At 62.5% G+C, this 57,671-nt stretch carries 47 protein-coding genes (1 of these 47 running past the window's edge); 24 read left to right on the forward strand and 23 right to left on the reverse strand.

Annotated elements, in window-relative coordinates; all coding sequences use genetic code 11:
- Positions 1-1,233: acetyl-CoA C-acetyltransferase (locus tag CAF90_RS28100; RefSeq protein ID WP_085609181.1), on the reverse strand; the 1,233-nt coding region annotated here is incomplete at its 3' end.
- A 177-nt stretch (positions 1,234-1,410) separates the two neighbouring features.
- On the opposite strand from CAF90_RS28100, the gene CAF90_RS28105 reads away from it, so the two are divergent.
- The 4 genes from CAF90_RS28105 (at position 1,411) to CAF90_RS28120 (ending at position 7,277) form a co-directional block, all read left to right on the forward strand.
- Positions 1,411-2,763, forward strand: coding sequence for a 3-oxoacyl-ACP reductase (locus CAF90_RS28105; RefSeq protein WP_085609182.1), 1,353 nt, complete (start codon positions 1,411-1,413; stop codon positions 2,761-2,763).
- A gap of 2 nt (positions 2,764-2,765) precedes the next feature.
- Positions 2,766-3,620, forward strand: a complete 855-nt coding sequence (locus CAF90_RS28110) for a MaoC family dehydratase (protein ID WP_085609183.1) — start codon at positions 2,766-2,768, stop codon at positions 3,618-3,620.
- A gap of 318 nt (positions 3,621-3,938) precedes the next feature.
- A complete protein-coding gene (locus CAF90_RS28115; RefSeq protein WP_085609205.1) occupies positions 3,939-5,471 on the forward strand; it encodes a collagen-like triple helix repeat-containing protein in 1,533 nt (510 codons plus the stop codon).
- 135 nt (positions 5,472-5,606) lie between these two features.
- Positions 5,607-7,277 (forward strand): ShlB/FhaC/HecB family hemolysin secretion/activation protein, encoded by a 1,671-nt coding sequence (locus CAF90_RS28120; RefSeq protein ID WP_085609184.1) that lies wholly within the window; start codon positions 5,607-5,609, stop codon positions 7,275-7,277.
- Positions 7,278-7,317: 40 nt separating this feature from the next.
- On the opposite strand, the gene CAF90_RS28125 is transcribed toward CAF90_RS28120, so the two are convergent.
- From CAF90_RS28125 to cpaB, 8 genes are read right to left on the reverse strand one after another with little or no spacing between them, the layout of a single operon-like run.
- Positions 7,318-7,596, reverse strand: coding sequence for a DUF3613 domain-containing protein (locus CAF90_RS28125; RefSeq protein WP_085609185.1), 279 nt, complete (start codon positions 7,594-7,596; stop codon positions 7,318-7,320).
- A gap of 16 nt (positions 7,597-7,612) precedes the next feature.
- Positions 7,613-8,335, reverse strand: a complete 723-nt coding sequence (locus tag CAF90_RS28130) for a tetratricopeptide repeat protein (protein ID WP_007958459.1) — start codon at positions 8,333-8,335, stop codon at positions 7,613-7,615.
- Between the two features lie 34 nt (positions 8,336-8,369).
- Positions 8,370-9,254: a type II secretion system F family protein gene (locus CAF90_RS28135; protein WP_085609186.1), complete on the reverse strand. Its 885-nt coding sequence runs from the start codon at positions 9,252-9,254 to the stop codon at positions 8,370-8,372.
- 1 nt (position 9,255) lies between these two features.
- Entirely contained in the window at positions 9,256-10,140 is an 885-nt protein-coding gene (locus CAF90_RS28140; RefSeq protein WP_085609187.1) for a type II secretion system F family protein, read from the reverse strand.
- Between the two features lie 18 nt (positions 10,141-10,158).
- Positions 10,159-11,427, reverse strand: coding sequence for a CpaF family protein (locus CAF90_RS28145; RefSeq protein ID WP_085609188.1), 1,269 nt, complete (start codon positions 11,425-11,427; stop codon positions 10,159-10,161).
- Positions 11,424-12,614, reverse strand: a complete 1,191-nt coding sequence (locus CAF90_RS28150) for a Flp pilus assembly protein, ATPase CpaE (protein WP_007958455.1) — start codon at positions 12,612-12,614, stop codon at positions 11,424-11,426. The genes CAF90_RS28145 and CAF90_RS28150 overlap by 4 nt, the downstream gene beginning before the upstream one ends.
- Positions 12,611-13,834, reverse strand: coding sequence for a type II and III secretion system protein family protein (locus CAF90_RS28155; RefSeq protein WP_085609189.1), 1,224 nt, complete (start codon positions 13,832-13,834; stop codon positions 12,611-12,613). The genes CAF90_RS28150 and CAF90_RS28155 overlap by 4 nt, the downstream gene beginning before the upstream one ends.
- 20 nt (positions 13,835-13,854) lie before the next feature.
- A complete protein-coding gene (gene cpaB, locus CAF90_RS28160) occupies positions 13,855-14,796 on the reverse strand; it encodes a Flp pilus assembly protein CpaB (protein WP_085609190.1) in 942 nt (313 codons plus the stop codon).
- A gap of 331 nt (positions 14,797-15,127) precedes the next feature.
- On the opposite strand from cpaB, the gene CAF90_RS28165 reads away from it, so the two are divergent.
- Together CAF90_RS28165 and CAF90_RS28170 are read left to right on the forward strand one after the other, a co-directional pair.
- Complete coding sequence (locus CAF90_RS28165) at positions 15,128-15,343, forward strand: Flp family type IVb pilin (protein ID WP_170929432.1); 216 nt, start codon at positions 15,128-15,130, stop codon at positions 15,341-15,343.
- 71 nt (positions 15,344-15,414) lie between these two features.
- Entirely contained in the window at positions 15,415-15,822 is a 408-nt protein-coding gene (locus CAF90_RS28170) for a response regulator (RefSeq protein ID WP_007958451.1), read from the forward strand.
- A 22-nt stretch (positions 15,823-15,844) separates the two neighbouring features.
- Here the strand turns inward: CAF90_RS28170 and CAF90_RS28175 are convergent, their stop codons facing one another.
- Together CAF90_RS28175 and CAF90_RS28180 are read right to left on the reverse strand one after the other, a co-directional pair.
- A complete protein-coding gene (locus tag CAF90_RS28175; RefSeq protein WP_085609207.1) occupies positions 15,845-16,621 on the reverse strand; it encodes a response regulator transcription factor in 777 nt (258 codons plus the stop codon).
- Between the two features lie 125 nt (positions 16,622-16,746).
- Positions 16,747-17,217 (reverse strand): prepilin peptidase, encoded by a 471-nt coding sequence (locus CAF90_RS28180; RefSeq protein ID WP_085609191.1) that lies wholly within the window; start codon positions 17,215-17,217, stop codon positions 16,747-16,749.
- Between the two features lie 75 nt (positions 17,218-17,292).
- Here CAF90_RS28180 and CAF90_RS28185 point away from each other — a divergent pair, with 75 nt between their 5' ends.
- Together CAF90_RS28185 and CAF90_RS28190 are read left to right on the forward strand one after the other, a co-directional pair.
- Entirely contained in the window at positions 17,293-17,739 is a 447-nt protein-coding gene (locus CAF90_RS28185; RefSeq protein ID WP_085609192.1) for a TadE/TadG family type IV pilus assembly protein, read from the forward strand.
- Complete coding sequence (locus CAF90_RS28190; protein ID WP_085609193.1) at positions 17,736-20,483, forward strand: PAS domain-containing protein; 2,748 nt, start codon at positions 17,736-17,738, stop codon at positions 20,481-20,483. The genes CAF90_RS28185 and CAF90_RS28190 overlap by 4 nt, the downstream gene beginning before the upstream one ends.
- Here the strand turns inward: CAF90_RS28190 and CAF90_RS28195 are convergent.
- The 5 genes from CAF90_RS28195 to CAF90_RS28215 form a co-directional block, all read right to left on the reverse strand.
- Entirely contained in the window at positions 20,480-22,477 is a 1,998-nt protein-coding gene (locus CAF90_RS28195; RefSeq protein WP_085609194.1) for a pilus assembly protein TadG-related protein, read from the reverse strand. The two genes, CAF90_RS28190 and CAF90_RS28195, sit on opposite strands and share 4 nt — an antisense overlap.
- Positions 22,478-22,625: 148 nt before the next feature.
- Entirely contained in the window at positions 22,626-23,183 is a 558-nt protein-coding gene (locus CAF90_RS28200) for a DUF4136 domain-containing protein (protein WP_007951006.1), read from the reverse strand.
- A gap of 54 nt (positions 23,184-23,237) precedes the next feature.
- On the reverse strand, positions 23,238-23,852 hold the full coding sequence (locus CAF90_RS28205) for a DUF4136 domain-containing protein (RefSeq protein ID WP_085609195.1): 615 nt from the start codon (positions 23,850-23,852) through the stop codon (positions 23,238-23,240).
- A gap of 12 nt (positions 23,853-23,864) precedes the next feature.
- Positions 23,865-24,614: a methyltransferase gene (locus CAF90_RS28210; RefSeq protein ID WP_085609196.1), complete on the reverse strand. Its 750-nt coding sequence runs from the start codon at positions 24,612-24,614 to the stop codon at positions 23,865-23,867.
- Positions 24,614-24,916 (reverse strand): MazG-like family protein, encoded by a 303-nt coding sequence (locus CAF90_RS28215; RefSeq protein ID WP_007951009.1) that lies wholly within the window; start codon positions 24,914-24,916, stop codon positions 24,614-24,616. The genes CAF90_RS28210 and CAF90_RS28215 overlap by 1 nt, the downstream gene beginning before the upstream one ends.
- Positions 24,917-25,059: 143 nt before the next feature.
- Here CAF90_RS28215 and CAF90_RS28220 point away from each other — a divergent pair, with 143 nt between their 5' ends.
- A complete protein-coding gene (locus tag CAF90_RS28220; RefSeq protein ID WP_007951010.1) occupies positions 25,060-25,353 on the forward strand; it encodes a hypothetical protein in 294 nt (97 codons plus the stop codon).
- A gap of 37 nt (positions 25,354-25,390) precedes the next feature.
- Entirely contained in the window at positions 25,391-26,740 is a 1,350-nt protein-coding gene (locus CAF90_RS28225; RefSeq protein WP_085609197.1) for an MATE family efflux transporter, read from the forward strand.
- A gap of 9 nt (positions 26,741-26,749) precedes the next feature.
- Here the strand turns inward: CAF90_RS28225 and CAF90_RS28230 are convergent, their stop codons facing one another.
- The 6 genes from CAF90_RS28230 to CAF90_RS28255 form a co-directional block, all read right to left on the reverse strand.
- Positions 26,750-27,544: a DUF4123 domain-containing protein gene (locus CAF90_RS28230; protein ID WP_085609198.1), complete on the reverse strand. Its 795-nt coding sequence runs from the start codon at positions 27,542-27,544 to the stop codon at positions 26,750-26,752.
- Positions 27,541-28,872 carry a type VI secretion system Vgr family protein gene (locus tag CAF90_RS28235; protein WP_085609199.1) on the reverse strand — a complete coding sequence of 444 codons (1,332 nt, stop codon included), beginning with the start codon at positions 28,870-28,872 and terminating at the stop codon, positions 27,541-27,543. The genes CAF90_RS28230 and CAF90_RS28235 overlap by 4 nt, the downstream gene beginning before the upstream one ends.
- Before the next feature lie 232 nt (positions 28,873-29,104).
- Positions 29,105-31,018: an arginine decarboxylase gene (speA, locus tag CAF90_RS28240; protein ID WP_011332271.1), complete on the reverse strand. Its 1,914-nt coding sequence runs from the start codon at positions 31,016-31,018 to the stop codon at positions 29,105-29,107.
- Positions 31,019-31,236: 218 nt separating this feature from the next.
- Positions 31,237-31,608: a translation initiation factor Sui1 gene (locus CAF90_RS28245; protein WP_007951016.1), complete on the reverse strand. Its 372-nt coding sequence runs from the start codon at positions 31,606-31,608 to the stop codon at positions 31,237-31,239.
- Positions 31,609-31,794: 186 nt separating this feature from the next.
- On the reverse strand, positions 31,795-32,352 hold the full coding sequence (locus tag CAF90_RS28250) for an NUDIX hydrolase (RefSeq protein WP_007951017.1): 558 nt from the start codon (positions 32,350-32,352) through the stop codon (positions 31,795-31,797).
- Positions 32,353-32,355: 3 nt separating this feature from the next.
- Entirely contained in the window at positions 32,356-33,423 is a 1,068-nt protein-coding gene (locus CAF90_RS28255; protein WP_039772049.1) for a DUF2333 family protein, read from the reverse strand.
- 428 nt (positions 33,424-33,851) lie between these two features.
- On the opposite strand from CAF90_RS28255, the gene gcbA reads away from it, so the two are divergent.
- From gcbA to CAF90_RS28325, 14 genes are all read left to right on the forward strand, one after another.
- Positions 33,852-35,522 carry a diguanylate cyclase GcbA gene (gene gcbA / locus CAF90_RS28260; protein WP_085609200.1) on the forward strand — a complete coding sequence of 557 codons (1,671 nt, stop codon included), beginning with the start codon at positions 33,852-33,854 and terminating at the stop codon, positions 35,520-35,522.
- Between the two features lie 953 nt (positions 35,523-36,475).
- Positions 36,476-37,519 carry a methyl-accepting chemotaxis protein gene (locus CAF90_RS29990; protein WP_371857702.1) on the forward strand — a complete coding sequence of 348 codons (1,044 nt, stop codon included), beginning with the start codon at positions 36,476-36,478 and terminating at the stop codon, positions 37,517-37,519.
- A gap of 58 nt (positions 37,520-37,577) precedes the next feature.
- Positions 37,578-39,335, forward strand: coding sequence for a protein-disulfide reductase DsbD (locus CAF90_RS28270; protein ID WP_085609202.1), 1,758 nt, complete (start codon positions 37,578-37,580; stop codon positions 39,333-39,335).
- A 132-nt stretch (positions 39,336-39,467) separates the two neighbouring features.
- Positions 39,468-39,923 (forward strand): type II 3-dehydroquinate dehydratase, encoded by a 456-nt coding sequence (aroQ, locus tag CAF90_RS28275; RefSeq protein ID WP_007951022.1) that lies wholly within the window; start codon positions 39,468-39,470, stop codon positions 39,921-39,923.
- 24 nt (positions 39,924-39,947) lie between these two features.
- Positions 39,948-40,415: an acetyl-CoA carboxylase biotin carboxyl carrier protein gene (accB, locus tag CAF90_RS28280; protein ID WP_007951023.1), complete on the forward strand. Its 468-nt coding sequence runs from the start codon at positions 39,948-39,950 to the stop codon at positions 40,413-40,415.
- 17 nt (positions 40,416-40,432) lie between these two features.
- Complete coding sequence (accC, locus tag CAF90_RS28285; protein WP_007951024.1) at positions 40,433-41,791, forward strand: acetyl-CoA carboxylase biotin carboxylase subunit; 1,359 nt, start codon at positions 40,433-40,435, stop codon at positions 41,789-41,791.
- A 235-nt stretch (positions 41,792-42,026) separates the two neighbouring features.
- Entirely contained in the window at positions 42,027-42,905 is an 879-nt protein-coding gene (gene prmA / locus CAF90_RS28290; protein ID WP_007951025.1) for a 50S ribosomal protein L11 methyltransferase, read from the forward strand.
- Between the two features lie 30 nt (positions 42,906-42,935).
- The gene (locus CAF90_RS28295) at positions 42,936-44,201 is read left to right on the forward strand and encodes a DUF3426 domain-containing protein (RefSeq protein WP_085609203.1); all 1,266 of its coding nucleotides are present in this window, start codon (positions 42,936-42,938) and stop codon (positions 44,199-44,201) included.
- 185 nt (positions 44,202-44,386) lie between these two features.
- Entirely contained in the window at positions 44,387-45,397 is a 1,011-nt protein-coding gene (gene dusB, locus CAF90_RS28300) for a tRNA dihydrouridine synthase DusB (RefSeq protein ID WP_011332261.1), read from the forward strand.
- Entirely contained in the window at positions 45,394-45,714 is a 321-nt protein-coding gene (fis, locus tag CAF90_RS28305) for a DNA-binding transcriptional regulator Fis (protein ID WP_002555375.1), read from the forward strand. Before dusB ends, fis begins: the two co-directional genes overlap by 4 nt.
- A gap of 82 nt (positions 45,715-45,796) precedes the next feature.
- On the forward strand, positions 45,797-47,404 hold the full coding sequence (gene purH, locus CAF90_RS28310) for a bifunctional phosphoribosylaminoimidazolecarboxamide formyltransferase/IMP cyclohydrolase (RefSeq protein WP_039772035.1): 1,608 nt from the start codon (positions 45,797-45,799) through the stop codon (positions 47,402-47,404).
- A gap of 147 nt (positions 47,405-47,551) precedes the next feature.
- Positions 47,552-48,844, forward strand: coding sequence for a phosphoribosylamine--glycine ligase (purD, locus tag CAF90_RS28315; protein ID WP_007951030.1), 1,293 nt, complete (start codon positions 47,552-47,554; stop codon positions 48,842-48,844).
- A gap of 102 nt (positions 48,845-48,946) precedes the next feature.
- Positions 48,947-51,724 carry a hybrid sensor histidine kinase/response regulator gene (locus CAF90_RS28320; RefSeq protein WP_007951031.1) on the forward strand — a complete coding sequence of 926 codons (2,778 nt, stop codon included), beginning with the start codon at positions 48,947-48,949 and terminating at the stop codon, positions 51,722-51,724.
- Positions 51,725-51,786: 62 nt separating this feature from the next.
- Complete coding sequence (locus CAF90_RS28325) at positions 51,787-52,383, forward strand: MarC family protein (protein ID WP_007951032.1); 597 nt, start codon at positions 51,787-51,789, stop codon at positions 52,381-52,383.
- A 66-nt stretch (positions 52,384-52,449) separates the two neighbouring features.
- Here the strand turns inward: CAF90_RS28325 and CAF90_RS28330 are convergent, their stop codons facing one another.
- Positions 52,450-57,671 carry the 3' portion of a TcdA/TcdB pore-forming domain-containing protein gene (locus CAF90_RS28330; protein ID WP_085609204.1) on the reverse strand. It continues 1,909 nt past the right edge of the window, so 5,222 of the gene's 7,131 nt are visible here — the last part of the coding sequence; the start codon falls outside the window, past its right edge; the stop codon is at positions 52,450-52,452.

The following is a 57,671-nucleotide window of genomic DNA, read 5'->3' on the forward strand; positions in this document are numbered from 1 at the left end:
AATCGAAATCAACCCCCGCCCCTGCCCCGCCGCATCCAGCAACTTCGCCAGGTTCGCCACGATCCGCCCGCCCGTCGCAGCAAACGGATGCCCCGCCGCCAGCGAGCTGCCCTTGACGTTCAAACGGCTGCGATCAATCGAGCCCAGCGGCGCATCCAGCCCCAACCGGGTCTTGCAGTATTCCGGATCTTCCCAGGCCTTCAACGTGCACAACACTTGCGCGGCAAAGGCTTCGTGGATTTCGTAGTAGTCGAAGTCCTGCAAGGTCAAACCATTGCGCGCCAGCAACCGTGGTACCGCATATACCGGAGCCATCAGCAGCCCTTCGGCGCCGTTGACGAAATCCACCGCCGCCGCTTCGCCGTCGCGCAGATACGCGAGGATTGGCAGACCACGCTCCTTCGCCCACTCCTCGCTACCCAGCAGCACCACCGAGGCGCCATCAGTCAGCGGCGTGGAGTTGCCGGCGGTCAGCGTGCCCTTGGCGCTTTTTTCGAAGGCCGGTTTCAGGGTCGCGAGTTTCTCCAGGGTCAGGTCCGGGCGCAGGTTGTTGTCGCGGGTGAGGCCGAGGAACGGGGTCATCAGGTCGTTGTGCCAGCCTTCGCTGTAGGACGCCGCCAGTTTGTGATGGCTTTCGAAGGCCAATTGATCCTGTTCCTCGCGGGGGATGTTCCAGGTCTGCGCCATCAACTCGCAGTGCTCGCCCATCGACAGGCCGGTGCGCGGTTCGCCGTTGCGCGGAAACTCGGGGATCAGGTGTCTCGGGCGCAATTGCAGGAAGGTCTTGAGCTTGTCGCCGGTGGTCTTGGCGCGGTTGGCTTGCAGAAGGATCTTGCGCAGGCCTTCGCTGACGCTGATCGGCGCGTCGGACGTGGTGTCGACGCCGCCGGCAATGCCGCAATCGATCTGGCCGAGGGCGATCTTGTTCGCCACCAGCAAAGCGGCTTCCAGGCCGGTGCCGCAAGCCTGCTGAATGTCATAGGCCGGGGTGGCTGGCGACAGACGCGAGCCGAGCACGCATTCGCGGGTCAGGTTCATATCCCGTGACAATTTCAGCACCGCCCCCGCGACCACTTCGCCGATGCGCTGGCCGTGCAGGTTGTAGCGTTCGATCAGGCCTTCGAGGGCAGCGGTGAGCATCACCTGATTGCTCGCGGTGGCATACGGCCCGTTGGAACGGGCGAACGGAATGCGGTTGCCACCAATGATCGCGACGCGGCGCAGCTGACTCATGAAATGCTCCTTGTGAAATATCCGGTCTGAAAATCGAGCGCTGAAAACCCGGTCGGGCCACAAAAGCGCCGAGGGCAAACTACTCTGCTGTTCTAGCGTAGGCCTTATTGCGTGGATCGAACGATTGATTGCCCTTCGCAGTCCACACTTTGAACCCCATCTTCTGGAGAGCGTTCCATGTCTGACCGCTATATCGACTTCGCCAACTCGTCCATCGGCCACCGTCTGGTCGGGGCCCTGGGCCTGCCGTCGCCGGTGCGGCTGGAACGCTGGCAGGCCGGGCGCCTGCGGCCGGTGGACGGTGCGCTGCTGATCGGCGGCGGGCCGCTGGCCGAACGGGTCAGTGCATTCGCCAATCGCCTGACCGACGCGATCTACCGCTACGGCGACCAGCCGGCAACTGCCACCCAATGGATTCCCGGCCATGGCCCGAAACTCAAGGCCGTGGTGTTCGACGCCAGCGATTTGCAGCACACCGACCAGCTCAAGCAGCTGCGCGAATTCTTCCAGCCGCTGATGAAGAACCTCGACAGCAGCGCGCACCTGGTGATTCTCGGCCGCGCCCCGGAAACCCTGCGCGAACCGTTTGCCGCCAGCGCGCAACGAGCGCTTGAAGGTTTCTCCCGCTCACTGGCCAAGGAGCTGCGCAGCGGCGGCACGCTGCAACTGATCTACGTGGGCGAAGGCGCCGAGGATCAGCTCGAAGGGCCGCTGCGGTTTTTCCTCTCGCCGAAAAGCGCTTTCGTGTCCGGGCAAGTGATTCGTCTGACGGCCTGCGCCACTCAGGTCACCGACTGGACCCGCCCGCTGGCCGGGCGCAAGGCGCTGGTCACCGGCGCGGCGCGCGGCATCGGCGCCTCCATCGCCGAAACTTTGGCCCGTGACGGCGCCGAGGTAGTCCTGCTCGACGTGCCGCCCGCGAAAACCGATCTCGAAGCCCTGGCCGCTCGCCTCGGCGGGCGCGCCATCACCCTCGACATCTGCGCCGAAGACGCCGCTACGCAACTGATCGAACAGTTGCCGGACGGCCTCGATATTCTGGTGCACAACGCCGGCATCACCCGCGACAAGACCCTGGCCAACATGACGCCCGAGTTCTGGGACGCGGTGCTGGCGGTCAATCTCAACGCGCCGCAAGTGCTGACCAAGGCCCTGCTCGACAGCGGCACTTTGCGCGATAACGCGCGGGTGATTCTGCTGGCCTCGATCAGCGGCATCGCCGGCAATCGCGGGCAGACCAATTACGCGGCGAGCAAGGCCGGCCTGATCGGACTGGCCCAGGCCTGGGCGCCGACGCTGCTGGAACGCGGCATCAGCATCAACGCCGTGGCGCCGGGGTTCATCGAGACCCAGATGACCGCGCACATCCCCTTTGGCCTGCGCGAAGCCGGCCGGCGCATGAGTTCGCTGGGCCAGGGCGGCCTGCCGCAAGACGTCGCCGAAGCCGTGGCCTGGCTGGCCCAACCGGGCACCGGCGCGTTCACCGGGCAAGCGTTGCGGGTGTGCGGCCAAAGCGTTCTGGGGGCCTGAACATGACCATCGAATGGCAAACGCTGCACCACGAGCCGAGCCTGCCGGGGCTGTATGCCCGGGCGGCGACCCGACGCAAAATCACCGGCACCACTCTGCCCGACAGCGGCTTGCGCTGTGCCGTCGAGGTGGATGGAAAACGGCTGGCGGCGTATCGCAAGGTCTGCGGTTTCACCGATGACGGTCTGCTGCCGCCGACCTATCCGCATATCCTGGCGTTCGCCCTGCAGATGCAATTGCTGACGGCCAAAGAGTTTCCGTTCCCTTTGCTGGGGCTGATTCATCTGAGCAACCGCATCCGCGTATTGCGGCCGATGGGCGGGATCAGTCGTGCGCAAGTCAGCGTCCGGGTGCATAACCTGCAACCGCATCCGAAGGGCGCGACCTTCGATCTGCTGACCACTCTCGACGATCAACTCGGCCCGTTGTGGGAAGCCGAAAGCCGGATGCTCTGTCGCGGCGTGAAGCTCGAAGGCGAACCGGTCGAACAGACTTGGGAGCCGACGCTGCCCCTCGCGCAAGTGGCGCAATGGAAGGCGCCGACGGACATCGGCCGGCAGTACGCCAAAGTCTCCGGCGACTACAATCCGATTCACTTGAGTGCGGCCAGCGCCAAACTGTTCGGTTTCCCAACCGCCATCGCTCATGGTTTGTGGAACAAGGCCCGGACGCTGGCGGCACTGGCGGATCATCTGCCCAAGGCCAACCTTGAGGTCACCGTGCACTTTCGCAAACCGGTGCGCCTGCCGAGCGAGGTGAGTCTGTTCGCCAGCGCTGCCGGTTCCAGCGGTGAGTTACGCCTGATCGGCGCCGGGGATCTGGAGCACATGGTGGGCAACTGGCAGCCGGTAGCCTGACATCGAGGCCGGGAAAACCTGCTCAATTGTGTATATATCACTTAAGTTTTCCCGCGCCGCACAAACGTCCCTCGCCGAAACCCAGCCTTGATTTTCAAGGCTTTTTTTTGCGCGCCTATATCCTCGGTATTAGTCGTTAGGCGGCACTCGCCGCCCCCTGCATAAAGGCGTTAATACCAACTTGAGAATGGCGTGGATCCAGCCTTGCGACTGATATGAGCACAACGGACGAAGGCATTGCCGGCAACAGAACCGGCGAGCCGTCGAAGTCAACGAACGTTGTGACAGGTGCAAGGAATAACCCTCATGAAAACCCACATGAAAGCTCAGGCGTGGTGCAAATCGGCAACAGCACTGGCCCTTATTCTCTCTCTCGGTCTGGCCGGTTGCAGCAGTGGCGGCGGCGGTCATCACAGCAGCTCCGGCAGCTCTTCCCCCGACAGTTCGACTGCGGGTACTGGCGGCACGGGCGGTACCGGAGGCACCGGTGATACGGCGGGCACGGGTGGCACCGGCGGAACTGGCGGCACGACGACCCCGACGGATCCAACCAATCCGACCAATCCCACCGACCCGACGGACCCGACCAACCCCACCAATCCGGGCACTCCGACGCCTCTGGTTACCACCACACTGGTGCAGGACGTCGGCAATACCGTCAGCGGAGTGGGTAATGGTGTCGGCCAGGTCGGTGACTCCCTGAGCGGCGTGCCGGTCGTTGGCGGTGTGGTGCAAAGCGCAGCGAAAACCGCCGGCAACGTGGTGACCACGCTGGGCGACGGCGTAGCCAACGGCATCGGCAAACTGGCGACCACCGACAACGGTCTGGGCGTCACCGCTTCGGCTGTCGGCGGCGTGGTGCAGGATGTGGGCAACGGCGTGTCCGACCTCAGCGGCAAACTGGCGACTGCCACCGGCAGCGTTCCAGTGGTCGGCGGTGTGGTGACCAAAGTCGCTCCACTGCTCAACGGAGTCGGTGAAAAAGTCACCATGCTCGGTGACACGCTCAGCACCGCTACCACCACCGGCCCGCTCGGCTCGGTTACCAAAGAAGTGGGCAGCAAACTGGTACCGGTGATTGCCATGGTCGAAAGCACCACGGACAAACTCGGCAGCGCTACGGGGCTGGGTGCTCCCGTAAACGGCCTGCTGCAGAAAGTCGGCAGCACCGTCGATGGAGTAGGCGACAAAGTCACCGACGCCGGCAACGGCAACGCCCTGACCAACACTGTCGGCGGTGCCTTGAGCAATGTCGGCACTGCTGTCGGCAAGGCCGGTGGACTGGTCGCCAACGGCACCGGTTCGGGAACGGGCGTCGGTGGTGGTCTGGGCAACAATGGCTTGCTGCAAACCGTCGGCGGCGCAGTCGTGAACGTCGGCGCCGGGTTGAGCAGCGGCAATGGCAGCCTCGCCGCACCGGGTGGTGTGCTGGCAGCGGCGGGCAATACCGTAGCCTCGCTCAACACCGTGCTTGGCGGCTCGGGATCGCCGATCACCAGCCCGACCACTCCACTGGCCACCCTGGGCAACAACGTGGGTGCGGGACTTGCACCGGTTACCACTGCGGTCACCAGCCTGACCCAGAATGTCGGTGCCGCCACCGGGCTCGGCTCTCCAGTCGCCGGTCTCACCGGCCAGGTTGGCGGCGCCGTCGGCAATCTCGGCAACACGATTGCCAGCACCAATGCCAATCCTGTCGTCACCGCGGTCGGTAACACCGTCACCACGGTGGGCAACACGGTCACAGCAGTCGGCGGACTGGTCAACGGTGGCACTGCCACCGGGACCGGCGGCGGACTGGGTGGCGTTCTCGGCGGCCTGACCGGCGCCCTGGGAGGGAACAATCGCTGATTTGCACCTGGCCGATTCGACGGCCTTACCTACAGCGCCTACGCTTGGTTGAGGGCGGAAGATTCCCACGAGTCTTCCGCTTTTTTCTTAGGAGAAACCCTGCCCCGTGCTGCGGGTTTGAACATGGAGTGTCCTATGCGCGTCATGGCATCCCTGCTGTTGCTCAGTCTCAGTTCCACCGCCCTCGCCGACACCCTGCCCAGCTTTCTCAACAGCAACGAAACCATCCGCAACCTGCCGGTGCCGAACCTGCCCGCCGACGCCTACCGGCCGAACGCCGCGCCGCTGCAAGTGCCGGAGCCCGGCGCCACGGCCGCCCAGCCGTTGCTGATGGGCACGAAGATCAACCTCAGGACCGTGCAGATCGAAGGCGGCACGCTCTATCCACTGAACGAACTGGCCGAAATCTACAAACCCCTGATCGGCCGCGAGAGCAGCCTCGCCGACCTGATCGAAGCCACCCGCACGATCACCCGTCGTTATCAACAGGACGGTTATCTGCTGTCCTACGCCTTCCTGCCACAACAAACCTTCGATGACGGCGTGGCGCGCGTGGTGCTGGTGGAAGGTTACGTGCGCGACGTGCAGATCGCCGGCGACGTCGGACGGGTCAAAGCCCTGCTCGACCGGCTGGCCGCCAAGCTCCAGGCCGAACGCCCGCTGACGCGCAAGACGTTCGAGCGCTACACCACGCTGATGACCCGCATTCCCGGCGTGACGATCCAGGCCCAGGTGCCGCCGCCCGGCACCACCGACGGCGCGACGACGCTGGTGGCCCAGGCCAGTCGCAAGCCGTTCACCAGCACCCTGAGCACCACCGAAGACAACCGCAACGGCACCCAGGCCCTGCTCGGCGTCAGCAGCAATTCACAAACGTCGATGGGCGAACAATTGAGCCTCAGCGGCCTGTTTCCACCGGGGGATGATCACGAGCATTACTACCGGCTGGACTACAACCAGTTCATCAACGATGAAGGCGCACAACTGAGTCTGTCGGCCTCACGCTATCGCGCCGACCCCGGCACCAACGTGCTGTTGAACAACGGACTGGAACTCAAGCCGCACCGTGAAAACGATCGTTATTCGCTCGGTTTCACCCTCCCGCTGATTGCCGCCTCGGATGAATTGCTGACCGCCGGATCGCGCCTGTACGCCGTCAACGACAAGACCCGCTACAAGGTGATCGGCTACCCGCTGAGCGTCGAAGAACGCACCGACATCCGCGCCCTCGCCTTCGAAAGCGACTGGCGCAAGGCCGATGCCCGGCAACTGCGGATCCTCAGTGGCGGCGTCTATCAGGGCTTCGACAGCATGGGTGCGCACACCAACAACAGCGCCATCGACCTCGACTTCTTCCGGGTGCGTCTGTCGGGGGTACAGAGCAACAAGTTCCTCGATAACTGGCAAGGGGTACTGTCGGCCGCGTTGTACTGGACCAGCGACACCCTGCCCGACAGCGAGCGCGCGGTGTTCGGCGGGCAGAATTTCGGTCGCGGTTATCCCGACGATCAGGCGTCCGGTGACAAGGGCTGGGGCGTGGCTTACGAGATCAACTACAGCTTCAACCGCGACGGCAACTGGGTGCGCATCCTGCAACCGTATTTCGTGCTCGACCGCTCGCGCAGCTGGTTCAATGAATTGCCGGTGCAGGCCAACAACCTGTCATCGGCGGCGTTCGGTCTGAGATTTGGCGATGCGAAGTACTACAACATCGCCCTGGAAGCCGCCAAGGCAATGTCGGATGAAGCGCTGGACACCTTCAATCGCCGGCCGCGCTACAGCATCAGTTTCAGCTATCAGTTATAGGCCGCTGCCGCAGGCAACTGCGGTGGCCTGCGAAGCGCGACTATTGCTTCTCGATCTTGCCACCCGCATCCGGGTCGTAGAAATCGGGAATCTCATATTTGTACTTCTTCAGCCAGCGCTGCATCGCCAGTTCACGCTCGGTGGCCGTGGCCGCCTGCGGATCGGGGGACGCAGCCTTGTTGCGGCTTTGCAGCAACAGCCAGCCTTCGGTTTCCTGCTGCTGCGCCGAGGCCGGGCCGGCATCGATGGCCAGTGCGCCGAGCGGCAGACTCAGCAGACTCAGCAGACTCAGGCAGCACAGCGTCTTGAACGTATTCATGGCAGCTCCTTGAGGCTCACTTGATCGTCGCCGGTTGCGCATCAACCGCCACGGCAACCTGATTGCCAGCGACAGGTCTGGCCTTGACCGGCGACTTGAGTTTCTCCGCGCGTTCCTGGGCATCGGTGAACTGTTCCGGGGTCAGGTGCGCGCGGCTGACCACTTCCGCAGCTTGCTGCCAGTTGTTCTGGTAGAGCAGCAGGGTCACCAGATTCAGCGTCGCCAATTGATTGTTCTGCTTCAACTCGATGGCCGTCAGAAACTCGAAGCGAGCGTCTTCGAGCCGCAGCTGATTGAGGTACACCACGCCCAGATCGTTGCGGATGTCTTCATTGGTCGGCGCCAATCGCGCGGCCCGTTGCAGATGGGCCTGAGCCTGACCGTTGTCGCCACGGGCGGCATACAACTGGCCCAGACCATGTTCGGCGTCGGCGTTCAGGCACGTGCCGAGCAGGCTGCGATACAACGGCTCGGCTTCGCTGCGGCCCAGCAGGCGATAGACCTTGGCCTTGCGCAGGCGTACCTCGACGAGGTTGTCGGGCAGCCCCTGCAGGTTGGCCAGGCTGGCGTGCAGCTTGCCATCGTTGACCAGATCATCGGCCAGGTTCAGCGACAGCTCCTGTTCGGAACTCAGCTTGCTGCAACTGGCCGGCGCCAGCATCGTCGTCCACGGCGCCTGACCGTCCGTTGCGCAACCGCCGAGCAGCAACAGACTTGCCACAACCATCAGTGCTTTCATCCATCGCTCTCCATCGCCATAGTCATTTTCATTGTCAGGACGCAAACGCCCGGGTGATTGCGGTAAAACCCGGGCCCGCCAAAACGATCAGCAAGGCCGGGAACAGCAACAGCATCATGACCACTGACATCTTCGCCGACATCTTCGAGATGTATTCCTGCAAGCGTGTCAGGCGTCGGTCATCCAGCAGTTGCTTGAGCGTCAGCAGCGATTTCATCGCGCCGCCGCCCTGTTGAATCAGTTGTTGCAGGATCACGCAGGTGTCAGTGAACTCATCCACCGCCAGCATCGCGGCCGCCTTGTTCAGCTCCTGTCCGAGCTCCAGGCCCGAGTCGACGCGGGCCAGAATCAGGCGCAGTTCGCTGGTCAGCTCCGGCAGCAATTTTTGCCCTTCGAGGCTGAGCACACGCAGCGCCTGTTCGACGGCCATGCCGGATTCGAACAGGATCCGCAGCAGCGGAATGAACGTCGACACTTCCACCGCAATGATTTTCTGCCGCCGGCCAGCGACGTACGCCAGCAGGCGTTTGGGTACAAGATAACCAACGCCTGTGGCGATCATCGGCACCAGCCAGCCGTTGGGGGCGAGGGGAAAAAACACTTCTTTCAGAAACAGGCCCAGCCCCAGTGTCAGCAGCGGCGTGCCGATCTGGCAGGCGGCAAACAGCGAGCGCTCGCTGGCCCGGCGCCAGCCGAGGCGGCTGAGCAGGGTCTGGGTTTCACTGTCGATGCTCACCGAACGCTGGCCGAACCGACTGCTGCCCAGTGCCCGCAGCCAGTTGCCGAAACGGTTCTCGCGCACCAACTGTCCCTGCAGACGCTGGTTGACCTGACGCACCCGACGCCGCTCGGTCAGCAGGTGATTGCCGACCAGCAACAGCGCCCCGAGCAACAGCATCAGACTGGCCAGCATCAGCATGTCAGACACTCCTCAACATGCGCCACAGCGCCAGGCAACCGGAGACCTGCAACACCACCGCGATAATCAGCATGGTCCGACCGCCCGAGTCGTTCCACATGCCGAGCATGTAGCCGGGATTGGTCAGCATGAAGTAACTGACCAGGATCACCGGCAGCGATCCGAGCACCCACGCGGTCATCCGGGTTTCGCCGGTCAGCGCGCGCAGTTGCCGGGCACCCTGGTCGCGTTCGCGAATCAGCTTGATCAGGTTCTCCAGCAACTCGCTGGCATTGCCGCCGTAGCGGTGGTTGACCTTCAGGCCCAGGGCGAACATGCGCAATTCGTCCTGCTCGTAGAGCTCGGCGAAATCACTGACCGCGTCCGGCAGGTTCACCCCCAGTTGCACGTTGCGCTGCACCCGGCCCATCGCGGCTTTCAACGGGTCCTCACTGGTTTCGATGCCGCCCATCACTGCATCGCTCAGGGTCCGGCCGGACTTGAGGCTGCGCACGGTGTGGTCGAGCAACTGCGGCAACTGTTCGATCATCCGATTGAGCCGACGCCGATATCGCCACGCGATGTACAGCCGCAGAATCAGCGGCGGCGCGAGTATCAGCACCAGCAGACCGATCCAGTCGGCCAGCAGGTAACCCAGCATCATGGCCACAACCCACAACGACAGCCAAAGCCCGAAGTGCTCGTTCGGCCGGCCGAGGCCGGCCCGCAAAAACATCCGCTCCAGCCCGGTCCACGAGGTTTTTTCGGCAACGCCCTGGGGCTGCCCGGCGGCGAGGCGCGAGAGCACCCGTTCGTTGGCAGTCTTGCGCACACCTTGCAGGAACAGGCGAATCGACAGCCCCAACAACAGCAGGCAGAGGACGATCAGGATCACCGGTCCGATCATGACGAAGGCTCCATGCGCTCAGCCCAGACTCGACTCGTGCCGCAACTTGTCGCCGGCCGGGTTGACCGCCTCGCGCAGGAAGCCGAAACCGGTGCGCCGATCCAGACGGAACAGGGTGTTGGTGACGTACACGTCTTCGCGCACGCCGACCACTTCCACCACCTCACTGACACAGCGGCGGCCGTCGGGCATGCGGGTCAATTGAATGATCACGTCGAGCGCCGCGCAGATCATCTGCCGCAGGGTGCGTTCGGCCACCGTGCGCCCGGTCAGGCCGACCAGCGTTTCCAGACGCAGCAATGCATCCTGGGCGTTGTTGGCGTGAACCGTGCTCATCGAGCCGTCGTGACCGGTGTTCATCGCCGTCAACACGTCGAGCACTTCGACGCCGCGGATCTCGCCGAGAATGATCCGGTCCGGACGCATCCGCAGGGCGTTACGGATCAGGTCGCTGGCCTTGACCTCGCCATGGCCCTCGGCATTCGGCGGCCGGGTTTCCAGGCGCACCACGTGAGGATGGCCGAGTTGCAGTTCGGCGACGTCTTCGATGGTCACCAACCGTTCGTGGGGGTTGATGAGTTGGCTGAGAATGTTCAGCAGCGTGGTCTTGCCGGTGCCCGTGCCGCCGCTGATCAGGATGTTGCAGCGTTTGCCCACGGCCTCCTGGAAGCACTCGAAAATCGGCAGGTCGATGGTCTGCATCGCAATCAGGTCGCTGCTCTTGAGCATGTCCTTGCGGAATTTTCGAATCGACAGGCACGGACCGTCGAGGGCAATCGGCGGGATGATCGCGTTGACCCGGCTGCCGTCCGGCAGGCGTGCATCGACCATCGGCGAAGACTCGTCCAGCCGGCGCCCGAGCGGCGCCAGAATGCGCTGCATGACCCGTTCGACGTGATGGGCATCGATGAAACGCAGGTCACTCTGATGCAGTACGCCGTCGCGCTCGACGAACACCCGGTGCGGGCCGTTGACCAGAATCTCGGTCACGGCGCTGTCACGCAGCAACACTTCCAGCGGGCCGAATCCAGTCAGTTCATCGACGATTTCTTCCGCCAGCCGCTCCATCTCGTAACGTGAAATCGCCAGATGCAAACGGGCGATGTATTCGGCGACCTTGTCGGTGACAAATTGCGCCAGCAACTGCCGCGAACCTTCCAGCAGGTTTTTCCCGGACTCCTCGATGGCATCGATGATGTACCGATGCAGGACCAGTTTCAGGCCTTCGTGGTCGGTGTTGCCCGACTGGCCACGCGCCGGCGCACCGAAGAGTTTTTCCGGGCTCATGAGGTGCCTCGCAACCGGTCGAACCAGGTGACCTTGGGTTTGGCCAGGCCTTCGGAGCGTTTGGCCAGCCGTTCGCCGAGCACCCGCAGGCTCTGGGTGAGTTTCTCCCGGGGGGCCAGTTCAAACAGGCTGACGCCCTGGTTCTTGGCGTTCATGCGCAGCTCCGGACTCAAGGCCAGCACGGCGATCACTTCCAGGTTGAAGGTCTTGCCGAGGGTGTCCGCATCCGGCGCGACGTTGCTCAGATAGCGGTCGACCAGCAGGCGTCCGTGATCGAGTTTCATGCCTTTTTCCCGCCACAGATTGAACACCGCCAGATTGCGCCGGCAATCGAGAACGCTCTGGTCGGTGTACCACAGCAGCTTGTCGCAATGACTGACGAAGGTGCGCAGGGCTTCGCTGTCGGGCTGGCCGGTGAGGTTCACGACGATGTGCTGGAAGTGCTGGCGCAAGGCGCTGAGCAACATGTACAGCTCGGCGGCGCTGGTGCTTTCCAGCGGCTCGTCGTTGTCGGCGTACGCCAGAATCCGCAGCCCCGCTTCGGCGCTGGTGAACGCACTGTCGATCAACGTGGCGTCGAGCCTGCGCAGGTGACGCAAGGCATCGCCGAAGTGAAACGAACTCTCCAGCCCCAGCAACGCCAGGCTGTCGCCACGGGGCAGACCTAGATCCAGCAGCAGCGTCTGCTGTCCGCTCTTTTGCACCACCAGTGCCATATGGTTGGCCAGTAGCGCGCCGTCGGAACTGCTCTGTACACCGTACAACACCGTCAGACCGCCCAGTTGTGCGTTATGAGTCACCGGCGGCAGGCGCTTGCTCAAGCGCCGCACCAGCCCGGCCACTTCGCTGGAGCGCGAACCATAGGCGACGAAATCCCGTGCCCCGGCGCGCATCGCATTTAGTACAAGCTGATTGTCCATGCCATCGCCGAGGGCAACGATCGCCAGCATCGGCTTGGCCTCCAGCGCGCCTTCAATCAGCGCGCTCTGGGCCACCACGTGTTCACGGTCGAGACCGACGAACACCAGGCTGGCGAAGGTGACGTCCACCAGCGCGAGCAATTCGTCGAGGCTGCCGCCACCGGCACTGACCACCTGACCCAACGGCGCAAGCGCGCTTTGCAGCCACTCCAGATCAGTGTTGTTGCGGGTGATGGCGAGGAAGGTCTGACTCAGGCTCTGGCTCATTGGGACAACCCGCTGCGCTTGTCGAAGTTACCGTTTTCCAGGAAGAACATGCGGTAGAAATTCGGATCGTAGTTGCGCAGTTTTTCACCCGGCAACGACGGCAGTTGTGCCTCCGCCGAGAGCGGGCGCACCAGATGCGGGGTGACGATCATCAGCAGCTCACGCTCTTCGCGTTTGATCTGCGAGCTTTTGAAAAAGGCCCCGAGCACCGGGATATCGCCCAACCCCGGAAACTTGTCGACCTGGGATGAGTTGGTGGTGCTGATCAGACCGCTGATGACAAAACTCTCGCCATCGGCCAGGGAAATGCTGGTGTCCGTGCGACGGATGGCCAGGGCCGGCACCGTGGTGCCGGCGATGTTCACCGCTTTGCTGAAATCCAGTTCGCTGACTTCCGGTGCCACTTTCAGGGCGATGCGATCGTGGCTGATGATGGTGGGCGTCAGGGTCAGGCGGATGCCGAATTCCTTGTATTCGATCGACACGTTGTCGCTACCGGAGCTGGGCACCGGAATCGGAATCTGCCCGCCCGCGAGGAAACTTGCGCTTTGCCCATTGAGAGCCACCAGGCTTGGCCGCGCCAGGGTGTAGGCGAAGCCGCTGCCCTCGAGGGCATTGATGATCGCCATGGTCTTGCCGCCGATCCACGAGAAGTTGAACAGCGCGTTGTCCACCGGCAATCGCGGTTGCGGGACGCCGTCGATGGGCGGCAGGGTTCCGGGTGAGCCGAACAGGAAGTTGCCGCGGGTGCCGATCAGCGAAGCCGACGCCTGCTTGAGCTTGGTGCGGCTGACTTCGACGAAGCGAATGTCGGTCTGGACCTGCGAGGGCAACAGCGCATCATCCGACGGCAGCGCACTGGTGTTGGTGAGGGCCGAAGTGGCGGCGCCCTTGACGAAGACCATGCTCTGACGCGGCTCGCTGGAGCAGCCGGTCCAGACCATGAGACTGGTCGCGCCCGGCGCCACGGCAGTGAGCAGGAACGAGGAATTGCCATTGGCATGCACGTCGGCGATTTTCGGATCACCGATGGCCAGGCGTGTGATCGCCACCGGTGATTGCATGTCCTGCTGCCAGCCTTCGTTGATTTCGATCACCGGCGGCAAGCGCCCGAGGGCCGCGCAGTTGCCGGTAGCCGCGTGCGCGGCATTGATTGACAGTCCCATCAGCAGCAAGGCCCGGAGCACGGGATTGAAGGTCGGCCAGGAACGACTCTGCATGCACTTGGATCCTTGCTCAGTCATGGGTTTTGTTGGTTGGTCTGATTGCCGCGAATCACTTCCACTGCGGGCCGTGCCGCCACAGCTTGGTCGCCGCTCGACAACGCTTTCGGCGCTGTCCCCAGCGCCAGCTGCGTGAACTGGAAGAGTTGACTGTTGGCGGCAACCAGTTTGTCCGGTGCCTGACTTTCGCCGGCCCAGTACTTGGCCAGGCGCTGTTCTTCACTGCTGCGCACGGCCAGGCGCAACGTCCCGACCTGGGTGGCGAGCATCAGTCGACTCAACAATTGTTCAGGCACCGCCAGCACCACGGTGCGCGCGGTGAGCCGGCGCTGGTCCTGTTTGATCTTGTCGTCGGCACTCATTGCGGGAGCGGACGGCTGACCGTCGTTGGTCAGGCCGTACTGTTCGCCGACTCCCAGCACGCGCATGGCCGGTACCACAATCTGTGCCGACTGCTGCGGATTGCTGGCGTCCTGGCGCAGGTACAACAGCACGTCGACGTAATCCCCGGGGATCAACTGCCCGGCCGCACCGATCACTTCATCGACCGACACGGCCAGTGCGCGCTCGTCACTGTGGATCATGCGCGCCAGTGTGCCGCCAGCCTCGAAGCTTTCTTCGTTGAGCCAGGTGCCGGCGCTCAGGTGGCGCCACGGCGTGCGGCCCACGGCCTGCTCGATGGTGCCGAGGCTGCCGGCGGGGGCGCTGAGCAGTTTTTCAACGGCCAGATCGGCGGCAGTAAGGGGGGTGAATGGCGGGACGTCACGCACCAGCACCACGACAGGTTGACGGGTCTGGTCTTCGGCGGCAGCGACGGTTTTTTCGACGGTGACCACCGTCGGCGCGGGAGCCTCGGCCACCGGAGCGGGTTGGCGGCTGAGCACCAGGCCCCAATATCCGACAACGATGGCGCCCAGTAAAAGCACCGCTGCAAGGCCCATGGTCACACGACTGTTCATGACGGCTCTCCCTTTCCTGCTGCACTACCAGCCCGCACTTCCTACCAAGGGAACATCGCAATCAGGCAGCTATGAACATCCAACTATTTCGCTATTTCCACGCTAGCTGAAACAAGCCAAAACGCCATTACTGACAGGCAAATAACCCACGAAAGTATGGGTGTTGGCCAATTAGCAGTCGAAATACCGGGAGAGACGAAGCGACTAATCCTTTATGACTAATCCGTTCTTACAGTTGTTGGGAGGGGGTTTGTTGACAATGCTCAAATGGCACGGCGAACGCTTTGCCGCTGCCGTTTCATCGGCGCCAGGAGCGCAAAGGAGTGGGCACATGTTTCGAATGATCGTTGATTATTTAATGGCCAAAGCCCTGATGTTGTACAAACGTGAAGACGGTGCTTCGGCGATCGAATACGCCATCGTCGTGGCCATGGTCGCCGTGGTGGTTGTCGTTTTTGTCACCCCGCTGGGTGATCGTATGCTGGCGATCTTCAACAACGTCCTGGTGTCGCTGGGCGGCACTGCGCAAACCCGGCCAACTCCGTAATCGAAGTTGCGCCAGCACCTTGCTGATGTCGGGCTACACTCGATCTTCCATTCAGCTTTCAGGTACTGCCCATGAACGTGTCTTCTTCCCCACGCCAACAGTTGCTTCTGGTTGACGACGAAGAGGACGCGTTGCTGGAGCTGGCGGAGTTGCTGGAAGGCGAAGGCTTCGTCTGTCATACCGCCACATCGGTCAAACTCGCCCTGCATCACCTGACCCGCCATCCCGATATCGCCCTGGTGATCACCGATCTGCGCATGCCGGAAGAGAGCGGCATGTCGCTGATCAAGCGCTTGCGCGAGCACACCTCGCGCCAGCATCTGCCGGTGATCGTGACGTCGGGACATGCGGACATGGAGGACGTGAGCGACATGCTGCGGTTGCAGGTGCTGGACCTGTTTCGCAAGCCGATCTATCACGTGCGGCTGCTGGAAACCCTCGACAACCTGTTTCCCAAGCCAAAGGTGAATGCCGGGTAAAGAGAATGCCCGGCAGTGTGATTCAGTGGGCAGTCACCCGCTGACGCAAACCGGAATTGCCCGGCGATAACGCCAGCGCCAACTGCGTGCGGTTATGCATGTGGGTCAGGCGCAACACCTGCGAAACGTACAGCTTCACGGTGTTTTCGGTGATGCCCAGCTCACAGGCAATCTGATAATTGGTCTGCCCCTTGCCCACCAGGCGCGCCACGTCCAGTTGCCGCGGCGACAGCTGATTGAAGATCGCCGGGATTTCCAGCTCACCGGTCTCGCGGGTGGCTTCGTCAGTGACGGGCGCCGGCCCTCGACGCACCTTGTCCAGATCCTGATAAAGATCGTCGATGGACGACGACAGGTCCTGAAGCTTCTGGTTCAGATGGCCCAGTTGCAGGGTTTTCTGCCGCTCCTGCAGCACCGTTTCCTGGCGTTGCAGGCCTTCGAGCAATTCATCGAGATTGACCGGTTTCTGGTAGTAGTCGGCAATCCCGGCGCGCAAGGCCTTGATCACGTCCTGCTTGTCGGCGCGGCCGGTGAGCATGATCGCTTCGAACGCCCGGTGTTTGCCGGCCAGCCGTTGCAGTTCCTGCACCAGTTGAATGCCGTCCATGTCCGGCATGTGCAGATCGCACAGCACCAGTCCGATCGCGAGGTCGTCCGAAAAACGCTCGATCGCCTCTTTACTGGACTCGCACGGCACACAGCGGTAGCCGCTGCTCTCGAGAAATTCGCAGAGTTCTTCGACGATCAGAGGCTGATCGTCGACAACGAGGACTTTTACCGCAGATGTAAGCTTGTTCACGTGCCACTCCATGCCCAGGCCAAAGCTGACCATTCCTGTACCGTCAGCCGTCGGCTGTATAACCAGTACCTTTGAAAGTAGACCCACTTTCCGACTATGTACATAAGACTAGTGGCGTTCGGCGACTAATGGATCCAAGGTAGCGCAAGCACAAAACCGATCAGCACGAACGGCGCAAATGGCAGCTTTTTTGACATGGATGGCGCCATATATCGAAGACGATGCCTAAGCCCTTGACTCATATGCAGCCAGAGTCTTGGCGCCAGAAGAATCCAGAGCAGGCTCGCTGCACCGGCGCCGATGAATATCCCGAGCAGCGACAAGCCGTCCGTCGAAAGACCGAGAGCTGTCATTAATTTCACATCGCCGGCGCCCATTCGCCCCATGAAATACCCCGGCAGCGTGAACGCCAGCGCCACGACACAGGCCCAGCCGCCCTGCCCGGCTTCGGCGCCCATCCAGGTGGTGCCGAAAGACAGCAGATAGACCAGCGCGAGAGCGGCGGCACCCAGCGTCAGAACGTTGGCAATCCTTCGTTGCCGGGCATCCTGAGCCGCGCACGCCGTCAACCAGATCAGAAGGACAAGGCTTTGCATGCGGTAAAAACCGTCCGTTTTTGCTGAATGATTCTATGCTGATACTACGCATTGACTGTCAGGGTAGACGCACGGATGAAAACCGGCTCTCGGAAGGCGCAAAAAGGTGCGGTGGCGATCGAGTTCGCCCTGGTGTTCGTGATCTTTTTCGCGGTGTTTTATGGCCTGGTCAGCTACAGCCTGCCGTTCGTGCTGATGCAGACGTTCAACCAGGTCACCGCCGAAGCCATCCGCCGCGCCGTGGCGGTCGATCCCGCGATTCCCAACTATTCCAGCGTGCTGGTCAGCACCGCGAATACCGCGTTGACCCAGCAATTGTCGGTGCTGCCGTCGTCGCTGAACGTGGTGGTCGGCACGGATACGACAACGGTCTACGACCCGACTCAGGGCACGCTCACCGTCAGCGTCAATTACCCGGTGAGCAAACTCAATCGGGTCATCCCGTTTCTGGTGTTGCCGGGCATCGGCGCTGTCCCCAGCCTGCCCACCAACCTGACCGCCATTTCGAGCCTTAAATTTTGACTCCGGGTGACAACCTGCTCGGCCGCCTGCTCAAGCGAAGCATGGTCGCCAGCGATTTGCCGGACGTGCTCGGTACCCCGCTGACGGGCCTGCACATCCACCTCGACAACGAAGGCGGCGTATTGCAAATGGCCGGCCCGCTGCGCTTGCTGCTGGCGCAACAGACGCCCCGTGACAAACCGTTGCCGTTGCACGACTACCTGCTGGCACACAGCACGCTGGCCATCGAGGGCCGGCCGCAGGACTGGCAAGGCCAACTGCTGGACCTGGACTTCCCCGGCCTGGGCGACCAGACCTTGCACCTGCGCGGCTGGGTCCAGCCGCTGGGCGATGGCTGGCTGCTGCAACTGATCGACATTGCCGACCTGTTGTCTGAACGCCAGCAAGCGCATCAGCGCGAGGCGTGCCACATGCTCGCCGAGCAGATCAGCAAACAGGTGCGCAGCTGCAGCCTGGGCCGGTTACCGATGCTTGTCAGCGAACAATTGCAGGTGATCGCACAGCGCTGGCAGATCCCGTGCCTGGCGCTCGCCCTGCTCGATGAACAGGAACAAGGCTGGCAGATCCATCAACAATTCCACGCTCATGACGCCCCGGCGCTGTGGCACGACGGCCAGCGTCTGGGCACGCCGCTCGACAGTCTCAACGGCACCGGCCCGCAACGTTTGGGTGAGCATTACGGCCAGTATGAACACTCGCGGGTTCAGGGCCTGTTCGGCAATGCCGAAGGCTTCGCCGTGCCTTATAGCGATGATCGAGGCGTGATGGCGTGGCTGCTCTGCGGTTTTTACGCGGTGGACAAGACCGCGCCGTATCTGACCGACCGCGACTGGCTGATGCTGGCGAGTGCACTGGCCGGCCCCCTGCTCGGTCGCTTGCGCGAACAACAGCATCAACTGCAACTGGAACGACTGGAGTCGTTGCAGACGCTGCTCGGCACAGGCTGGTGGGAAATCAGCAGTAGCGAGCAGATTCAACTGGCCCCGACGCTGGCCGCCACGCTGCAACAGGACAGCTCGACGCTGACGCTCGACACCTGGCTGACGCTGATCCATCCTGCCGATCGCGAAGAAGTCCGCAGCCGCCTGCAAGCCCTGCAACTGCACGGGGAAATCCTTAACCTGTGCGTGCGCCTGCATGCTCGCGACGCCAGCCAGACGCCGGCGTGGTATCGGCTTCAGGGGCAGGTCACCGGCACCGGCGAGCATCGGCGTCTGGTGGGTTTCATGCTCGACATCAGCGACATCAAGAACCAGCAGCAACTGGCCGCCGCCGCCCATGCGCGGCTGGACAACCTGATCGCCAGTTCACCAGCGGTGATTTACGTCCAGCACTACGTCGAAGGCGCCTTGCTGCCGGCGTTTTTCAGCGCCAGCCTGCAACCGCTGCTGGGCTGGAGCCTGGAGGACTGTGACGCCAGTGCGCTGGCAGAGCGGATTCATCCGGATGACCGTGCCCTGTATTTCGAGCGCACCCGGCAACTGCTGCGCGAAGGCTCGGTGCACGCCCGCTATCGCATGCGAGACAATCGCGGCGATTACCACTGGCTGCTCGACGAAGCCCGGCTGTTGCGCAATGACCTCGGCCTGCCGGTGGAGGCCGTCGGTCTGTGGCTGGACGTCACCGAAGCGACGCTGGCCGCCGAGCAGGTCAGACAGAGCGAGGAACGCTACCGGATTCTGGTGGAGGACTCGCCGGCGATGATCTGCCGCTACCGCCCGGACCTGATCCTGACGTTCGGCAACCGGCCGCTGGCGACCTATCTGGAATGCGCTCCCGAAGACCTGGCCGGGGTCGATCTGGGCAGCTGGATGTCCGACGTTCAGCGCGCGGCCTTCGTTGAGCGCCTGGCGCAGTTGACCCCGCAATCTCCTGTCAGCACCGCCGAAATCAACCTGCAATTGCCGGGGCGCGAACATGCATGGTGGGTGTGGTCGGATCGCGGCGTGTTCGATGAGCACGGCAAACTGATCGAAGTCCAAGCCGTTGGCCGCGACAACACTGAAGTCCGCCGCTCCCAGCAGCAACTCACGCAAAGCGCAAAAATGGCCACCCTTGGCGAAATGGCCACCGGCCTGGCCCACGAAATCAATCAGCCGCTGAACGTCATGCGCATGGCCATCGTCAACGTGCAGAAGCGCCTGAGCAACGGCGATGCGCAGATCGACTACCTGACCGACAAACTCAATCGCATCGACGCCCAAGTGCAGCGCGCCGCCAAAGTGGTGGACCACATGCGGGTGTTCGGTCGTCGTTCCGAGATCGAGCAGCAGCTGTTCAACCCGGCCAGCGCCATCGAAGGCACGCTGTCGCTGCTGGCCGAAGGCATGCGCGGCAAAGGCGTGGATTTGCGCATCAGTGAAACCGCGTTCGAGGTTCAGGTGCGCGGGTACGTCGATCAGCTTGAACAGGTGCTGATCAACCTGATGGTCAACGCCCGGGATGCGCTGCTGGGCAAACGCGAGTGCGACCCAACGTTCAAGCCGTGGATTTCGATCTACGCCGAGCGCGACGAGCAGAAGGTGCGGCTGTGGGTCGAGGACAACGGCGGGGGTATCGACCCGCGGCTGCTGGAGCGGATTTTCGAACCGTTCTTCACCACCAAACCGATAGGCGTCGGCACCGGTCTGGGGTTGTCGGTGAGTTACGGGATCATCGAGAACATGGGCGGTCACTTGAGCGTGCGCAACTCGGCGGACGGTGCACGGTTCTGCATCGAACTGCCGATCGCCCCCGACGACTAGATCACCAGATACGCCTTGCCGGTCTGGCCACAGGTCATGTTGGCGCCAACGTCGACATCCATCAGATTGATCCCCAGCCCCTTGAGCAAATTGTTCAGCAGCGGATCCAGCAGCGGGCTCACCAGGTTGGTGATCAGCGGTTGCAGGATCGTCGTGACATCGCTGATCAGGCTGGCGACGCCGGTGACAATCGCCCCCAGCGGGTTGCTGCCCTGGGGTTTGTAGACGATCAGATTGATCCCGGCGAGGGTGCTTGCCAGGCTGCTGACGATATTGGTTGAGGGCGCGGCGGCAATCACGCTTGGCGGCAGTTTCAGGTTGGGCGGTGTGGCGAACGGTGTGCCACTGGAAAACACCAGGTTCTGGGTGTTCTGGGCCACGCTGGTGTTGACCATGATCGCGATGCCGCCGGCGCCGTATGGCACGTGAGTGCTCGGGTCACAGCTGCCGATCCCCAGAATCTTGTGGCAGGTCACCGTGCCCAGGTCCACCAGCGGCAAGGGTGTGACGGTGGGTTCGGCGGCAGATGAAAAAGCGTTGGTCGGGTCGATCTTGCCCAGCTTGAGATCGGCAATCGAGGTGATGGTGCGGGCCGTCAGGCTTTTGGTACCGGTGTTGCCGGTCGGGCAACTGTAGTCGGTGACGTAACTGATGGCGCCGCCGGCATCCAGACTGATGTCGATTTGCGGCGAGGGCAACAGCTTCGGGTCCAGTTGTTCACAACCGGCACCGAGCAGGCAACCGACCGAGTTCAATGTGGCGACCAGATTGAGGCTCAACAGCGCATTGAGCGTCGGCGTCAGCGTGCCAACCAACCCTAGTACCGCATTGGCCAGCCCGGTCACCCCGGACAACACCGGCAGATTTACCGAAAGCAGCGTGCGAATCTGCGCAGTGCGCACATAAATCCGGTTTGGCCCGGTGGGGTTGGCCTTCGCCAGCGCCGGATCGCCAATCGCCGAAAACTGCGGCGGCTCGATGACCTTGACCCGCACTGTGACATTCGCCAGTCCCAGCACGCTGATCGGCAGGGTCGCGGCCACCGCGCTCTTGCTGTTGGCCAGCTGAATCACGCCCTGGACCAGTTGCAACAACTGCAGATTGGCATCCAGCCCCGCGGCCGTGGTGCCGGTCTGCAATTGCAGGATGTCGCCGAGTTTTACCGGTGCGGCATTGATCGCCGCCACTTGCAGCTGGCCCAGCGCGGTAATCACTTCAGCGGTGGCGCCATTGAGCTGCACCGCCGTAATCGCGGCCTGGATCAATTGGGTCACCGTGGCCTGGGTATTGAGCAGCTGGGTGTAATTGCCGGCGGCGACGTTGAGGTTGATCGCCAGTTGATTCAGGTAGCTGAGCAGATTGATGTCGGTGTTAAGCAGACCGTTCCAGCCCAGGGCCGTCAGGTTGACGTTGCCCCCGAGCAGCCCCGAGAACAGCGGATTGAGGATGTTCGATTGGGCGGTGTTGATGCTGGCCAGGTTACTGCGGATGTTCAATTGGGCGACGGTCGGCTTGGGTTTGGCCGCCACCGCCGAAGCATAAAGCACGGTGTTGAGGCTGACGGGTGTGCCACTGAACAGCGCCTGCACACCCCCGGCGAAACTGGTGGTGACAGTACGGTTGGCCGCGACCTTGACCGCCTCTGATTGCGTCACGTCCACCGTAAAAGTGCGCAAGCCGGTGGCGGCTGTCGCCAACTTTCCGCAATCGATCACGAGCACGTTGTTGGCATTAGCGACAAACCCGTTGCGTGTCGCGCTTTGCCCCGCGTAACTGGCGGCGGTGAGGCCGGGCAGGCAATTGCCGCCACGGCTGACGGTTTCGAGGGCGACGGTGTCCACCAGGCGCTGCAGTTTGCGTTGCTCCATGTACAAGCGGCTGCTGTCCACGACCAGCAACATCAACACCAGCGCCAGGCTGAGGGTGGCGGCCGCCATCAGGCCGATGGCCCCCCGCTGCCGGGCTGGCCCGCCGCACTGCGGATGACGCGACATGGCGCACTCCTTTGCCGGCGCACGGCCGGGCGCAACCTCCATTGGTGGATTTGAGTGTAGACGCGCTGCACCGACACTGCTGGCAACGCGCCAGTTTCACCCGTCCATAAAAAAAGGGAGCCATAGGCTCCCGTTTTTTTGTACAGGCTCAGCGCGGAGGGTAATTCGACAGGATCCGCGCCACCGTCTCGCGGATGGCATTGCTGCGATCCGCCGGGTTCGGCGTGCGGCTGAGCATCTGCTCGTCGCTGCCGCGCCACACCAGTTTGCCGTCCTTGCCGTCGAGCAGATCGACCTGGATGGTCGCCACCTTGTAGGTAATGTTGCGGGTTTCGTTGTACATCGGCGCACCCCAATAACCGTTCCACGGGCCACCCCAACCGCCGCCGTAGTTGGTGGTCACCTGTTGCTGCCGGTCCTCGACGATCAGGTAGGTCTGCACAAACAGATCGCCTCGGGCACCCGAAGCGGCCGGGCGCAGGCCACGCTGATCCAGTTGGTCGGCGACCGCCTGACGGATGCGTTGTTCGGTCAGGTCGCTCTTGATCCGTGGATCGTCGGGGCGGTATTGCAGGGCGGGGTCTTTCCAGCTCCAGCTGCGGTACGCGGCAAAGTCGCGGCTGGCGTCGAAGTCATGATTGACCTGGTTGGCGGCGCAGGCACTGAGCAGTGCGGCCACGGCCAGTAAAGCGAGACGGCGGAACATGGTTTTTCTCCGGTGGAAGACATGAACCTGAGGGAGCTTTTCAATTGCAGGAAGCTAACTGGGAGGATACGCCGACATGGCCTTTTCGACAGCCTCGCGAATCGCATCGGTGCGATCACCTTGTTTGCCCTGGGTGCCGGTTTCGGCGCTGGCGCTCCAGACCGGCTGGCCACTGCCGGCGTCGAACAGATCGACCCGCACCACTACGACCTGTTCCTGATAGGTACGAACGATCGGCACCGTGTTGTACATCCCGTAACCCCGGCCATAACGGTCATAACCGCCGTAGCCGCCGCCGTAGTAACCGTAATCGTCCTGCACCTGACGCAGGCGGGTTTCCAATCTCAGGTTGGCGCTGACCAGCAGATCGGCCGGGCGATTGTCATGCAGCGGGCGCAAGCCGCGCTGGTCCAGCGCACTGCTGACGGCCTCGGCCACTTGTGCCGAATCCGCCCAGGCCGTGCCCGGCGGCAGCTGACCGTTGAGCCACGCCCAACTGCGATAGCGCCCGTAGTCACGAGGCGGCGCAGGATAAGCGCTGCGGTCGAAGGTGGTCGCCGCTTGCGGTGGCGCCGGCGGCAACGGTCGCGATTGCGCCACGTAAGGGTTGCTACCCTGGCAGGCGGCCAACCCCAGACAGATCAGCAGTAAACCTGAATGACCTTTCATTTCTCGCTCCGATCAGATCGGCCGGCAGATCCAGTGCAAGTAGCGCCCAAGCCCGGCGAAGCTTGGGTGACGACGGTGGGCGAGCTCCATCTCGAGCAAATCAATCAACTCGGCGCGGGCCTGGAATTCCACCGGCATGTAGTCGTGGAAAACCCGCACCCCGCTCTGGGTTTCGACCTGCCACAACCCGGCGAGTTGCGTTGCCAGTTCCCGTGGATCGAGTGGCTGCTGCGGGGTCAGGCTCTGCTTTTCGCCGGCCATGTCGTTCTTGCGCATTTTCTTGAAATGGCCTTTGAGCAGGTTCCGGTAAATCAGCGCATCGCGGTTGTAGAACGCCAGCGACAGCCAGCCGCCGGGCTTGGTCAACTGATGCAGCACCGGCAGGATCGCGTGGGGTTCGGCCAGCCACTCCAGTACCGCATGGCACAGCACCAGATCGTAGGGCTCGGTGAGCTGGCCGAGCAGTTCCTGCCAGGACGCCTGAATGAACGTCGCGGTTTGCCCGGCGTCGGCAAAACGCTGGCGTGCGCCTTCGAGCATCGGTTCGGCCGGCTCGGTGAAGGTCACCTGGTGCCCGCGCTCGGCCAGCCACAGCGACATGTGGCCCAGCCCGCCACCAATGTCCAGCACCCGCAACGGACGATCCGGCAGGGCTTCGGCGAGGTCGGCCTGCAACACGGCGAGGCGGATCGCGCCTTTGGCGCCGCCGTAGATTTTTTCGGCGAAGCGGGTCGCCAACTGATCGAAATGACGGTCGCTCATCAGCTGAACCGCCGTTCGCTGTCGGCGAGCTTGCTGCGCACCACTTCATTCATGTCCAGCCCCAGTTCGCTGCACAGCAGCAACAGATAGAGAACGATGTCGCCGACTTCCTGACCGGCGTGGGCGAGTTTGTCCGCCGGCAATTGGCGGGACTGGTCTTCGGTCAGCCACTGGAAGATTTCCACCAGTTCGGACATTTCCACGCTGGCGGCCATCGCCAGGTTTTTCGGGCTGTGAAATTGCCGCCAGTCATTGCGGTCGCGAATGGCGTGCAGGCGTTCGGTCAGTTCAACAAGGTTCATCGGGCTCTCCTGAAGGCGTATAGCTTCGGGGGGAAGCTGCGCGAAGGCAAGCGCCAGTCGCCCGTTAAAACCCTCTATGCTTGCAGGGAACTCGACCGCACCCGCTGCGGCCCAAGGCTCAGCTCTTTCATCAGGAAACAGACATGCAGGTAGAAAGCTTTTTCGAATGGCTGGGCCAGGCGCTCGGCTCGATCATCCGCTTCATCGTCGATGGCCTCAGCGGCCTGTTCAATCTGCTGGGCAACGCCGGCGGCAACTTTGTCGACGGGCTGTCGAAGGCGCTGGGCATGGACACGTCGATCATCAGCATCATCGCGCTGATCGTCGGCCTGATGCTGCTGTGGTCGGCGATCCGCGCGTTCATGAATGCCTCGATCATTGCCGGGATTATCTGGTTGCTGCTGGGATTGTGGCTGCTGAGCTGGATCATTCACTGACACCTCCCGCTACAATGCCGCTCCCCAAGGAGCCCGCATGTCCAACCTGATCGCCGACTGGCGCGACCGCCCGACCCATCGCCGGGTCTGGGCCCTCGCCGCCCCCATGATCCTCTCCAACATTTCCGTGCCGCTGGTGGCGTTGGTCGACAGCACCGTCATCGGGCATCTGCCCCACGCCCATCAACTGGGCGCGGTGGCGGTAGGTGCCAGCCTGTACACCTTTCTGGCCTGGGCCATGGGTTTTCTGCGCATGGGCACCACCGGTTTCGCCGCGCAGGCGGCCGGGCGCAGCGACGGTGCAGCCTTGCGGCAGATTCTGCTTCAGGGCCTGCTGCTGGCAATGGGGCTGGCGCTGCTGCTCGGCACCCTGGGCGTACCGCTGAGCGGCGTCGCGCTGCACTTCATGCAACCATCGGCAGAACTGGATCAGCTGACCCGCGACTTCTTCCACACCCGGCTGTTCGGGCTGCCGGCAGCGCTGGCCAGTTATGCGCTGGTCGGCTGGTTCCTCGGCACGCAGAACGCCCGGGCACCGCTGGCGATTCTGCTGAGCACCAACCTGATCAACATCGTGCTCAACCTGTGGTTCGTGATCGGCCTGGACTGGGGCGTGGTCGGTTCGGCGCGGGCCTCGGTGATCGCCGAATGGAGCGGCGCCCTGCTCGGCCTGTGGATGACTCGCAAGGCACTGCGCGCCTATCCCGGCCACATCGCCTGGGCCGCCCTGAAAGTCTGGCAGAGCTGGCGCCCGTTGCTGGCCGTCAATCGCGACATTTTCATCCGCAGCCTGGCCCTGCAATCGGTGTTTTTCCTGATCACCGTGCAGGGCGCGCGACTCGGCGATGCCACGGTCGCGGCCAACGCGCTGCTGCTCAACGGCCTGCTGCTGACCGCTCACGCGCTGGACGGTCTGGCCCACGCCGTCGAAGCCCTGTGCGGGCACGCCATCGGCGCCCGCGATCGGCTGGCCCTGCGCCGTTCGCTGGTGGTTGCCGGTGGCTGGTCGTTGCTGGCCAGCCTGGGCTTTGCCGCGCTGTTTCTGTTGGCCGGCCACTTGTTCATCGAAATGCAGACCGACATTCAAAGCGTGCGCGACACCGCCTTCATCTACCTGCCCTATCTGGCCGTCCTGCCGTTGATCGCGGTCTGGAGCTACTTGCTCGACGGCCTGTTCATCGGTGCCACCCGCGCCCGGGAAATGCGCAACGGCATGTTGGCGACCGTGATCCTGCTGCTGCCGGTCGCCTGGGCGCTGCAAGGTCTGGGCAATCACGGCCTGTGGATATCTTTCCTGCTGTTCATGGTGCTGCGCAGCCTGACCCTCGGGGGACTGGCATGGTGGCTGCGGCGCACCGATGGCTGGTTCAACGGTGCCGCTCACTGAACCGGTGCTTCACGACGGATCGCTCAGCCAGCGCCGACGCAATAGTTCGAGCCGCTCCCGTGGGGTCAATCCTTGCGGCAGCGGCGTCAGCTCGGCACGCGGATGCTGCAAACGCAGCCACAACCAGTCGTCCAGCAGCGCCTGCTCGCTGAACCCCAGTTCCAGGCCTTGCTCTTGAAAGGAAGACATCAGCCGATAGTCGCTTCCTGTCGCCTGACTCCAGCGCCAGACATGCTGATCCAGCAGGCAGCGGTGCAGGCGTTCGCGCTGGCGACGGGTCAGGCTTTGCTCGATCCGCAGCGACTCCACGGCCAGCCCCGGATTGCGCAGTTGCTGCCAGCCCTGACTGCCACCGGCCAGATCGGCCCAGGTCCCGCCGAACCAGCGCAGCCACCCGATCGGCCCGAGCCAGCAGCTCAATTGCCGGGCATCGCAGGCATCGAAAAAGTAGCTGGCGGTCTGGCGATTGTAGAAATTGAGCAGTGCCCGATGATTGAGGCCGACGGACACGGTCAGCATCCGCTGCAAGTGTTCGCGCAATACCTGTGCCGAGGCCTCGCTGCCCAGCAGCAGGCCTTGCCAGGTCTGCGGGTCGGCGTGGCAAAGCGCCGACAGCGCCGGGCTGTCATGCAGGTCGATCAGCCACGGGCCTTGTTCACTGACCGGCTGGAACTCCGTACCGTCAAACAGCTTCAGGCTGTGCACACCGGCAAATCCCTGGCGTAACGTCTGCACGGCCTGTGGTGCCTGTGCGATATCCAGCAACAACCATTGAGCGCGCTGTCCGGGGGCCGCGACGCTCATCTTCCGTCGCTCGTTTTGAGCCCGGCGACCAATCGACAGCTGCACAGTGACGCCGCGCAATGCCGATAACTGCCGCCTCCCGGTATCAGGCACAACAACAATAACGGCTCGGCCGCTTTCAGCCATTGAGGCAGGCCCGCGCTCGCCAGATGCTCGGGCAGTGCTGACGGTGCATCATCCCCAATGGCTTCGGTGAGTGACGGAACCTGCAAGACGCCGCTGATCACGGGCTGCTCTGGGTCACCTTCCAGAAAGCTCACCACCACCTCCACCCCGTCCTTCAATGATGCCATCGGCGTATCGGCCAACGCCGGAGCCAGCGGCAGCCAGCAGTGGCTGGGGCGGGCCCCCTCTCCCTGATAGAGCCAGTCGAACTGAACGGCCACCGGCCGCACGGCATCCGGTTGCGCCTCCTCGACCGAGACCACCCACGCGCGTTGTGGGCTGCACATGCGCGCACCCCGGTATTCAACGGATGATCGGGACATCGGCAACTGGTCAGCGGTAAAGATCCGGTTGCTGTAGGGCGGCTCGAGCGACTGATCGGCCCGATGCTCGATTCGGCTCACCAGCCAGTGCGCATTCGCGTCTGCCAGGGGCTGGCCGGAAATCGTCAGCCAGTGACCACTGCGCAGGGTTGGCGAGTGGGAATGCCCCTGCGCCGTGCGTGTCCGCCGCGAGCCTGCTGCATGCAGGCGCGCGTGTTCGCCCAGTTGCCAGCGGCTCACATCCTCGCCCTCACATCGCAGGTTTCCGGCGCGTGGCAGCCGGGCCGGATCATCGCCGAACACCAGGCAATGCCCCCTGCCCCCATGTTCGAAGTGATAGTGAATGCGTGCCTGGCCGCACAACCGCTGCACCAATTCCAGATCCGACTCGCCGTACTGGGTGCAGAACGTGCGGGGCGGATAGGCGTCCTGCAAATCGAACCGGCGCCCGTTGCCACTGATGCCGTGCTCCCTGAGCACCTGATCAAGAATCTGTGGTATCGAAAGATCACTGAAGATGCGCTGGCTGTAACGCAGGCCCAGGCAGCTCAACCGAGGCCCGAGTCGCGCCCGAAACAACCGGGCACCGCGCCCCTGTTCATGCTGGACAAGACTGTGCAACTGCCCGTGAACACCATTGCCACAAGGCCCGAAACACAGGCGCGCCGAACGGTACATCAGGCCGGCAAGGTCCAGGTGCGGATCATCGACCAGCACGTCGATCTCGAATGAAAAAGGCTCGCTGATGGCTTCGCAACCCGTGAATGCCAGGACTTCAAGCGAGTCGGACAGGCCCGCTACATCGAGACGAAACGACGGCTCGTCGGCTGGATCGAACATGGGGGAATTCTCTACAGGGGGGCGGGCGGGGATTCTCGCCGAGACCCATGGCCGAGTAGAGGGCCGAACTACAAATTCGGAAATGACCTACGCGAAAAGCAGACGACGTCACTTTGCTCGCCTGGAAGCAAGCCGTTTCGCGAAGAGAAAAAGAAGCGTCTCACCTGGTTGTCTGAAACGTCCGCGGTGAGCGGAACAATTTCAGACAACCCGATGAAAGCGGAACCTGGCCTCAGGAAGACAGGTAGGAGGAACGGGTCAGACCCAGGCGCAATGCATCGAGGAACTGGGTGCGCTCGCTGGCGCTGATGCGGGCACTGGCGCATTTGTCGCGGTAGTGGGTCATCAGCTCTTCCGGCGACAGGTGCACGTAACGCAGCATATCTTCGATGGTGTCGTGGGTTTCAATACCGGCGTGGTACACGCTGCCATCGGCGTTCTGGTAGATGTTCACCGAGTCGGTGTCACCGAACAGGTTGTGCATGTCGCCGAGGATTTCCTGATAGGCGCCGACCAGGAACACGCCCAGCAGGTAGTCTTCACCTTCGTTCAGCGCATGCACCGGCAGGCTGGTCTCGATGCTCTGCTCGTCGACGTACTGGTTGATCTTGCCGTCGGAGTCGCAGGTCAGGTCTTGCAGAACGGCACGACGCAGCGGCTCTTCGTCGAGACGGTGCAGCGGGATGATCGGCAGGACCTGATCGATCGCCCAGGTGTCCGGCAGGCTCTGGAATACCGAGAAGTTGCAGATGTACTTGTCGGCCAGCTTGTCGTTGAGTTCGTCCAGCACCTGACGGTGCGAACGCTGACGCGCCTTCAGCGAGTTGTGCAGGCGACGGCACACCGCGAAGTAACATTGTTCGGCCAGGGCTTTCTCGGCCAGGGTCAGTTTGCCGTCGGCGTACTGGGCGGCCACGTCGCTCATGTAGTGGGTGGCGCGCCAGTAGGTTTCGGTGACCATTTCGATGTCGGTCGGACCGAGCAGGTCAACCAGCCACTGCACGGTTTCCGGCAGTGCTTCCTTGTTCTCGATCTGCGGCACATCGTCGTTGTGCTTCTCGACGTCGGTCACCTGCACCACCAGCATCGCGTGGTGCGCGGTCAGCGAGCGGCCGCTTTCGGAGAAGATGTGCGGATGCGGCAAGGCCTGCGCGTCGCAGAACTCTTTGAGCATGCCGACCACGACACCGGCGTAGTCATCCATGTCGTAGTTGATCGAACTGGCGTTGCGCGAGTGGGTACCGTCGTAGTCGACGCCCAGGCCGCCACCGACGTCGATGTGATCGACCGGCAGACCGAGGTTGCGCAGCTCGCCGTAGTAACGGATCGCTTCCTTGAAGCCGTGCTGGTAGTCAGCGAGGTTGGCGATCTGCGAACCCATATGGAAGTGCAGCAGGCGGATGCCCTGATCCAGGCCCGCCGCGCGGAAGCGCTCGACCACGGACAGCAGTTGCGCCGCCGACAGGCCGAACTTGGATTTCTCACCACCGGTGTCCGCCCACTTCGACGATGCCAGCGACGACAGACGCACGCGCAGGCCGACCTGCGGCTTGACCTTCAGCGAGGCGGCTTCTTCGATCACCAGACCGACTTCGGATTCTTTCTCGATCACGATGAACACGTTGTGACCGAGCTTCTGGCCCATGAGCGCCAGACGGATGAACTCGCGGTCCTTGTAACCGTTGCAGACGATGGTGCCGCCCTTCGGCGCCAGCGCCAGCACCGCCAGCAGCTCAGGCTTGGAGCCGGCTTCCAGACCGATGGAAACGTTCTGGGTGGCGATGATGTTTTCGATCACCGCTTCCTGCTGGTTGACCTTGATCGGGTACAGCGCGGTGTATTTGCTCTGGTATTCCAGACGCTCGATGTTCGCATCGAAAGCGCCGGTCAGCTGACGGACGCGGTCTTGCAGGATGTCGGGGAAACGCACCAGCAGCGGCAGGGACAAGCCACTCTTGCGCAACTGGTCGACTTGTTCGAACAGATCGATAGGCGAGCTGCTCGGGCCGTTCGGACGAACTTCGACGCGACCGGCGTCATTGATCGCGAAATACCCGGCCCCCCAATGGCGAATCCCGTAAACACTGCGGCTGTCCGCAACTGTCCATTGGCTGCCATCGTCTTTGCGTGTGCGTCGTACGGACATCGAAGTCCCCTATAAAGAAGTCATAGTGCGTCGCCTGATCTCAGGCCGGCGCAGTCTAAAGAATGAAAATGACGGTTCGTCAGCGGGGCGGTAGACCGCGCTGACAGCGTTGAGTTTAGAAACCGGTCATGAACAGGCTCTGTGAAAACCATGGAAACGACGTCAGACCCAGGGACTCTGGAGCTGAATCAAGCCGCCGGTGGGTTTCACAGAGGCTGCTAGCCGCCGGACTTCTTCGCCTTGAAACCGTGCTTGACCAACTCGGCCAGGAGCAGCTCGACATGGTCGCCCTGAATCTCGATGATCCCGTCTTTCAACGCACCGCCGGTGCCGCAACGTTTCTTCAACGTTGTCGCCAGCTCCTTGAGTGCGTCTTCGGCCAGGGGCACGCCGGTGATGGTGGTCACCGTCTTGCCGCCACGGCCCTTGCTCTCGCGGCGCACGCGGGCAATGCCGTCGCCGGCCGGGATCACGGTTTGTTTGCAGATACAGGCGTCCACCGGCTTGCTGCATTCCGGGCAATGACGACCTGCGTCGGTGGAAAATACCAGGCCGCCCAGGGCGGCGAAGGATGCGGCTTTTTTGGCCACCGGCAATCCTCTCGGGAGGACAAAGACTGATCGCAGCCTTGGGCAAGGCTATCGACCGCGAAGCCCCACTCAGGCAGGGGCAGCGCTACTGTGCCGATTGATCCTGTAAGCAGGCCGGCACAGCTTGAAAAGGTCGCGCAGTGTAACGGCAAAAACGCCGATTGCTAAGTGCCAATCGGCGCCAATTTATGTGTTCTTTGCGACGTCGCTTTGCTGAGCCTTCAGATAGCGTTTCAACGCGGCCAGAGAGTCCGGGCAATAAGGCTTTTGCTGGATTTCCAGCATGACCTGCTCGACCGGAATGAAGCGCGCTTCGAGCACTTCTTCAGGCTGCAGGATCAGAGGCCCGTCCCACACCGCCGAAAACGCCGAACACCAGAGGCGATTGCCGGTGTCTTCGAAGTAGAAATGGTCGTGGGCCGTCAGCTCGACGCCACTCACTCCCAATTCTTCTTCCAGCTCACGGGCTGCCGACTCGGCGTAGGTCTCGTTCGCCTGCACCATTCCGCCCGCCGCCACATCCCAGTAACCGGGATAGATGGCTTTGCTCAACGTGCGCCGATGGACGCAGAGTTCACCGGCGGAGTTGAACAGCATGATGTAGGTGCCACGGCCGATCAGCCCGCGCTCGCGCAGGTCGGAGCGCACCAGGGCGCCGAGCAGGTTGTCCTGCTCGTCGACCCAGGCGATCTGTTCGGCATCCGAGGCGGCGCGGTGGGCCGCCTCTTTGGCGCTCTCGTCCATGACTCAGCCCTGATTGAGCAGTTGACGCAAATCGATCACGGCGGCGTTGGCTCGGGAAATATAGTTGGCCATGACCAGCGAGTGGTTGGCCAGCACACCGAAGCCGCTGCCGTTGAGGATCATCGGGCTCCAGATCGGCTCCTGCGACGCCTCCAGCTCACGAATGATCTGACGCACGCTGACGGTCGCGTTCTTCTTCGCCAGCACGTCGGCGAAATCGACCTCGATTGCGCGCAGCAGGTGCGACAGCGCCCAGGCCTGGCCGCGGGCTTCGTAGAACACGTTGTCGATCTGCATCCACGGAGTCTCGACGACTTCCTCGTCGACCTGCGGCACTTCACCCACCGCCGGCACTTCGGTTTTCAGCGCGGTGTTGAGCTTGACCCGGCCAACGCTGGCCGACAGGCGTTGCGACAGCGAACCGAGACGGGTGCCGACATCGCCCAGCCAGTTGTTCAGGTTGTCGGCGCGGGCGTAGAACAGCGCGTTTTTCTGGGTCGGGTCGGAGAGGCGCGCCTGATAACGGCTCAGGGAATTGATGCCTTCCTGATATTCCGACTCGCTGGACGGCAGGATCCAGCTCTTGTTGTCGAAGTTGAAGCGCGGCTCGGCCTTGGCCAGGTCGGCGTCTTCAGCCGATTGCGACTGCGAACGAGCGAAATCCTTGCGCAGGGCACGAGTCAGGTCGCGCACCTGCACCAGCACGCCGTATTCCCAGCTCGGCATGTTGTCCATCCACAGGCCCGGCGGGAAACGGTCGTTGGAAATGTAACCGCCCGGCTTGTCGAGCAACGTGCCGGCCACGGTTTTCAGGGTTTCGACGGTGGTGTAGCCGACCACCATCTGCTTGCCCTCTTTCTCGGCGGCAACCTGAGCGTTCTGCGCCACGGGAAACAGCGCCGGCTCCTGGCTCCAGTACCAGCCCAGGCCGATGGTCACCAACAGGTAAATGGCGACCAGCGTGGCCAGCGCCCGGCTGAACAACAGCCCGCCGACATAGCTGCGGGCGGCCGACTTGGGCTCGGCGGCACGTTCAGGCGCGCTGCCCGCGCGGTTCTTCCAGTCCAGCATGGCGATATCCTTTCAATCTTGGGTTCAACGGTTCGACCACAACCATACAACAACGTGCCTCGACCGGGCACCCGTCAATATTGACAGGCGTTGTCTCGCCACCCGACACGAGGCCGGGACAGACCGCCCTAAGGGATTCCCCGATAGCGGATTCATCGCCATTTCGCCGCCAATACCCGTAACGCGACAGCACAAACACCCTGCTCCACCTTTCTCATCCTCCGATAAACTCACCGGCATTCAGATCGGCAAATGCCCGGTAGATGGGGACTTCCCCGACGATCAGGTTCAAATTGAAACCCGACAGTCAGAAACTGAATGACGTCGTACCGCAGATTATTGACGTACGACACTCATGTAAGGGAAAAGAGGTGCTAGCATAGAGCCACCAGTCGATCTCAGCATGCACCCTAACTAGTAGTCAGGATATGACCGAGCCAGAAGACCCCAGCCGTGAGCGCCTCAAGCACCACTTTGCCCAGCGGGTAATTCATCAGGCACGTCAGATTCTTGAGATATGGCAGCGCCTGCAACGCAGTGAGTGGTCCACTGCCGATCTCGCCGAACTGAGCGAGGCCAATCTGCGCCTGCTGCGTTTTGCCGAGCGCTTCGAACAGCCCGAACACACGCAGCTGGCCCGCCACATCAGCCAGTCGCTGGAAGCGGTGGACGCCAATCGCGGGCGCCTGAGCAGCGGCCTGATCACCGATCTCAACCGTTTGATGCAGCGCTTGTCGCGCACCGGCCTGCGCCATGGCGATCAGCTTGATCAGACCTTTCTGCCGCCCCTGCGCAAACCGATCTACGTGATGCTGCAGGATCACGACCGCGCCGAGCGGCTGGCCAAGCAGCTGGAGTTTTTCGGTCTGAGCGCCCAGGCGCTGGACAGCGTGTCGGCGTTTCGCTCCTCGATGGTCGAGCGCCTGCCGGCCGCGATTGTCATGGACGTGGATTTCAGCGGCGCCGGCGTCGGCCTGAAACTGGCCGCCGAAGCTCAGCAAGGTCTGGAAGAACCGCTGCCGCTGCTGTTCTTCAGCCTGCACGAAACCGACACCCCGACCCGCCTCGCGGCGGTGCGCGCCGGTGGCCAGGAATTCCTCACCGGCACCCTCGAAGCCTCGAGCCTGCTGGAGAAGATCGAAGTCCTGACCTGCGTCGCCCAGTACGAACCCTATAAAGTGCTGATCATCGACGACTCCCGCGCCCAGGCCCTGCACACCGAACGCCTGCTCAACAGCGCCGGGATCGTCACCCGCACCTTGATCGAACCGATCCAGGCCATGGCCGAGCTGGCGGACTTCCAGCCGGATCTGATCATCCTCGACATGTACATGCCGGCTTGCACCGGCACCGAGCTGGCCAAGGTCATCCGCCACAACGACCGCTACGTCAGCGTGCCGATCATTTACCTGTCGGCCGAAGACGATCTGGACAAGCAACTCGACGCCATGAGCGAAGGTGGCGATGACTTCCTGACCAAGCCGATCAAGCCGCGCCACCTGATCACCACTGTGCGCAACCGCGCCGCCCGCGCGCGCAACTTGAAGGCACGGATGGTCCGCGACAGCCTCACCGGCCTGTACAACCACACGCACATTCTGCAATTGCTCGAAGACTGCTCGTTCCGCGCCCGCCGTGAGAACAAGCCGCTGAGCTTTGCGATGCTCGACATCGACCACTTCAAGCGGGTCAATGACAGCCACGGCCATCCCATGGGCGATCGGGTGATCAAGAGCCTGGCGCTGTTTCTCAAGCAGCGTCTGCGCAAGACCGACTTCATCGGCCGTTACGGCGGCGAGGAATTCGCCATCGTCATGCCGGACACCGATATAGAAGCGGCGCACAAAGTGCTCGACGAAATCCGCCAGCGCTTTGCCGAAATTCACTATCCGGCCCAGCCGCAGGATCTGTGGTGCACCTTCAGTGCCGGCGTGGTGGAAATGCACGACGACTCCGACAGCCTGATGATGGCCAGCCAGGCCGACGAGGCGCTGTACCGCGCCAAGGGCGAAGGACGCAACCGGGTGCAGACCGCGCGCGACTCAAAGCAAAGTGCCACTTTTTCATCGGATTCGACCCAATCGGTCATAACCCTGTAACAGAACCGCAATAAATTCAGGCGCTTACCATTCTGCCGTTGGTAGCCGTCATGCGCCTGAAGTTGCTCACCAATCTCAATACTCTGTTGCTGGTCGCCGTCTGCGTGGCCCTCGGCGCCACGCTGTGGTGGTCGCAAAAAGCCCTGGAGCGCCCGTATCTGTTGATGGAGCGTTACCTGGGACTGTCGCAGCAATTTCAGAATGACGTGGCACGCAACGTCGAGGATTACCTCGCCAGCGGCGACGCCCTGCGCCTGAGCAGCGCCAGCCAGGCCATCGATCAATTGCAGAAAGAACTCGGCGAGCTGCCGCCCGCGCTGGCCGACACACTGCGCCCGAGCCTCACCGGCCTCGACGAATTCAGCAAGACCGACCTGCTGGCCGCCGGCAAACTGGCCGGCGATCCACAGGCCCTGCTGTTGCAGGCTGAGCGCGAATTGAGCGCCAGCCTCGACCAGCTCAGCACCTACGCCGGCGGCAACGCGACCTACCTGACGCCCCTGCTGGTCGCATCTCAGCATCTGGGCAAACTGTCGCTGGCCCGGGACAAACTGGTCAGCAGCGGACGCAGTGAACTGGCCGCCGATGTCGAGCGCGAAGTCAGCAACATCCGCACCCAGGCCCAGACGATCGACGCCCTGCCCTTGCTCGGCGTGGTCGCCAGCAGTGAGTCCGGCAGCGACGATTTCGCCGCGATGATGGGCATTGAAAGCACGGAAAAAGCCGCTGCCGAAGACGCCGGCGTCGGCCTCAAACGCGAGCTCAACAGTCTGCTCGGTCGTTACCCGGCAGAGCTGGCGCGCACCCGCGAGCAGATCCAGAAACGCACCGACCTGAGCACCGCGACCCACCAGAAAATCGCCGCCGTGCAGCAGGCCATCGCTGGTCTCGAACCCGTGGTGCGCGCCCAGCACGGGCAGATCCAGGGCGAAGTGCGGCTGATGCAAGGCGTGATGATCGGCCTGATTCTGCTGATCGCGCTGCTGATCGACACCCTGCAACGGCGCCTGGCCCGCACCCTGACCAACCTCGCGCCAGCGCTGTCGACCTGGGCCGAAGGCGATTTCAGCCGCGACATTCATCTGGGCAAGACCAACCGCGAATTGCACGACATCGAAGCCTCGCTCAATCGTCTGCGTGCCTATCTGGTGGATCTGGTCGGGACGATTCGCGGCAATGCCGAGCAAGTGGCCGGCAGCAGCCGCACCCTCGCCGAACTGAGCAATGACTTGCACAGCGGCGCCGAACATCAGGCCGGCGATACCGCGCTGATCCGTGATTCCCTCGGCGAACTGGAAGCGACCATCCAGCAAGTGGCCGGCGATGCAAGGCAGGCCGCCGACGCCAGTCGCCATGCCGGGCTGGCCGTCGAACACGGGCAACAAGTGATCGGCCAGAGCCTCACTGGTCTGCACGCACTGGTCGGCGAAGTGCAAGGCAACGCGCAGATGATCGAACACCTGGCCGAAGAGTCGGCAACCATCGGCGGCGTGCTGACGGTGATCCGCTCGATTGCCGACCAGACCAACCTGCTGGCGCTCAACGCGGCGATCGAAGCCGCCCGCGCCGGGGAGATGGGCCGTGGTTTTGCCGTGGTGGCCGAAGAGGTCCGATCACTGGCGCAACGCACCGCCGGCGCCACCGCGGAAATCCAGACCCTGATTGCCGGCCTGCAAACCGCCGCCCGGCAATCGGTCGAGGGCATGCGCGCGCAGGTCGAACACGCCGAGGCCACGGCCAATCAGGCGCAATCGGCGGACGGGGCGCTGGACAAGATTGTCGGCGCGATCCAGACCATCTCCGACACCGCGATCCGCATCGCCGACATCACCGCGCAACAGAGCGGCGCGGTCAGCGAGATCCGCGATCACAGCGAACGGATTCACCAATTGGGCGGGGACAATCTGCTGCGCATCGGTCAGGGCCGCGAGCAGGGCGAGAACCTGCTGTTACTGGGCGGTCAGCTGCACACCGCCGTGCAGGCGTTCCGCGTGTGACACACAGCGCAGGGCCAAGTCCGCTATCATTCCCGCACCTTTGATTCGCGAGATTGTCATGCGCCGTCTGCTCTGCCTGCTGTTTTTCGTCTTCGCCCTGCCGGCCGGCGCCGCCGGTCTGTTCGACAGCAAACCCAGCGCCACGCTGGGCTCGGTCAACAACAGCGCCGATTTCCTGCCGGTGCGCGAAGCCTTTCAACTGAGCCTGGTCGAGAGCACGCCGCAATCGGTCAAACTGCGCTTCGTCGCCACCGAAGGCTATTACCTCTACCGCCATCGCTTCCAGTTTCGTGCCGAGCCTGCCGAGGTAAAACTTGGCGCCGCACAACTGCCCCAAGGCGAACAGAAACACGACGAGTATTTCGGCGACGTCGAGGTCTACCACGGCATTCTCGATGTAGAACTGCCGCGCAATGATTCCCGGGCGTTCACGCTGGCCGTCACCTATCAGGGCTGCGCCGACAAGGGTTTGTGTTATCCACCGGAAACCGAACGCCTGAGCATCGAGGGCAACGCAGCGGCAAGTGACGCGTCTACTCCGGTGACGGGTTGGGACTGGCGTGATCTGGCGCTGTTCTTCCTGGCGGGCCTGGGCCTGACCTTCACGCCTTGTGTGTTGCCGATGCTGCCGATCCTGTCCGGCGTGGTGTTGCGCGGGCAGGTCGGCGGTTGGCGCGGCTTCAATCTGTCCCTCGCTTATGTGCTGCCGATGGCCGCGTGCTTTGCGCTGCTCGGGGCCTTGATGGGGCTGTTCGGCGCGCAACTGAATTTGCAGGCGCGGTTGCAATCGGCGTGGGTGCTGGTGCCGTTTGCGATGTTCTTTGCGGTGTTCGCGCTGGCGATGTTCGGCGCGTTCGAGCTGAAACTGCCGCACTTCATCAGCAGCCGCCTCGACCGGATCGCCGGGCGCACCGAAGGCGGCTCGCTGTGGGGCGCGGCGGTGTTGGGTGTGGTGTCGAGTCTGCTGGTATCCCCGTGTGTTTCCGCACCGCTGGCCGGCGCGCTGCTTTATATAAGCGCCAGTGGCGACGCGCTGGGCGGCGGTTTGAAGCTGTTCATGCTCGGCCTGGGCATGGGCGCGCCGCTGTTGCTGGTGGCCACCGGCGGCGCGGCATGGCTGCCGAAAAGCGGCCCGTGGATGATGTACGTGAAGAACGGCATCGGCGTGTTGCTGCTCGGGCTGGCGATCGGTCTGCTCAGCCGGGTATTGCCGGGACAGGTCACGCTGCTGCTGATCGGCTTGCTGGCCGGCGGCGTCGGCCTGTTCCTCGGCGCTCTGGAATTCGCCTACAAACCGCCGCGCAAACGGCTCGGCCAGTTGCTCGGCATGTTCCTGCTGTTTTATGCGCTGGCCTGCTGGTACGGCGCGTTCAGCGGGCAGACCGATCCGTTGAATCCGATAGCCCCGGCACGTCTTGCCGACAGCGGCTCGATCGCGCAAAACAGCGGCTCGTGGCAGACCGTCAGCACCCCGGCGGAACTGGATCGGGTGCTGCTCGAAGCGAAATCCGCCGGCACCCCGTTGCTGCTCGACTGGTACGCCGACTGGTGCATCAGCTGCAAAGTCATCGAACACGAAGTGCTCAATGACGCGACAGTCGTGGATCGGCTCAAGGGCTATCGGCTGATCCGCTTCGATATCACCGCAAGCAATGCCGAACAGCGCACCCTGCTCGACCGCTACAGCCTGTTCGGCCCACCGGCGCTGATGTTCTTCGGCAAGGACGGGGTGGAACGTCGCGATGTGCGGGTGATCGGCGAGATCAACACCAGCGACTTCGCCGAACGTGTCGCCAAAGCGAATGACCGGATTTAATCAGTCAGTCACATATTTTGCGCAAACATCGGACATCGTGCTGGCTATTGCAGAGAACTGGACAGTCACAAAGTCTTTGCGGCATAGTCGCCGGGTTCTGACGAAGGCTCACCCATAACAAGGAACACGCAGATGGCAACGCTACTGGTGCTGCACGGCCCCAACCTGAACCTGCTCGGCACCCGGGAACCCGGGACCTACGGGTCGACCACCCTGGCGCAGATCAATCAGGATCTGGAACGCCGCGCCCGTGAAGCCGGCCATCATCTGCTGTATCTGCAAAGCAACGCCGAGTACGAATTGATCGACCGCATCCACGCCGCACGCGGCGAGGGCGTGGACTTCATTCTGATCAACCCGGCAGCATTTACACACACAAGTGTCGCATTACGTGACGCGCTGCTGGGAGTGAGCATCCCATTCATCGAAGTGCATTTGTCCAACGTGCACAAACGCGAACCTTTCCGCCATCACTCTTACTTCTCCGACGTAGCGGTAGGAGTGATCTGCGGCCTTGGCGCCAGCGGTTATCGACTGGCCCTGGAGGCTGCACTAGAGCAGCTTGAACAACAAGCTATACGCCCCTGACCGACCCTTGGGAGTTGATGATTCATGGATATCCGTAAAGTTAAGAAACTGATCGAATTGCTGGAAGAGTCCGGCATCGACGAGCTCGAGATCAAGGAAGGCGAAGAGTCCGTACGCATCAGCCGTCACAGCAAGACCCCGGCGCAGCAGTACTACGCTCCGGCTCCGATGCAGGCTCCGGCCGCTGCACCTGCCGCCGCTGCCGCTCCGGTTGCTGCTGCCGCAGCTCCAGCTGCCGCTGCTGCTCCAGCGCTGAACGGCACCGTTGCCCGTTCGCCGATGGTCGGCACCTTCTATCGCAAATCTTCGCCAACCTCGCCGTCCTTCGTTGAAGTCGGCCAGACCGTGAAGAAAGGCGACACCCTGTGCATCGTCGAAGCCATGAAGATGATGAACCACATCGAAGCTGAAACCAGCGGTGTGATCGAGTCCATCCTCGTCGAAGACGGCCAGCCGGTTGAGTACGACCAACCGCTGTTCACCATCGTTTGAACTGCGGAGAGCCTTTGATGACTGCGAAGTTGGAAAAAGTTCTGATCGCTAACCGCGGTGAGATCGCCCTGCGGATTCTGCGTGCCTGCAAAGAGATGGGCATCAAGACCGTCGCCGTTTACTCCAAGGCCGACAAAGAGCTGATGCACCTGGGTCTGGCAGACGAATCCGTCTGCATCGGCCCGGCTTCTGCCGCTCAGTCCTACCTGCACATCCCGGCCATCATCGCTGCCGCTGAAGTGACTGGCGCTACCGCCATTCACCCAGGCTACGGCTTCCTCGCGGAAAACGCTGATTTCGCCGAGCAGGTCGAGAACTCCGGCTTCGCTTTCATCGGCCCGAAAGCCGACACCATTCGCCTGATGGGCGACAAGGTATCGGCCAAGCACGCGATGATCGAAGCGGGCGTGCCAACCGTTCCTGGTTCCGACGGCCCGCTGCCGGAAGACGAGGAAACGGCGCTGCGTATCGGTCGTGAAGTCGGCTACCCGGTGATCATCAAGGCCGCCGGCGGCGGTGGTGGTCGCGGCATGCGTGTGGTGCACAAGGAAGAAGACCTGATCGCCTCGGCGAAACTGACCCGCTCCGAAGCTGGCGCGGCGTTCGGCAACCCGATGGTCTATCTGGAAAAATTCCTGACCAACCCGCGTCACGTCGAAGTGCAGGTTCTGTCCGACGGCCAGGGCAACGCCATCCATCTGGGCGACCGCGATTGCTCGCTGCAACGCCGTCACCAGAAGGTTCTCGAAGAAGCGCCGGCACCGGGCATCGACGAGAACGCGCGCAAGGAAGTCCTGGCTCGCTGCGTCAAGGCGTGCATCGACATCGGCTACCGTGGCGCCGGCACCTTCGAGTTCCTGTACGAGAACGGTCGTTTCTACTTCATCGAAATGAACACCCGTGTTCAGGTGGAGCACCCGGTTTCGGAAATGGTCACCGGTATCGACATCGTCAAGGAGATGCTCAGCATCGCCGCTGGCAACAAGCTGTCGTATACCCAGGATGATGTGGTCATCCGCGGTCACTCACTGGAATGCCGGATCAACGCCGAAGACCCGAAAACCTTCATGCCGAGCCCGGGTACGGTCAAGCATTTCCACGCTCCAGGCGGCAACGGCGTTCGCGTCGATTCGCACCTGTACAGCGGTTATGCCGTTCCGCCGAACTACGACTCGCTGATCGGCAAGCTGATCACTTACGGCGCGACCCGCGACGAAGCCATGGCCCGCATGCGCAATGCCCTGGACGAAATCGTGGTCGACGGGATCAAGACCAACATCCCGCTGCACCGTGATCTGACCCGCGACGAAGGCTTCTGCAAAGGGGGCGTGAACATTCACTACCTCGAGCACAAGCTGGCTGGCGAGAAGCACTAAGCTTCAGCCCGCACCTGACAAGGCCGCCTTCGGGCGGCTTTGTTGTTTCTGCAGATTGCAAAAAACCTGTGGGAGCGAGCTTGCTCGCGAAGGCGGCGCATCAGTCAGCATCAAAGTGACTGGCAATCCGCTTTCGCGAGCAAGCTCGCTCCCACAAAAGCTTTGAGCTCGCGTAAACTTGCGCGCTTCTCGCAGGCCGCTAGGCTGCAATCAATCTTTTTCACAGGTGCCCGCCATGCCTTGGCTGCAAGTAAGACTCGCCATCAGCCCGGAACAAGCCGAAACCTACGAAGACGCTTTCCTTGAAGTGGGCGCCGTTTCGGTGACCTTCATGGACGCCGAAGATCAGCCGATCTTCGAACCGGAACTCAATACCACCCCGCTGTGGGCGCACACCCACCTGCTGGCCCTGTTCGAGGGCGGCACCGAAGCCGCCCCGGTACTGGCCCATCTGGAACTGCTGACCGGCAGCCCGCTGCCCGAGCACCACAGCGAAGTGATCGAAGACCAGGACTGGGAACGCAGCTGGATGGATGGTTTCCAGCCGATGCGCTTCGGCCAGCGCCTGTGGATCGTGCCGAGCTGGCACGCCGCACCGGAGCCGGACGCGGTCAACCTGCTGCTGGATCCGGGCCTGGCGTTCGGCACCGGCACCCACCCGACCACCGCCCTGTGCCTGGAATGGCTGGACGGCCAGGACCTGAAAGACTGCAACGTGCTGGATTTCGGCTGCGGCTCGGGGATTCTGGCGATTGCCGCCCTGCTGCTCGGCGCGAAAGAAGCCGTGGGCACCGACATCGACGTGCAGGCACTCGAAGCCTCCCGCGACAACGCCGGGCGCAACAACATCGCCGACGAATTGTTCCCGCTGTACCTGCCGGAAGACCTGCCGCAGGTCAAAGCCGACGTACTGGTGGCCAACATTCTGGCCGGGCCGCTGGTTTCCCTGGCGCCGCAACTGTCCGGCCTGGTCAAGTCCGGCGGGCGTCTGGCACTGTCCGGGATCCTCGCCGAACAAGGTGACGAAGTCGCCGCCGCCTACGCGCAGGACTTCGATCTCGACCCGATCGCCAATCGTGATGGCTGGGTGCGCATCACCGGCCGTCGGCGCTAGAATGACCGCCTGTTCAATCCGGATCGCCGCATGACCGACAGCTTCGTCACCCAGTGCCCGCATTGCCAAACCAGTTTCCGTGTCAGCCACGCTCAGTTGAGCGTGGCCCGCGGGGTGGTTCGTTGCGGCTCCTGCCTGCAAGTGTTCAATGCCGCCAAGCAATTGCTGGAGCAACACGCAGGCAAGGAAGCGGTCACGCCGGTGGCGCCGCTAATCAGCGAGCCGCCGATCAGCGAGCCTGCGCCTGTCGAACCACCGGCCATCGTCGAAACGCCCGAGCCGCGCGCCATCAGCCAGAAGCAATGGAGCGCCGCCGAGCTGGATCTGGACAGTCTGGATCTGGACGAAGAACTGGCCCGCCTCGAGCAACGGGAAATCCAGCCAACGACCGAGTTCGGCCGCCCACGCGAAGATGCCCTGAGCGCTCGCCGCGACAGCCACGAACCGGAAGACACGACGTGGCCGGACAGCCTGTTCAGCGAACCGGCAGATGAGCGCGCACCCGAAGTCGAAGATGAACCCGACGTCGTCGAGCCCGAGCCGATCAAACCGGAGCGCACTGAACCTTCGCTGTCGCTGGAGCCGGTGGATCTCGATGACGAACCGCCGATCCCGCAACTGCGTCTGCACGATCCGATCGACCCGAATGCCCGCCGCGAACGCCTGTCGGCCAGCGACGACGTCGACGACGAACTGCCACTGATCGAACCTGCGCGCAAAAAACGCGAACGTGTCGAATCCAGTGTTCGCGCCGAAGCCTTGCAGGATCTGACCGATGATCCGCTGCAACTGGACTGGCAGAAACGCCGCTCGCCCTGGGGCCGCCGCCTGCTCTGGCTGTTGCTGATCGTACTCGCCGCTGCCGGCCTGGGCGGACAGTACATCGCCTATCACTTCGATGAACTGGCGCGTCAGGATCAATACCGGCCGTGGTTCCAGCAACTGTGCCCGCAAATCGGCTGCACGGTGCCGTCCAAGGTCGATATCGCCAAGATCAAGAGCAGCAATCTGGTGGTGCGCAGCCACCCGGAATTCAGCGGTGCGCTGGTGGTGGACGCGATCATTTACAACCGTGCGCCGTTCTCGCAGCCGTTTCCGCTGCTGGAGCTGCGCTTCGCCGACCTCAACGGTCACCTGATCGCCAGTCGTCGCTTCAAACCCGGCGAATACCTCAACGGCGACCTCGAAGGCATGGCGGAAATGCCGCCGCAGACGCCGATCCACATCGCCCTGGACATCCTCGATCCAGGCCCGAAAGCCGTGAACTACAGCCTGAGTTTCCACTCGCCCGAGTGAAACGCTTCACCGCTCCCGGATTGACGGCAGTTTTCTGACTGCGCAGCGCACGACCAAACCGGCGGTAATAACAGAATAACTGTTCAGATTTTGTTCAATTCAGCCTTTATCCAGTCATCGAGAGCGGGTATCATGCCAACCCTTTTTCGAACTCTCATGATCCGGCCCCACTTCAGGGAAGTCCTATGTCGGCGGTACGCATCGGCCCATATACATTGCAGAACGGCTTGATCCTCGCCCCGATGGCGGGTGTCACCGACCAGCCCTTTCGTCAGTTGTGCAAGCGTTTGGGCGCAGGGCTTGTAGTCTCGGAAATGGTCACCAGTGACATGAGCCTGTGGAACACCCGCAAGTCGCGCATGCGCATGATCCACGAAGGCGATCCCGAGCCACGCTCGGTGCAGATCGCCGGTGGCGATGCGCAGATGCTGGCGGATGCAGCCCGGGCCAACGTCGAACTGGGCGCACAGATTATTGATATCAACATGGGTTGCCCGGCGAAGAAGGTCTGCAACAAGGCCGCCGGCTCCGCGTTGTTGAAGGATGAGGCACTGGTTACCGAGATCCTGAACGCCGTCGTGGCGGCAGTTGATGTGCCGGTGACCCTGAAGATCCGCACCGGATGGGATCGCGACAACAAGAACGGCCTGACCGTGGCGAAGATCGCCGAGCAGGCCGGGATCACGGCGCTGGCGGTGCATGGCCGCACCCGCGCCGACCTGTACACCGGCGAAGCCGAGTACGACACCATTGCCGCGATCAAGCAGGCGGTGTCGATTCCGGTCTTTGCCAACGGCGACATCGTATCGCCGGAAAAGGCCCGCTACGTGCTCGACGCGACCGGTGCCGATGGCCTGTTGATCGGCCGGGCTGCCCAGGGGCGGCCATGGATTTTTCGCGAGATCGAACACTTCCTGCGTACCGGCGAAAAACTGCCGGCGCCGGAGCTGATCGAGGTGGAACGCATTCTGCTTGAGCATCTGGCCGCCCTTCACGCCTTCTATGGGGACGTGATGGGCGTGCGAATTGCCCGCAAGCATGTGGGCTGGTATCTCGCAACCTTGCCGGGCGCCAGGGAATTTCGCGCCCACTTCAATCGTTTGGATGGTACGGAAACACAATGCGCCAACGTTCGGGAGTTCTTCGCCGAACGTTACAAGAGCCTGACAGGGGACGGAGAAGGGGTGGCCGCATGACGATGATGACCGAGACTTTAGTGAGTGGAACAACACCCGTGAGCGACAACGTGAATTTGAAACAGCACCTCAATACCCCGAGCGAAGAAGGCCAGACCCTTCGCGGGAGTGTCGAGAAGGCGCTGCACAATTATTTCGCCCACCTTGAGGGCGCGTCCGTCACGGACGTGTACAACCTGGTGCTCTCCGAAGTCGAGGCTCCCCTGCTCGAAAGCGTGATGAACTACGTCAAGGGCAACCAGACCAAGGCCAGCGAGCTGCTCGGACTGAACCGCGGCACGCTGCGCAAGAAACTCAAGCAGTACGATCTGCTGTAAGCATTCAATCAAACCAGAAAGGCGCCCGCGTAAAACCGGTCGCCTTTTTTGCTGACTTCCCTTGCTTTTGATGGAAATTGAGATGACCGACCAGACTACCCGCCTGCCGATCCGCCGCGCCTTGATCAGTGTTTCCGACAAGACCGGGATCCTCGAATTCGCCAGGGAGCTGGAAGCCCTGGGCGTGGAAATCCTTTCCACCGGCGGGACCTTCAAGCTGCTGCAGGACAACGGCGTGGCCGCAGTGGAAGTCGCGGATTACACCGGTTTCGCAGAGATGATGGACGGTCGGGTGAAAACCCTGCACCCGAAAATCCACGGCGGGATCCTCGGTCGTCGCGGTATCGACGACGCCATCATGAACGAGCACGGCATCAAGCCGATCGATCTGGTAGCCGTCAACCTGTACCCGTTCGAAGCCACCATCAGCAAGCCAGGCTGCGACCTGCCGACCGCCATCGAGAACATCGACATCGGCGGTCCGACCATGGTCCGTTCGGCGGCGAAAAACCACAAAGACGTGGCCATCGTGGTGAATGCCAGCGATTACGCCAACGTCCTGGAAAACCTCAAGGCCGGCGGCCTGACCTACGCTCAGCGTTTCGACCTGATGCTCAAGGCGTTCGAACACACCGCCGCCTACGACGGCATGATCGCCAACTACATGGGCACCGTGAACCAGGCTGCCGAAACTCTGAGCACCGAAGGTCGCAGCGAATTCCCGCGCACCTTCAACAGCCAGTTCATCAAGGCCCAGGAAATGCGCTACGGCGAGAACCCGCACCAGAGCGCGGCGTTCTACGTTGAAGCCAAGCCTGCTGAAGTCGGCATTGCCACCGCCACCCAGCTGCAAGGCAAGGAACTGTCGTACAACAACGTGGCCGACACCGACGCCGCGCTGGAATGCGTAAAGAGCTTCGTCAAACCGGCCTGCGTGATCGTCAAGCACGCCAACCCGTGCGGCGTGGCCGTCAGCCCGGACGCCGAAGGCGGCATCCGTCAGGCCTACGAACTGGCCTACGCCACTGACACCGAATCGGCGTTCGGCGGCATCATCGCCTTCAACCGTGAACTGGATGCCGAGACCGCCAAGGCGATCGTCGAGCGTCAGTTCGTTGAAGTGATCATCGCCCCAAGCGTCAGCGAAGAAGCCCGCGCCATCGTTGCAGCCAAGGCCAACGTGCGCCTGCTGGCCTGCGGCGAGTGGTCGGCCGATCGCGTTCCGGCCTGGGACTACAAGCGCGTCAACGGCGGTCTGCTGGTACAGAGCCGCGACATCGGCATGATCGGCGCCGACGACCTGAAAGTGGTGACCAAGCGCGCCCCGACCGAACAGGAAGTCCACGACCTGATCTTCGCCTGGAAAGTGGCCAAGTTCGTCAAATCCAACGCCATCGTCTACGCCAAGAACCGTCAGACCATCGGTGTCGGCGCCGGCCAGATGAGCCGCGTGAACTCCGCGCGTATCGCGGCGATCAAGGCTGAGCACGCCGGTCTGCAAGTGGCTGGTTCGGTGATGGCGTCGGACGCGTTCTTCCCGTTCCGCGACGGTCTGGACAATGCGGCCAAGGTCGGTATCACGGCGGTGATCCAGCCGGGTGGTTCGATGCGTGATGCTGAAGTGATTGCTGCTGCTGATGAAGCCGGCATCGCGATGGTGTTCACCGGAATGCGCCACTTCCGTCACTGATACACAGATTCAAATGTGGGAGCGAGCCTGCTCGCGAATGTAATCTGCCAGCGACGTTGACGTTGACTGACACACCGCTTTCGCGAGCAGGCTCGCTCCCACATAAAGCGCTCCAGCAGCGCCTGACAGAATTTTGAGGTTTTTGAAATGAATGTTTTGATCATTGGCAGCGGTGGCCGCGAACACGCACTGGCCTGGAAAGTGGCTCAGGATCCGCGTGTGCAGAAAGTTTTCGTGGCACCGGGCAACGCCGGCACTGCGATTGAAGCCAAGTGCGAAAACGTCGCCATCGACGTGCTGGCCCTCGAGCAGCTCGCTGACTTCGCCGAGAAAAACGTTTCCCTGACCATCGTCGGTCCGGAAGTGCCATTGGTGGCCGGCGTCGTCGACCTGTTCCGCTCCCGTGGCCTGGATTGCTTCGGTCCGACCGCCGGCGCCGCGCAGCTGGAAGGCTCGAAAGCCTTCACCAAGGATTTCCTGGCACGCCACAAGATCCCGACCGCCGACTACCAGAACTTCACCGAGATCGAGCCGGCCCTGGCTTATCTGCGTGAAAAGGGCGCACCGATCGTGATCAAGGCCGACGGCCTGGCCGCTGGTAAAGGCGTGATCGTTGCCATGACCCTGGCCGAAGCTGAAGACGCCGTGCGCGACATGCTTGCCGGCAATTCCTTTGGCGACGCCGGTTCGCGTGTCGTCATCGAAGAATTCCTCGACGGCGAAGAAGCCAGCTTCATCGTCATGGTCGACGGCAAGAACGTCCTGCCGATGGCCACCAGCCAGGACCACAAACGCGTCGGCGACGGCGACAGCGGCCCGAACACTGGCGGCATGGGTGCTTACTCCCCGGCTCCGGTGGTCACCGCCGACGTGCACCAGCGCGTGATGGACCAGGTGATCTGGCCGACCGTGCGCGGCATGGCCGATGAAGGCAATGTCTACACCGGTTTCCTGTACGCCGGTCTGATGATCGACAAGGCCGGCAATCCGAAGGTCATCGAGTTCAACTGCCGTTTCGGCGACCCGGAAACCCAACCGGTGATGCTGCGTCTGCAGTCGAGCCTGGTGCTGCTGGTCGAAGCGGCACTGGCTCAGGCGCTGGACAAGGTTGAAGCGCAGTGGGATCCACGTCCGAGCGTCGGCATCGTGCTGGCCGCCGGCGGTTACCCGGGCGACTACGCCAAGGGCGCGCCGATCAACGGTCTGGACGCAGCCGCCGCACTGGAAGGCAAGGTCTTCCACGCCGGTACTGCGCTCAAGGACGGCAACGTCGTGACGGCCGGTGGTCGGGTGCTTTGCGCCACCGCCATGGGTGCCAGCGTTGGCGCTGCGCAGGAGCAGGCCTACAAACTGGCCAAGGCCATCGACTGGGAAGGCTGCTTCTACCGCACCGACATTGGCTACCGCGCCATTGCCCGTGAACGCGGTGAGTCTCAGTAATAAGCTACGCTGTGTTTCCGGCAGGGGCTCATCGCCCTTGCCGGACTGTTCCGACGCTGCGCATCGTTATATTCTGGCATCAACCTACGAAGGGATTTCGCCGTGCGCTGGCTCAGGATTGCCATAGGCTTCACCGTCACGCTGTTGACCTTGCTCTGCATGCTCCCGGCCCAGGCCGCGCAAGGCAGTGGCTGGTCGGTATTGCTTGACGATCAGGGCAACCTCCAGCTGAGCGACATCCGCTCCGCCCGCTACACCAATCAATTCAGCCCTATCGAGCTTGACCGCCTCACCGCGGCCGAACCCGATGGCGCCTTGTGGCTGCGCTTCAGGCTGGCGCCCGGCAAGCACGAACAAGTGCTGCGGATCTTCGCCCCCGACCTGTCGCACCTCAATCTGTATGTCCTCGACGGCGATCGCCTGATCGAACAACGCGACACCGGCACTACCCAGCCCCAGGTGGAACGACCGCTGCCCAGCAGCGACTTCATGCTGCCGCTGCCGCAAAGCGACAAACCCCTCGACGTTTACCTGCGACTGGTCTCCGATCACCAGTTACGCCCGTACATCACTCTGCAATCGGCAGTGATGGCCGCGGCCAATCACAACCAGACGCTGATCTACGGCCTGCTGTTCGGCTGTCTGGCGATGCTGATCCTGCACAACCTGATCCGCTACGCCTACACCCGCTCGCGCAGCAGCCTGTGGCTCGCGGTGTGTGAAGGCCTGTTGAGCCTGAGCCTGTTGCTGTTGCTCAACCTCGCCGGTCCGTGGCTGCCGAACTGGCATGCGATCCAGACTCCCGGCGCCTATCTGGCCCTGCTGCTGACCGCTCCGGCCGGCCTGATGTTCGCCTACCGCTTCTTCGCCCCGCTCGGCCCGCATCCGCTGAACAAGCTGTTGATCGGCGACATCCTGTTCATCGTGATCTGCAGTCTGTTGCTGTTGTTCGTCAACACCCTGCCGCTGAACATCATCACCTACGCGCTGGTGGCCCTGGCCGGGCTGAGCATGTTGCTGGTGGCGTTCTATCACTGGCAGAAAGGCTACCGCCCTGCCCGCTTGTTCGTCGCCGCGATGGTGGTGTTCAACATCGGCACGCTGATCATCCTCCCGGCCCTGCTGGGGCTGACCCTGGTCGCGCCGCAAGGCCTGATCATGACCCTGATGGGTTTCATCTGTATCAGTGGCCTGCTGATGAGCATCGCCCTCGGCGAGCGTCAGCGCAGCATCACCGAAAGCCGTTTCAGCATCAGCCGCGACCTTGCGGCGAGCAACGCCGAGATCAACGCCAAGGCCGAGTTCCTGGCCAAGATCAGCCACGAAATCCGCACGCCGATGAACGGCGTACTGGGCATGACTGAACTGCTGCTCGGCACGCCGCTGTCGGTCAAGCAGCGCGATTACGTGCAAACCATCCACAGCGCCGGCAACGAACTGCTGACCCTGATCAACGAGATCCTCGACATCTCGCGACTCGAGTCCGGGCAGATCGAACTCGACGACGTGCAGTTCGACCTCAACGCGCTGATCGACGATTGTCTGAGTATCTACCGCGCCAAGGCCGAACAGCAGAACGTCGAGCTGATCAGCTTTATCCAGCCGCAAGTGCCACGGGTCATCAGCGGCGACCCGACGCGCCTGCGCCAGACGTTGCTGAGCCTGCTGGAAAACGCCCTGAAGAAAACCGAGGAAGGCGAAGTGCTGGTAGTCGTCGCCCTCGACGAACGCAGCGCCGGGCCACGCCTGCGCATTGCCGTGCAGGACAGCGGCCAGCCGATGGATCAGGAAGAACGCGACGCGCTGATGCACGCCGAGTTGCACAGCAAGCACTTCCTGTCGGCCAACCGCCTGGGCGGCAACCTCGGTCTGGTGATCGCCCGCCAATTGATCCGTCTGATGCAGGGCGAGTTCGGCATCAAGAGCGGCGCCAGCCAAGGCAGTACGCTGTGGCTGACCCTGCCGCTGGACCCTGATCGTCTGGAGCATCCGACCTCGGACCTCGACAGCCCGCTGCAAGGCGCACGCGTGCTGGTGGTCGACGACAACGACACCTGCCGCAAGGTGCTGGTGCAGCAATGCAGCGCCTGGGGCCTGAACGTCAGCGCCGTGCCGTCGGGCAAGGAAGCGCTGGCCCTGCTGCGCACCAAGGCGCATTTGCGTGATTACTTCGACGTGGTCCTGCTCGACCAGAACATGCCCGGCATGACCGGCATGCAACTGGCCGCCAAGATCAAGGAAGACCCGAGCCTGAACCACGACATCCTGCTGATCATGCTCACCGGCATCAGCAATGCGCCGAGCAAGATCATCGCGCGCAACTCGGGGATCAAACGCATCCTGGCCAAACCGGTGGCCGGCTACACCCTCAAGACCACGCTCGCCGACGAACTCAACCAGCGCAACCGTGGCCAGGTGGTGTTCCAGCCGCAAGTTGCGAGCCCCGCCGCGCCGGTCAAGGTGCCGAGCGATTTCCGCATTCTGGTAGCCGAAGACAACACCATTTCGACCAAGGTGATCCGGGGCATGCTCGGCAAACTCAACCTGCAGCCAGACACCGCCAGCAACGGCGAAGAAGCCTTGCAGGCGATGAAAGCCCAGCGCTACGACCTGGTGCTGATGGACTGCGAAATGCCGATCCTCGACGGCTTCTCCGCCACCCAGCAACTGCGGGCGTGGGAAGTCGGCAATCAGCGCATCCGCACGCCGATCGTGGCGCTGACCGCGCACATCCTCGCCGAGCACAAGGAACGCGCGCGCCAGGCCGGAATGGACGGGCACATGGCCAAACCGGTGGAGCTGTCGCAACTGCGTGAGCTGATCGAGCACTGGGTGGCCCAGCGTGATCAACAGAACCGCGCGACGACGCAACCGTCGTGAGCCGACAGACACGATAGCGCCTGTTAGACTCCCCCGACTTTCCCCGCCAGCGAGCCCGCGCCATGCTCCACGTGTTATTCAGTGTTTACCTGAAGATGCTGGTGCTCTACAGCCCGTTCTTCGTGTTGTCCTGCTTCATCAGCCTGACCCGCGGTTACTCGCGCAAGGAACAACGCCGCCTGGCCTGGAAAGTGGCGGTCGCCACGCTGGTCTCGAGCGTGTTGCTGTATCTGTTCGGGCGGGTGATTTTCGATGTGTTCGGCATCACGGTGGACGCCTTCCGCATCGGTGCCGGCAGCGTGCTGTTCATTTCGGCGCTGGGCATGGCGCAGGGCAAGTCGGCCGTGCAGACCGACAACGTGCAGCAGGACGTGACGATTGTTCCGCTGACCATTCCGCTGACCGTCGGCCCCGGCACCATCGGTGCACTGCTGGTGATGGGCGTCAGCCAGCCGCACTGGGACGACAAGCTGTTCGCGATCATGAGCATCGCCCTCGCCAGCTTCACGGTGGGCGTGGTGCTTTACTTGTCGAACCGCATCGAACGCATTCTCGGCGATCAGGGTTTGCAGATCGTCAGCCGCCTGATGGGGTTGTTCGTGTGCGCACTGGCGGCGCAGATCATCTTTACCGGGGTCAAAGGCTATCTGGTGCCTTGAACCCTGAAACGAAAAGACCGCCGACGGTAACGTCGGCGGTCTTTTTTCGTCAGTAACCGCGGATCGTCAACCCGCAGACTCGACGGCTTTCTTCGCATCCGCCTGATCGATCAACGCTTTCAGCGTCACGCCCTCGGCGCCTTCCTTGCGCGCCTTCAACCAGCGCACCAGCGTCGACACTTGGCACGGACGCAGGCCATTGACCTCAAGCATCGCATCGCCCCGCTGCGAGGGATCTGACGCATCCGCATTGCGCACCAGAACGCAGTGCTCACTGTCGGGGTCGATCAGTACCAGATGATCCTCGACCATCGCCACCTCCAGCTTCTGAGGGACAGTCAGCGTCAGGATCAAACGGCTCATGACCAGCGGGCGGGCCCCCAGCGGATAACGACAGTCCACCACCAGCGAGTCGAGCTTGCGCATGAGCGCCTCCGACAGGTGCCATTTCATCGCACCGCGCCCTACCCGCAAAACGAGCGTGCGCACATCGTCCGGGATCACCGGCAGAAGATCGTAGGCATCCACCCGTCCTTCGAGCACCAGCACGTCACCCGTGCGCTGGACGTAATCCAGCGGCTTGATCTGGCGCAGGCTCGGATAACCCTGCACAACTCGATCCTGCGGCTCATGCAGCAAGACATCGGCATGCCGCCGGGTTCCGAGCAGCTGGTAATCCTCAGGCAGGTCGGCCGCGGGGATCTGAACCAGCCGCGCGCTGTCAGCGATGTACCACTGCACACTGGCGTCCTGTGCGGCGATCGAAATGAACGGACGATGCGCTTCGTTCGCCAGCAAGGCCTGCAAGTCGCTGATCAGATGTTCGCCATGGGCCGCCAGCCAATTCTGTTGCACACCGATGATCTGCGGTGGCTCCTGATGTTCCAGTTGCAGCACCACACCTTCGCGCGTCGTGCCCACGAGACCGGCACCGTCGACCCGCACATCGGCAAAGCGCCACGCCGTCCAGAGTCGCTCTGGCCTGGTCAGCATCCGGGTCTGCAACAACTGCGTGCCTTCTCCGAATGCCGACTGCAGATGTTGCGGATCGATAAACGTCTGGCGCCAGACCTCACCACTCTCGGGCTCGAACAGCCATGCCGACTGATTGTCCGGTGTCATGCCCAGCAACCGGAGCTGCGTCTGCTGCGCTTCACACAACAACAAGCGGTTGTCCACGTACCAGGCGTGCAAGCGCGCATCCCCGGCAGCATTGGCAATGCCGACAATAGGGAATTGCTCGACGGCGTATTGCCGGGCGATCGCTTCGAGCGCCAGCCACCATTGCTTGCGTCCCTTGAGCCAGGGTTCTGCCAGGCCGGCAAAATGCAGCTCACCATCAGCGCCGATCCCGAATGACAACCCGTCCTCGGTGCGGGCCTGATAGCCATTGTGCTCAGCCGTCACCTGCTTCAGGCGCTCGGGTTGCACCCAGCGGTGCGACCATTGATTCTGCTCCTGCGCCACAGTGCGCTGCACCCGGCACAGGCTCTGGAACGGTCGGTCGTAAATGACAAACACGTCGCCGTCATCGGCCGGCGTCAGCAGCATCAGCTCGTTCAGGTTCTGGATCGAATCGGGCCAGGCGCGCGCATGGTGACGTCGCGGTACCGGGCGCACGATCAGGTTGTCACGGGTACGGACCCAGGCCATGTCCCGCTCGTTCTCTTCAATCATCCAGCAGACCGAAACATAAGGCGCGAACTGCCAGTCGACCGTGGCAAAGTCTTTGTCCGCATGAACCGGCATGCGCTTCGCCCGATCACCCAACACCGGAGCCCAATCTGCCAGGCTTTTGCTGTCATCGAACAGCGCTGCGTAAGTCGGTTCAAGCCCGCGAGTGACGGAGCTCAACCACAGCTCACCTTGGTGCATCAGGTAGTTGAAGCGCTCAAGCGTGCCGTCTTCATACGCGTATTCCTGGACCACATGGATGACACCCTGGCCATCAGCTTCAACGCTGCGAATCGAGCTCGCGCCCTTATGCCGGAAGATCAAACGATAACGATGGCTGAGCAACCCGGTGTCGGCATCGACCTGGCAGATATCGTAGCCACTCGAATCATGGAAAAACGCCGAGCCGCCGGCCACCACCGAGAACAATCCCTCATCGTCGAACACTTCATCATTGCGGATATAGAGAACCCGATCCTCCATGGCGTCGTACCAGCCGTTGGTGTAACGCGGCGCCTTGGGGTTTTCAAAAGGAACCCGGTAGTTGTGGATCGGCGTATAGCGCAGCGCCAGTCGATGCGCCCGTGCCAGCGCTTGCAGATGATCCTGCAGGGTCTGGTCATCCAGCCCTTTGGGTGCCTGTTCCTGCAGCAGCTCCAGCTCGTGCCGTTTGCCGCCGGCGATCCTGAAGAGCCGGCCATTTTCGATCAGCAGGGAGATCTCCGGCGCACTGTTCGCCGTCACCTTGAACTGGCAGCCTTTGACACTGAACTGCCCGTCCTGGCTGAACACGATCTCCGACTCTCGGGCCCAGGGTGCGACGATGGTCCAGCGGTTCTTTTGCGCCCCCACGGACACCAGTTCGACGTTGACACCTGGATTGAGCACCAGCGTGCAATCGCCTCCCCCACCCTGAATCCGATAACTGATCTGCTCGTGCCAGGGCTTGGGAATCACCGGCACAACCAGTTTGCGCGCCTGTGCATCGAGCGTGATGCTGATCTCGGTCGGGCGATAATCGGGGCACATCCGATGAACAATGTAATGGCTGGGGAACGAGTAGAACGAAAACAGGAACAGCCATTGGCCGTCGGCTTTTTTCTTCTCCAGACGCCGCGCGATGTCGAAACCCTTGTCGTGGCGTCGCGATGAAAACGGCAGGATCTGGTACTCGTAGCCGTAGCAAGTGAGCGGCGTGCACGGCAGGACAATGGCCTGCTCGGCCGATGGTGCGAACGTCATTTCGGCGGGGTAGCCAAGTTCTTTACTGAGGTGGATGGCTCGCGGGTAGTCGACCTCGAAGTCCGGCACACCGAAATGATCACGCAGCGGATACAGCCGGGAACTGTCGAGCAGCAGTTTGCCGGTGCTCAGATCCAGTCCGTTGATGATCAGCGACGGTCGCGGCAACCAGGCACCTTGCTCGTCGCTGTAGTGAAATCCGGCGCCGTGATGTGCCTGCTCCAGCTCCGCGAAAAACAGTCCGACCGCCTTCGCTTCTTCAGCGATGGTCGCAAAATTCTGCGCCAGCGCAGTCACGCCGACGGCCAGCCCTCCAAGAATCACCCCGGCGCCTCCCAGCACCGCAGCCGCCGTACCCGCGCCAGCGGCCGCTGCGCCAAGTCCCGCACCGGTCAGGGCCAGACTGCTGGCGTCGAACGTCAGCTGGGTGGCGTAGGTGGCGGTCTCGACATCGTTGCGTGCATTCGCCAACTGATAGATATCGAAGCCGACATTCGCCAGCCCCAGCACGGCACCGACGCCCTCGTTGGCCACATGCCCGGCCACAGCTCCCAGCGTTCTGGCGGTCAACGGCTCGAGCGCCTCGCCGACGACCTTCGCAGTGGTGCGGGCGATCAGTTTTTCATCACGCAATGCGGCTTGCACCAGGCCGATCAGCCCCGCCGCATCGACCACGTTGCCATGCACCAGTTGTGCGTAGTTGACGTAGGCATGCCACTGCACCGCGGTGCTCACAGTGCGATCTTCGCCCTCGCGCCCGCGCAATGCGTTCATCAGCGCCTGTACCGCGAAACCGGCATTGAGCGTGTGCACGGCCGCCGCCTCCGTCGGATCCACCACAGCGCCGGTCGCAGGTTTGTGCCCCAGCGTCGAAAACAGATCCGTCAGGTAATTCCTGATCCGCAGCAGGCGATCATCCCGGCTGGTGACCACGGCGACCGTCTCGCCACTTTGCGGGTCGAGCATGTGTACCCGGTAACCGCCTTCGGGGGTCACCTCCAGCGAGTCGAACAACGGCACCATTGGAGTGACCGACTCATGGCCCTCCTGCAAGCGTGCGGTGACGTCGGCAATCTGCTCGGCCCACCAGTCATTTTCTGAAGACAGCAATGCACTGCCCAGGCGCGAATTCTCCATGAGCGATCGACCGTGAGCGCTGTTCACCCTTTGGCGAACGGACCTGAACGGTTTGTCCGGCAGCGGTTCATCCCTGAGCAACTGACTTACCTTGATGCCGTTCGACAGGTTCAGGGCGGCAACCTTTTCGCCTTGCACATCGATCAGATCGAACTGGGGTCGGCCGGGTTTGCCGTACACGGCATAATGACGGGCGATATGCGTGTTCTTGAAAAATTGCTTCAGGGCCATCCGGAAGGTCGCCGGGCTGTCGAATTCGAACAGGCCGAAGTTCGGATCGTAGAAGTGGTAAACGGCCGTACTCCCGTTTACGGTCCGGGCCACCAGCATCGAGTGGTTGTCCGAGTTGAGCATCAGGGTTCGAGGCCCCGCGGACGCCTCGAGAGTCGCGACCATGTTGTCCAGATCGACCCGCCCCAGCGCCGTGCCCACCTCTGCGGCGTTCACACCACGCATCTCCTCCAGTGCGGCCAGAAACGCCTTCGAGTCCGAATGCTCCGGCTCAAGTACCGCCAGATAGAATCGCTCGCGCAACTGTCGGGTGGCCCCCTCGCCCTCAGTGAGGGCGGCACTCATCGCCAGCGCCAGCGGAAAACAACGTCCGGCGGCGGTATCACCCAGCCCGTGCATCAACAAATCCTGAGGCACCAGTTTGACGGTGCCGGCCGCGAACTGATTGAGCACCTGCTCCGCCCTTTCCTGGATTTGATCGCGATGCTCCTGAGTGGCCAGCCGCTGGATCTGCGCTACCCGGCGCCCCCAGTCAAACAGCGTCGCAGCGTTGGCCAGCGCGTTCTTTTTCAGGCTGAGTGCGTTGACCGAATGTGCGGGCAATTCATCACCCACACTGGACATGCCTGCCATGAACGCAGGTGCCCGGTGCTGATAGAGCTGCTGTTCAATTACCGCGTAACGCCCGGACGTACCGCGCTCACTGACGCTGTTGATCAGATTGTCCAGCGCACCGTTCAATGCGGAGAATCGCTGGGCATCCAGTGAATCGGCGCCCAGCAACGCGCCGATCGTCAAACGCTGCAGCGGGTTGAGCTGCGCGAGTTGCCAGGAACGGGTACCCAGCCCGATCAGCAGTTCATCCAGCGCGATACTCTGGGCAATCGGATTTTTCGGGAATGCCGGTGGCCGCAGGCGAGTGTCCTGATGACGTATGGCCTGACGATCATCGAAGCTCAGCGGCAATCTGTCGGCGAACACGACCGGCCCATCATGGCCGCTCA

Source organism: Pseudomonas sp. B37(2017), assembly GCF_002112885.1.
Taxonomy (GTDB): domain Bacteria; phylum Pseudomonadota; class Gammaproteobacteria; order Pseudomonadales; family Pseudomonadaceae; genus Aquipseudomonas; species Aquipseudomonas paraglycinae.

Bases quoted from the DNA above. Each gene is read 5' to 3' on its own strand.
- CAF90_RS28105 (WP_085609182.1), top strand. From the start codon at position 1,411: ATGTCTGACCGCTATATCGACTTCGCCAACTCGTCCATCGGCCACCGT.
- CAF90_RS28110 (WP_085609183.1), top strand. From the start codon at position 2,766: ATGACCATCGAATGGCAAACGCTGCACCACGAGCCGAGCCTGCCGGGG.
- CAF90_RS28115 (WP_085609205.1), top strand. From the start codon at position 3,939: ATGAAAGCTCAGGCGTGGTGCAAATCGGCAACAGCACTGGCCCTTATT.
- CAF90_RS28120 (WP_085609184.1), top strand. From the start codon at position 5,607: ATGCGCGTCATGGCATCCCTGCTGTTGCTCAGTCTCAGTTCCACCGCC.
- CAF90_RS28125 (WP_085609185.1), bottom strand. From the start codon at position 7,596: ATGAATACGTTCAAGACGCTGTGCTGCCTGAGTCTGCTGAGTCTGCTG.
- CAF90_RS28130 (WP_007958459.1), bottom strand. From the start codon at position 8,335: ATGAAAGCACTGATGGTTGTGGCAAGTCTGTTGCTGCTCGGCGGTTGC.
- CAF90_RS28135 (WP_085609186.1), bottom strand. From the start codon at position 9,254: ATGCTGATGCTGGCCAGTCTGATGCTGTTGCTCGGGGCGCTGTTGCTG.
- CAF90_RS28140 (WP_085609187.1), bottom strand. From the start codon at position 10,140: ATGATCGGACCGGTGATCCTGATCGTCCTCTGCCTGCTGTTGTTGGGG.
- CAF90_RS28145 (WP_085609188.1), bottom strand. From the start codon at position 11,427: ATGAGCCCGGAAAAACTCTTCGGTGCGCCGGCGCGTGGCCAGTCGGGC.
- CAF90_RS28150 (WP_007958455.1), bottom strand. From the start codon at position 12,614: ATGAGCCAGAGCCTGAGTCAGACCTTCCTCGCCATCACCCGCAACAAC.
- CAF90_RS28155 (WP_085609189.1), bottom strand. From the start codon at position 13,834: ATGCAGAGTCGTTCCTGGCCGACCTTCAATCCCGTGCTCCGGGCCTTG.
- cpaB (WP_085609190.1), bottom strand. From the start codon at position 14,796: ATGAACAGTCGTGTGACCATGGGCCTTGCAGCGGTGCTTTTACTGGGC.
- CAF90_RS28165 (WP_170929432.1), top strand. From the start codon at position 15,128: ATGTTTCGAATGATCGTTGATTATTTAATGGCCAAAGCCCTGATGTTG.
- CAF90_RS28170 (WP_007958451.1), top strand. From the start codon at position 15,415: ATGAACGTGTCTTCTTCCCCACGCCAACAGTTGCTTCTGGTTGACGAC.
- CAF90_RS28180 (WP_085609191.1), bottom strand. From the start codon at position 17,217: ATGCAAAGCCTTGTCCTTCTGATCTGGTTGACGGCGTGCGCGGCTCAG.
- CAF90_RS28185 (WP_085609192.1), top strand. From the start codon at position 17,293: ATGAAAACCGGCTCTCGGAAGGCGCAAAAAGGTGCGGTGGCGATCGAG.
- CAF90_RS28195 (WP_085609194.1), bottom strand. From the start codon at position 22,477: ATGTCGCGTCATCCGCAGTGCGGCGGGCCAGCCCGGCAGCGGGGGGCC.
- CAF90_RS28200 (WP_007951006.1), bottom strand. From the start codon at position 23,183: ATGTTCCGCCGTCTCGCTTTACTGGCCGTGGCCGCACTGCTCAGTGCC.
- CAF90_RS28205 (WP_085609195.1), bottom strand. From the start codon at position 23,852: ATGAAAGGTCATTCAGGTTTACTGCTGATCTGTCTGGGGTTGGCCGCC.
- CAF90_RS28210 (WP_085609196.1), bottom strand. From the start codon at position 24,614: ATGAGCGACCGTCATTTCGATCAGTTGGCGACCCGCTTCGCCGAAAAA.
- CAF90_RS28215 (WP_007951009.1), bottom strand. From the start codon at position 24,916: ATGAACCTTGTTGAACTGACCGAACGCCTGCACGCCATTCGCGACCGC.
- CAF90_RS28220 (WP_007951010.1), top strand. From the start codon at position 25,060: ATGCAGGTAGAAAGCTTTTTCGAATGGCTGGGCCAGGCGCTCGGCTCG.
- CAF90_RS28225 (WP_085609197.1), top strand. From the start codon at position 25,391: ATGTCCAACCTGATCGCCGACTGGCGCGACCGCCCGACCCATCGCCGG.
- CAF90_RS28230 (WP_085609198.1), bottom strand. From the start codon at position 27,544: ATGAGCGTCGCGGCCCCCGGACAGCGCGCTCAATGGTTGTTGCTGGAT.
- CAF90_RS28235 (WP_085609199.1), bottom strand. From the start codon at position 28,872: ATGTTCGATCCAGCCGACGAGCCGTCGTTTCGTCTCGATGTAGCGGGC.
- speA (WP_011332271.1), bottom strand. From the start codon at position 31,018: ATGTCCGTACGACGCACACGCAAAGACGATGGCAGCCAATGGACAGTT.
- CAF90_RS28250 (WP_007951017.1), bottom strand. From the start codon at position 32,352: ATGGACGAGAGCGCCAAAGAGGCGGCCCACCGCGCCGCCTCGGATGCC.
- CAF90_RS28255 (WP_039772049.1), bottom strand. From the start codon at position 33,423: ATGCTGGACTGGAAGAACCGCGCGGGCAGCGCGCCTGAACGTGCCGCC.
- gcbA (WP_085609200.1), top strand. From the start codon at position 33,852: ATGACCGAGCCAGAAGACCCCAGCCGTGAGCGCCTCAAGCACCACTTT.
- CAF90_RS29990 (WP_371857702.1), top strand. From the start codon at position 36,476: ATGATCGGCCTGATTCTGCTGATCGCGCTGCTGATCGACACCCTGCAA.
- CAF90_RS28270 (WP_085609202.1), top strand. From the start codon at position 37,578: ATGCGCCGTCTGCTCTGCCTGCTGTTTTTCGTCTTCGCCCTGCCGGCC.
- aroQ (WP_007951022.1), top strand. From the start codon at position 39,468: ATGGCAACGCTACTGGTGCTGCACGGCCCCAACCTGAACCTGCTCGGC.
- accB (WP_007951023.1), top strand. From the start codon at position 39,948: ATGGATATCCGTAAAGTTAAGAAACTGATCGAATTGCTGGAAGAGTCC.
- accC (WP_007951024.1), top strand. From the start codon at position 40,433: ATGACTGCGAAGTTGGAAAAAGTTCTGATCGCTAACCGCGGTGAGATC.
- prmA (WP_007951025.1), top strand. From the start codon at position 42,027: ATGCCTTGGCTGCAAGTAAGACTCGCCATCAGCCCGGAACAAGCCGAA.
- CAF90_RS28295 (WP_085609203.1), top strand. From the start codon at position 42,936: ATGACCGACAGCTTCGTCACCCAGTGCCCGCATTGCCAAACCAGTTTC.
- dusB (WP_011332261.1), top strand. From the start codon at position 44,387: ATGTCGGCGGTACGCATCGGCCCATATACATTGCAGAACGGCTTGATC.
- fis (WP_002555375.1), top strand. From the start codon at position 45,394: ATGACGATGATGACCGAGACTTTAGTGAGTGGAACAACACCCGTGAGC.
- purH (WP_039772035.1), top strand. From the start codon at position 45,797: ATGACCGACCAGACTACCCGCCTGCCGATCCGCCGCGCCTTGATCAGT.
- purD (WP_007951030.1), top strand. From the start codon at position 47,552: ATGAATGTTTTGATCATTGGCAGCGGTGGCCGCGAACACGCACTGGCC.
- CAF90_RS28325 (WP_007951032.1), top strand. From the start codon at position 51,787: ATGCTCCACGTGTTATTCAGTGTTTACCTGAAGATGCTGGTGCTCTAC.